52 protein-coding genes and 1 riboswitch (2 of these 53 cut by a window edge) are annotated in these 56,704 nt (G+C 64.8%); of the genes, 32 read left to right on the top strand and 20 right to left on the bottom strand.

All coding sequences use genetic code 11. The features are described 5' to 3' along the window. The 4 genes from AC56LN_RS14225 to AC56LN_RS14240 form a co-directional block, all read right to left on the bottom strand. Positions 1-334: the 5' end (the start) of a transglycosylase domain-containing protein gene (locus AC56LN_RS14225; RefSeq protein ID WP_499572633.1), read on the bottom strand. Its footprint begins 350 nt before the window's first position; the window shows 334 of its 684 coding nt (coding positions 1-334); it begins with the start codon at positions 332-334; its stop codon lies beyond the left edge, outside the window. Next, positions 334-1,479 carry an acyltransferase family protein gene (locus AC56LN_RS14230; protein WP_499572635.1) on the bottom strand — a complete coding sequence of 382 codons (1,146 nt, stop codon included), beginning with the start codon at positions 1,477-1,479 and terminating at the stop codon, positions 334-336. The genes AC56LN_RS14225 and AC56LN_RS14230 overlap by 1 nt, the downstream gene beginning before the upstream one ends. Positions 1,480-1,511: 32 nt before the next feature. After that, complete coding sequence (locus AC56LN_RS14235) at positions 1,512-1,703, bottom strand: hypothetical protein (RefSeq protein ID WP_499572636.1); 192 nt, start codon at positions 1,701-1,703, stop codon at positions 1,512-1,514. Between the two features lie 366 nt (positions 1,704-2,069). After that, positions 2,070-4,868 (bottom strand): valine--tRNA ligase, encoded by a 2,799-nt coding sequence (locus AC56LN_RS14240; RefSeq protein WP_499572638.1) that lies wholly within the window; start codon positions 4,866-4,868, stop codon positions 2,070-2,072. Positions 4,869-5,114: 246 nt separating this feature from the next. Here AC56LN_RS14240 and AC56LN_RS14245 point away from each other — a divergent pair, with 246 nt between their 5' ends. The 9 genes from AC56LN_RS14245 (at position 5,115) to AC56LN_RS14285 (ending at position 13,594) form a co-directional block, all read left to right on the top strand. Then, positions 5,115-7,229, top strand: coding sequence for a hypothetical protein (locus tag AC56LN_RS14245; protein WP_499572640.1), 2,115 nt, complete (start codon positions 5,115-5,117; stop codon positions 7,227-7,229). A 143-nt stretch (positions 7,230-7,372) separates the two neighbouring features. Further along, positions 7,373-7,666 carry a hypothetical protein gene (locus tag AC56LN_RS14250; protein WP_499572642.1) on the top strand — a complete coding sequence of 98 codons (294 nt, stop codon included), beginning with the start codon at positions 7,373-7,375 and terminating at the stop codon, positions 7,664-7,666. 57 nt (positions 7,667-7,723) lie between these two features. Beyond that, positions 7,724-7,835, top strand: a riboswitch (TPP riboswitch). A 77-nt stretch (positions 7,836-7,912) separates the two neighbouring features. Next, on the top strand, positions 7,913-9,838 hold the full coding sequence (gene thiC / locus AC56LN_RS14255; protein WP_499572644.1) for a phosphomethylpyrimidine synthase ThiC: 1,926 nt from the start codon (positions 7,913-7,915) through the stop codon (positions 9,836-9,838). Next, positions 9,839-10,042, top strand: a complete 204-nt coding sequence (thiS, locus tag AC56LN_RS14260; protein WP_499572646.1) for a sulfur carrier protein ThiS — start codon at positions 9,839-9,841, stop codon at positions 10,040-10,042. Positions 10,043-10,062: 20 nt separating this feature from the next. Further along, a complete protein-coding gene (locus AC56LN_RS14265) occupies positions 10,063-10,884 on the top strand; it encodes a thiazole synthase (RefSeq protein WP_499573292.1) in 822 nt (273 codons plus the stop codon). Then, entirely contained in the window at positions 10,881-11,633 is a 753-nt protein-coding gene (locus AC56LN_RS14270; RefSeq protein WP_499572648.1) for a bifunctional hydroxymethylpyrimidine kinase/phosphomethylpyrimidine kinase, read from the top strand. The genes AC56LN_RS14265 and AC56LN_RS14270 overlap by 4 nt, the downstream gene beginning before the upstream one ends. Before the next feature lie 10 nt (positions 11,634-11,643). Then, positions 11,644-12,258: a thiamine phosphate synthase gene (thiE, locus tag AC56LN_RS14275; RefSeq protein ID WP_499572650.1), complete on the top strand. Its 615-nt coding sequence runs from the start codon at positions 11,644-11,646 to the stop codon at positions 12,256-12,258. Positions 12,259-12,296: 38 nt separating this feature from the next. Further along, positions 12,297-13,010 carry an ion channel gene (locus tag AC56LN_RS14280; protein WP_499572652.1) on the top strand — a complete coding sequence of 238 codons (714 nt, stop codon included), beginning with the start codon at positions 12,297-12,299 and terminating at the stop codon, positions 13,008-13,010. A 59-nt stretch (positions 13,011-13,069) separates the two neighbouring features. Then, positions 13,070-13,594 (top strand): GNAT family N-acetyltransferase, encoded by a 525-nt coding sequence (locus AC56LN_RS14285; RefSeq protein ID WP_499572653.1) that lies wholly within the window; start codon positions 13,070-13,072, stop codon positions 13,592-13,594. Here the strand turns inward: AC56LN_RS14285 and AC56LN_RS14290 are convergent. The 4 genes from AC56LN_RS14290 to AC56LN_RS14305 form a co-directional block, all read right to left on the bottom strand. Further along, positions 13,589-14,716: a metallophosphoesterase gene (locus AC56LN_RS14290; protein ID WP_499572655.1), complete on the bottom strand. Its 1,128-nt coding sequence runs from the start codon at positions 14,714-14,716 to the stop codon at positions 13,589-13,591. The two genes, AC56LN_RS14285 and AC56LN_RS14290, sit on opposite strands and share 6 nt — an antisense overlap. A gap of 166 nt (positions 14,717-14,882) precedes the next feature. Then, positions 14,883-16,334 carry a TonB C-terminal domain-containing protein gene (locus AC56LN_RS14295; protein ID WP_499572657.1) on the bottom strand — a complete coding sequence of 484 codons (1,452 nt, stop codon included), beginning with the start codon at positions 16,332-16,334 and terminating at the stop codon, positions 14,883-14,885. Positions 16,335-16,510: 176 nt separating this feature from the next. Beyond that, positions 16,511-18,217: an Hsp70 family protein gene (locus AC56LN_RS14300; protein ID WP_499572659.1), complete on the bottom strand. Its 1,707-nt coding sequence runs from the start codon at positions 18,215-18,217 to the stop codon at positions 16,511-16,513. Positions 18,218-18,323: 106 nt separating this feature from the next. Beyond that, a complete protein-coding gene (locus tag AC56LN_RS14305; protein ID WP_499572661.1) occupies positions 18,324-18,926 on the bottom strand; it encodes a hypothetical protein in 603 nt (200 codons plus the stop codon). A 151-nt stretch (positions 18,927-19,077) separates the two neighbouring features. Between AC56LN_RS14305 and AC56LN_RS14310 the strand changes: the two genes are divergently transcribed. The 4 genes from AC56LN_RS14310 (at position 19,078) to hpaR (ending at position 22,412) form a co-directional block, all read left to right on the top strand. Next, on the top strand, positions 19,078-19,464 hold the full coding sequence (locus AC56LN_RS14310) for a hypothetical protein (protein WP_499572663.1): 387 nt from the start codon (positions 19,078-19,080) through the stop codon (positions 19,462-19,464). Between the two features lie 75 nt (positions 19,465-19,539). Next, on the top strand, positions 19,540-20,646 hold the full coding sequence (locus AC56LN_RS14315) for an S-(hydroxymethyl)glutathione dehydrogenase/class III alcohol dehydrogenase (RefSeq protein ID WP_499572665.1): 1,107 nt from the start codon (positions 19,540-19,542) through the stop codon (positions 20,644-20,646). 208 nt (positions 20,647-20,854) lie between these two features. After that, positions 20,855-21,700, top strand: a complete 846-nt coding sequence (locus AC56LN_RS14320; protein ID WP_499572666.1) for a hypothetical protein — start codon at positions 20,855-20,857, stop codon at positions 21,698-21,700. Between the two features lie 223 nt (positions 21,701-21,923). Next, positions 21,924-22,412: a homoprotocatechuate degradation operon regulator HpaR gene (gene hpaR, locus AC56LN_RS14325; protein ID WP_499572668.1), complete on the top strand. Its 489-nt coding sequence runs from the start codon at positions 21,924-21,926 to the stop codon at positions 22,410-22,412. Between the two features lie 36 nt (positions 22,413-22,448). Here hpaR and AC56LN_RS14330 read toward each other — a convergent pair whose 3' ends face one another. Next, complete coding sequence (locus AC56LN_RS14330) at positions 22,449-22,994, bottom strand: SRPBCC family protein (RefSeq protein WP_499572670.1); 546 nt, start codon at positions 22,992-22,994, stop codon at positions 22,449-22,451. Between the two features lie 249 nt (positions 22,995-23,243). Between AC56LN_RS14330 and AC56LN_RS14335 the strand changes: the two genes are divergently transcribed. Continuing rightward, complete coding sequence (locus tag AC56LN_RS14335; protein WP_499572672.1) at positions 23,244-23,672, top strand: hypothetical protein; 429 nt, start codon at positions 23,244-23,246, stop codon at positions 23,670-23,672. Positions 23,673-23,744: 72 nt separating this feature from the next. Next, a complete protein-coding gene (locus AC56LN_RS14340; RefSeq protein WP_499572674.1) occupies positions 23,745-26,057 on the top strand; it encodes a UvrD-helicase domain-containing protein in 2,313 nt (770 codons plus the stop codon). Positions 26,058-26,110: 53 nt separating this feature from the next. Here the strand turns inward: AC56LN_RS14340 and AC56LN_RS14345 are convergent, their stop codons facing one another. The 3 genes from AC56LN_RS14345 to AC56LN_RS14355 all read right to left on the bottom strand — a co-directional run bounded on the left by AC56LN_RS14345 (position 26,111) and on the right by AC56LN_RS14355 (position 28,495). Then, positions 26,111-26,896: a BPSS1780 family membrane protein gene (locus AC56LN_RS14345; RefSeq protein WP_499572676.1), complete on the bottom strand. Its 786-nt coding sequence runs from the start codon at positions 26,894-26,896 to the stop codon at positions 26,111-26,113. Further along, positions 26,893-27,888: a homoserine kinase gene (locus AC56LN_RS14350; RefSeq protein ID WP_499572678.1), complete on the bottom strand. Its 996-nt coding sequence runs from the start codon at positions 27,886-27,888 to the stop codon at positions 26,893-26,895. The genes AC56LN_RS14345 and AC56LN_RS14350 overlap by 4 nt, the downstream gene beginning before the upstream one ends. A 64-nt stretch (positions 27,889-27,952) precedes the next feature. Then, complete coding sequence (locus tag AC56LN_RS14355) at positions 27,953-28,495, bottom strand: hypothetical protein (RefSeq protein WP_482897376.1); 543 nt, start codon at positions 28,493-28,495, stop codon at positions 27,953-27,955. A 194-nt stretch (positions 28,496-28,689) separates the two neighbouring features. Between AC56LN_RS14355 and polA the strand changes: the two genes are divergently transcribed. Both polA and AC56LN_RS14365 read left to right on the top strand, forming a co-directional pair. Further along, entirely contained in the window at positions 28,690-31,464 is a 2,775-nt protein-coding gene (polA, locus tag AC56LN_RS14360) for a DNA polymerase I (RefSeq protein ID WP_499572680.1), read from the top strand. Positions 31,465-31,559: 95 nt separating this feature from the next. Next, positions 31,560-34,553: a hybrid sensor histidine kinase/response regulator gene (locus AC56LN_RS14365; RefSeq protein WP_499572682.1), complete on the top strand. Its 2,994-nt coding sequence runs from the start codon at positions 31,560-31,562 to the stop codon at positions 34,551-34,553. Here the strand turns inward: AC56LN_RS14365 and AC56LN_RS14370 are convergent. Continuing rightward, a complete protein-coding gene (locus AC56LN_RS14370; RefSeq protein WP_499572684.1) occupies positions 34,505-36,748 on the bottom strand; it encodes a TonB-dependent siderophore receptor in 2,244 nt (747 codons plus the stop codon). The two genes, AC56LN_RS14365 and AC56LN_RS14370, sit on opposite strands and share 49 nt — an antisense overlap. 212 nt (positions 36,749-36,960) lie before the next feature. On the opposite strand from AC56LN_RS14370, the gene AC56LN_RS14375 reads away from it, so the two are divergent. Further along, positions 36,961-37,845: a dienelactone hydrolase family protein gene (locus tag AC56LN_RS14375; RefSeq protein WP_499572685.1), complete on the top strand. Its 885-nt coding sequence runs from the start codon at positions 36,961-36,963 to the stop codon at positions 37,843-37,845. 352 nt (positions 37,846-38,197) lie between these two features. After that, positions 38,198-38,896: a ZIP family metal transporter gene (locus tag AC56LN_RS14380; protein ID WP_482900172.1), complete on the top strand. Its 699-nt coding sequence runs from the start codon at positions 38,198-38,200 to the stop codon at positions 38,894-38,896. A 142-nt stretch (positions 38,897-39,038) separates the two neighbouring features. Here AC56LN_RS14380 and AC56LN_RS14385 read toward each other — a convergent pair whose 3' ends face one another. The 3 genes from AC56LN_RS14385 to AC56LN_RS14395 form a co-directional block, all read right to left on the bottom strand. Further along, positions 39,039-39,893, bottom strand: a complete 855-nt coding sequence (locus tag AC56LN_RS14385; protein WP_499572687.1) for a sulfurtransferase — start codon at positions 39,891-39,893, stop codon at positions 39,039-39,041. Positions 39,894-39,903: 10 nt separating this feature from the next. Next, positions 39,904-40,824: a DMT family transporter gene (locus tag AC56LN_RS14390; protein WP_499572688.1), complete on the bottom strand. Its 921-nt coding sequence runs from the start codon at positions 40,822-40,824 to the stop codon at positions 39,904-39,906. 72 nt (positions 40,825-40,896) lie between these two features. Continuing rightward, positions 40,897-41,997: an aromatic ring-hydroxylating oxygenase subunit alpha gene (locus AC56LN_RS14395; RefSeq protein ID WP_499572689.1), complete on the bottom strand. Its 1,101-nt coding sequence runs from the start codon at positions 41,995-41,997 to the stop codon at positions 40,897-40,899. Between the two features lie 331 nt (positions 41,998-42,328). Here AC56LN_RS14395 and AC56LN_RS14400 point away from each other — a divergent pair, with 331 nt between their 5' ends. Genes AC56LN_RS14400 through dxs form a run of 3 tightly spaced genes read left to right on the top strand, consistent with a single transcriptional unit; the run spans position 42,329 to position 45,360 of the window. Further along, positions 42,329-42,595 (top strand): exodeoxyribonuclease VII small subunit, encoded by a 267-nt coding sequence (locus AC56LN_RS14400; protein WP_482897384.1) that lies wholly within the window; start codon positions 42,329-42,331, stop codon positions 42,593-42,595. Then, positions 42,592-43,485 carry a polyprenyl synthetase family protein gene (locus AC56LN_RS14405; RefSeq protein WP_499572690.1) on the top strand — a complete coding sequence of 298 codons (894 nt, stop codon included), beginning with the start codon at positions 42,592-42,594 and terminating at the stop codon, positions 43,483-43,485. Before AC56LN_RS14400 ends, AC56LN_RS14405 begins: the two co-directional genes overlap by 4 nt. Next, positions 43,486-45,360, top strand: coding sequence for a 1-deoxy-D-xylulose-5-phosphate synthase (gene dxs, locus AC56LN_RS14410; protein WP_499453291.1), 1,875 nt, complete (start codon positions 43,486-43,488; stop codon positions 45,358-45,360). A gap of 149 nt (positions 45,361-45,509) precedes the next feature. Here the strand turns inward: dxs and AC56LN_RS14415 are convergent, their stop codons facing one another. The 3 genes from AC56LN_RS14415 to AC56LN_RS14425 are packed head-to-tail and all read right to left on the bottom strand — an operon-like array spanning position 45,510 to position 47,534. Continuing rightward, positions 45,510-46,256, bottom strand: coding sequence for an SDR family oxidoreductase (locus AC56LN_RS14415; protein WP_499572691.1), 747 nt, complete (start codon positions 46,254-46,256; stop codon positions 45,510-45,512). 27 nt (positions 46,257-46,283) lie between these two features. Continuing rightward, positions 46,284-46,976, bottom strand: coding sequence for a 2OG-Fe(II) oxygenase (locus AC56LN_RS14420; RefSeq protein WP_499572692.1), 693 nt, complete (start codon positions 46,974-46,976; stop codon positions 46,284-46,286). A gap of 3 nt (positions 46,977-46,979) precedes the next feature. Beyond that, a complete protein-coding gene (locus tag AC56LN_RS14425) occupies positions 46,980-47,534 on the bottom strand; it encodes a cob(I)yrinic acid a,c-diamide adenosyltransferase (RefSeq protein ID WP_499572694.1) in 555 nt (184 codons plus the stop codon). An 80-nt stretch (positions 47,535-47,614) separates the two neighbouring features. Here AC56LN_RS14425 and AC56LN_RS14430 point away from each other — a divergent pair, with 80 nt between their 5' ends. From AC56LN_RS14430 to AC56LN_RS14470, 9 genes are all read left to right on the top strand, one after another. Continuing rightward, positions 47,615-49,096, top strand: coding sequence for an FAD-linked oxidase C-terminal domain-containing protein (locus AC56LN_RS14430; RefSeq protein ID WP_499572696.1), 1,482 nt, complete (start codon positions 47,615-47,617; stop codon positions 49,094-49,096). Further along, positions 49,096-50,169, top strand: a complete 1,074-nt coding sequence (gene glcE / locus AC56LN_RS14435) for a glycolate oxidase subunit GlcE (RefSeq protein ID WP_499572697.1) — start codon at positions 49,096-49,098, stop codon at positions 50,167-50,169. The genes AC56LN_RS14430 and glcE overlap by 1 nt, the downstream gene beginning before the upstream one ends. Before the next feature lie 3 nt (positions 50,170-50,172). Continuing rightward, entirely contained in the window at positions 50,173-51,399 is a 1,227-nt protein-coding gene (gene glcF, locus AC56LN_RS14440) for a glycolate oxidase subunit GlcF (protein WP_499572699.1), read from the top strand. Between the two features lie 123 nt (positions 51,400-51,522). Further along, positions 51,523-51,822, top strand: a complete 300-nt coding sequence (locus tag AC56LN_RS14445) for a type II toxin-antitoxin system Phd/YefM family antitoxin (RefSeq protein WP_482897400.1) — start codon at positions 51,523-51,525, stop codon at positions 51,820-51,822. After that, positions 51,797-52,054, top strand: a complete 258-nt coding sequence (locus AC56LN_RS14450) for a Txe/YoeB family addiction module toxin (RefSeq protein ID WP_499572702.1) — start codon at positions 51,797-51,799, stop codon at positions 52,052-52,054. Before AC56LN_RS14445 ends, AC56LN_RS14450 begins: the two co-directional genes overlap by 26 nt. 170 nt (positions 52,055-52,224) lie before the next feature. After that, the gene (locus tag AC56LN_RS14455; protein WP_499572704.1) at positions 52,225-52,866 is read left to right on the top strand and encodes a hypothetical protein; all 642 of its coding nucleotides are present in this window, start codon (positions 52,225-52,227) and stop codon (positions 52,864-52,866) included. 96 nt (positions 52,867-52,962) lie between these two features. Then, positions 52,963-53,277, top strand: a complete 315-nt coding sequence (locus AC56LN_RS14460) for a hypothetical protein (protein ID WP_482897401.1) — start codon at positions 52,963-52,965, stop codon at positions 53,275-53,277. Between the two features lie 72 nt (positions 53,278-53,349). After that, a complete protein-coding gene (locus tag AC56LN_RS14465) occupies positions 53,350-53,814 on the top strand; it encodes a hypothetical protein (RefSeq protein WP_183556956.1) in 465 nt (154 codons plus the stop codon). Further along, positions 53,814-54,713, top strand: coding sequence for a DUF2145 domain-containing protein (locus tag AC56LN_RS14470; RefSeq protein ID WP_499572706.1), 900 nt, complete (start codon positions 53,814-53,816; stop codon positions 54,711-54,713). Before AC56LN_RS14465 ends, AC56LN_RS14470 begins: the two co-directional genes overlap by 1 nt. 12 nt (positions 54,714-54,725) lie before the next feature. On the opposite strand, the gene AC56LN_RS14475 is transcribed toward AC56LN_RS14470, so the two are convergent. After that, a complete protein-coding gene (locus tag AC56LN_RS14475; protein ID WP_482897404.1) occupies positions 54,726-55,214 on the bottom strand; it encodes a glutathione peroxidase in 489 nt (162 codons plus the stop codon). 192 nt (positions 55,215-55,406) lie between these two features. Between AC56LN_RS14475 and AC56LN_RS14480 the strand changes: the two genes are divergently transcribed. Next, positions 55,407-56,704 carry the 5' portion of a TonB-dependent receptor domain-containing protein gene (locus AC56LN_RS14480; protein ID WP_499572708.1) on the top strand. The gene runs 976 nt beyond the window's last position, so the window shows 1,298 of its 2,274 coding nt (coding positions 1-1,298); the start codon lies at positions 55,407-55,409; its stop codon lies beyond the right edge, outside the window.

Here is a 56,704-nt window from a genome sequence, read left to right on the forward strand (position 1 = left end):
TGCAGCATGCAAAGACGCTGCGGTACAGCGCCTGCAACGCGCCGCCAGCCCCGCCCAGATCCGCCCCTTCCAGGTAGACGTCGCGCGCGACCGCGCCCGAGATCGTCGCAAAGCCCTGGCCGCTGGTCAGGCTCACGCCGTGGTGTACGAAGAAGGCAGGATCTTCGACGCGCAGCAGGATCTGCGTCTGCCGCGCGGACAGGGGCGCGTCAGCGATTGCAGGCATGTGGGCAGTGACAGTGTCAAAGGTGGCCCAGGCCCAGATGACGACAAGGAGCAGATAGCCCGCCACCATCGCGGGCAGGATCGACAGCCAACGGGTTCGTCGTCGCATCACACGCTTTTGACGGGCACCTGGCCCACGGATGGTCTGCGCTGCAAACCCAGATGCACGGTGCCGTGTTCGAGCAGGCGCGCCAGCGCGTAACAGCACAGCAGCACCGGCAAATAGACGACAAAGGTCCAGGTTTGCACATCGCCCAGAAGTGACCTGTACAGCCACTGCGCGGAAAGCACGATGAACATGTGGAACAGGTACAGCTCATAACTGAGGCTTCCCATGCGCGCCAGCCATCCGAGACCATGGCGCGGCGCAGGTGGCTGCGCGTGAAAGGCCAGCAGCAGCAGGCAGGCGCCGACGCAAATCACATACAGGTTCGACTTGAACAGATGTCGGTAGACCACGTCCGACCAGCCCAATACCAGCACAAGGCACAACGCACCAGCCAGACCCATGATGCGGGCCCCTCGTTTGCCTGGCTGCCACCGGCGCGCCAGCAGTGCAGCGAGCACGCCCCAGGCCAGCGCCGCCATTCCGGGCAGGTATGCCTTTTCCCACCAGACCTCGTCGCTCATCGGCACCAGCGCGCGCAACGGTTGCAGTCCCAGCGCCAGCATGACCAACATGCCGATCAGGACACGGCGCGGCAGCCACAGGCACAGCAGCGGAAAGCCCACGTAGAACACTTCTTCGATCGACAGTGACCACAGCACATCCCAGCCCGGCGGCGCCCAGCCAGTGCGGCCCTCGTACCAGTTGAACGTGAACGTCAGTGCCGAACCGAGCAAGCCGGCCAGCGACTGGCGGTCGGTCTCTGGTGCGAATCCCGGTACCTGGCACACGGCCAGCAGCGAGAGCAGCGTCAGGGCCAGGCCGAGCAGGGGCAGGATGCGCCGTGCGCGGGCGCGGTAGAAACGGCGCAGGTCGACCTGTCCAACGTCGCCATCGCGTTCGATGATACGCAGCGTGATCAGGAAGCCCGACAACGTGAAGAAGATGAAGACTGCTTCGTAGCCGTTGAAGCTGATGGCGTCGATCAGTCGCTTGGGCAGCCACTGGCCAAGCAGGCTTGGGCCCAGCGGCAGGCGAAACGGCAAGGCCAGATGGTGCACGATCACGAGCAGGATCGCCAGGCCACGCAGGCAATCGATGCCGACGTTACGCCGCGCGGCTTGTCGATGCAGGAGGGAAGTCGTCATGCGGTGCTTTCCAGGGTGATTGCTGCCATCGTCTACAGGGTGCGTTCCCATACCAGGCGCCAGATTGCGCGTACCCGATACGTCGTTGCGCGAATCAGCGGCGCGTTGCCTTCGAACGTGCGCCGTTCGCGAACGTCTTGCTGCAGCACATCCGAGACCGACAGTCGCAGGCGCGATCTTGCATCACGCTTCCACAGTGTGTAAAGGTCAAGCTGGCGTTTCATGCTGTCTGCATCGACGATCCATGCGCTGCTGCGGCTGACAACGCCGCTGGTGTGGGTATAGCTGCCGCCGACGTCGATGCGCCGGTTCGTGCCGCCAGCCGGTCGATCGTGGCCTTGCCTTCTGATTCGACCTTAAAAGCCAGGGTCAGGTCTGACATTCGGACACGAACTCGACAATTGGGTAGTCGGAACCAGCTTATACCGGGCCATGCCAATGCCGGGCAACAAGCCACTGCAAGTAGTTAGGGCTGAGGTCGTGTCCGAATGTCAGACCTGACCCCGGCTGTGCTGATGGCATGGATTGAAGTGAGCGGGACAGAAACAAAAAACGCGGCCGAGGCCGCGTTTTCTTTGGGCGCTGGCTAGTTATGCCGCTGCCAGTTTCTCCAGCTGCTCCTGCATCTTGCTGAGCGTGGCCGAGAAGTTTGCCACGCGTTCCTGCTCCTGTGCCACGACGGCGGCCGGGGCGCGGGCCACGAAGCTCTCGTTCGACAGCTTGCCGTTGGCCCTGGCGATTTCGCCGGCCACGCGCGCGATCTCTTTCGACAGGCGCTCGCGTTCGGCGGCGACGTCGATCTCGACCTTGAGCATCAGCTTGGTGGTGCCGACGATCGACACGGCTGCTGGCGATTCCGGCAGCGCATCGACGATCTGCACTTCGGCCAGTTTGCCCAGCAGCTGGATGTACGGTGCGAACACCGCCATGTCAGCGCGCCCGGCGTCGCTCGATGGTTCGACGATCAGCGGCACGCGCAGCGACGGCGCCAGCGACATTTCGCCGCGCAGGTTGCGGGTGGCGTCCACCAGCGCCTTGAGTTGCTCCATCCAGGCTTCGGCGCCTTCGTCGATCTGCGTCGCATCGGCTTGCGGATACGGTTGCAGCATGATCGTCGGCCCGGTCTTGCCGGCCAGCGGGGCGATGCTTTGCCACAGCGCTTCGGTCACGAACGGGATGATCGGATGCGCCAGGCGCAGGATCACTTCCAGCACGCGCAGCAGCGTGTGGCGCGTCGCGCGTTGCTGCGCTTCGGTGCCTTGCTGGACCTGGACTTTCGACACTTCAAGGTACCAGTCGCAGTACTCGTCCCAGACGAACTTGTAGATGCTGTTCGCGATATTGTCGAAGCGGTAGTCGGCAAAGCCCTTGGCGACATCCTGTTCGACGCGGTTCATCAGCGAGATGATCCAGCGATCGGCCTGGGATAAATCTTCCGGTGCTGGCGCGCCGCAATCCTTGCCTTCCGTGTTCATCATCACGAAGCGGGTCGCGTTCCACAGCTTGTTGCAGAAGTTGCGGTAGCCTTCGGCACGGCCCAGGTCGAAGTTGATGTTGCGGCCCAGCGACGCGTAGCTTGCCATCGTGAAGCGCACGGCGTCGGTGCCGAATGCCGGGATGCCATCCGGGAATTCGCGGCGCGTGGCCTTGCCGATTTTCTCGGCGGCGCGCGGGTCCATCAGGCCCGTGGTGCGCTTGGCCACCAGCGTCTCGACGTCGATGCCGTCGATCAGGTCGATCGGGTCGAGCGTGTTGCCCTTCGACTTCGACATCTTCTGGCCCTGCGAATCGCGCACCAGGCCGTGCACGTAGACGGTCTCGAACGGCACCTTGCCGGTGAAGTGCGCGGTCATCATGACCATGCGCGCCACCCAGAAGAAGATGATGTCGAAGCCCGTGACCAGCACCGACGACGGCAGGAACATCTTCATGTCCGGCGTTTCTTCGGGCCAGCCCATGGTCGAGAAGGGCACCAGCGCCGACGAGAACCACGTGTCGAGCACGTCGTCGTCGCGGCGCAGGGCGCCGGTGATGCCGGCAGCTGCCGCCTTGGCCTGCGCTTCGGCTTCATCGCGCGCGACGACGATCTGGCCGTCTTCGGCGAACCAGGCAGGGATGCGGTGGCCCCACCACAGCTGGCGCGAGATGCACCAGTCCTGGATGTTGCCCAGCCACTGGTTGTAGGTCGTGCTCCAGTTTTCCGGCACAAACTTGATCTCGCCGCTGGCGACTTTTTCGAGTGCCACGTCGGTGATCGACTTGCCCGGATTGAACGTGCCTTCCGGGGCCGGCTTGGTCATTGCGACGAACCACTGGTCGGTGAGCATCGGCTCGATCACGACGTTGGTGCGGTCGCCGCGCGGGACCATCAGCTTGTGCGGCTTGATCTGCTCCATCAGGCCCAGCGCTTCGAGGTCGGCCACGATCTGCTTGCGCGCGGCGAAGCGGTCCAGCCCCTGGTACTGGGCCGGGCCGTTTTCGTTGATCTTGGCGTCGAGCGTGAAGATGCTGATCGGCGCGAGGCCGGCGCGCTGGCCGACCGCGTAATCGTTGAAGTCGTGGGCCGGCGTGATCTTCACGCAGCCGGTGCCGAACTCTTTATCGACGTAGCTGTCGGCGATGATCGGAATCTCACGGCCGGTCAATGGCAGTGTGAGTGTCTTGCCGTGCAAATGCAGGTAGCGTTCATCGGTCGGGTCGACCGCGACGGCGACGTCGCCCAGCATCGTTTCAGGGCGCGTGGTGGCGACCGTCAGGTGGCCGCTGCCGTCGGTCAGCGGGTACTGGATGTACCACATGAAGCCGTCTTCTTCCTGCGAGTCGACTTCGAGGTCGGACACGGCCGTGCCCAGCACCGGGTCCCAGTTCACCAGGCGCTTGCCGCGGTAGATCAGGCCCTGCTCGTACAGGCGCACGAAGACTTCGACGACCGATTTCGAGCGCGGTTCGTCCATCGTGAAGTATTCGCGCTGCCAGTCGGGCGACGTGCCCAGGCGGCGCATCTGGCCGGTGATGGTGCTGCCCGATTTTTCTTTCCACTCCCAGACTTTTTCGAGGAATGCGTCGCGGCCCAGGTCATGGCGCGAGATCTTTTGCGCGTCCAGCTGGCGCTCGACGACGATCTGCGTGGCGATGCCGGCGTGGTCGGTGCCCGGGACCCATGCGGTGTTGTAGCCGCGCATGCGGTAGTAGCGCGTCAGGCCATCCATGATCGTCTGGTTGAACGCGTGGCCCATGTGCAGGGTACCGGTGACGTTCGGCGGCGGCAGCTGGGTGCTGAAGGAGGGCTTGCCCTCGTCCATGGTCGCAGCAAAGTAGCCGCGCTGTTCCCACTCGGCGCGCCAGAACTGTTCAATATCGGCTGGCTCGAAAGACTTGGCTAATTCCATGATGTGGTCGTGTGTGAATTTTGCGAAAGAAACCATTATAGGTCACCTTCCAGCGCCAGCCTATCCTGGCAGCGTCGCTGAATTGCCATGTGTTGCCCAGCTCGTTTGAATCCTTCTTTGTTTGCCACAGCTCCTTGATATACCTCCAAATGTGCCAGTGATTCCTCTGAATATCTGCAGCCTCGACGAACCATCACCCCCATCCCGCTGGTCGAACGAGGGCACATCCAACATGAGGAGAACACCATGTCACAACTCGACCCAACCGGGATCGACAATGCAAACGAGGACGCCATCGGCGATACCGGCGTGATGACGTATGAAGAAGTCTCCGGGCTGTCCAATGGCGACCTGGGGATTCCCGAGCCATACGACGCCGGGCCCACCGGCGCCGCGCCCGGGATCGCTGCACCGCCGGCCATCCAGCCGGCCCAGCAAACGCCCTTGCCGATCCCCTCCCTTCCCATCCCGTCCATCCCGGCCATCAAGAAGGCGGTCAGCGGTTGCTACGCCAGTTCACTGGGCAGCTTCCAGCTCGACCTGCGGGTCGACGTCGACCGCAACCGGCCGATGCGCCGGGTCAGCGGCGACTTTTACCAGACCAGCGGCAAGACCAAGTCGTACTTCGGCTCGTTCGTGGTCGACAGCCCCACCGTGACGGTGTCGACCACCCGCATCGTCGTCAAGGGCATGGGCCGCTTCACGTTCGCGGCCGGGGCGCCGGTGATCCAGGTGACGATCCCGCGCGTGAACATCTTCCAGCCGCAGGCCGCTGCCACGCTGCAGTTCTTCACGGTCAACAATACGCCCGGGGCGTCCTATCATTGTCCCTTCTCGTCGCTGCATTTCCGCACGGTGCGCATTGAAACCGACAGCGTGTCCGACGTGGCAACCACGCCGTTTACAAGCTACAACACGGGCGCGCTGCCTTCGGGCGGCAGCGCCCGCACGGTCAACGTGGTCAGTGCCTTTGGCGAAGCGGGGATCGGTATGGTGCCCACCGCCGGCAACAATGTCATCGATGTCAGCGGCGCCGGGGGCAACGCCACCTGGAGCAATGCCGAGCTGCACGCGTCGATGCAGCAGCACTTTTCGCTGTGGGGCGACCTGCAGCAGTGGTGCGTCTGGCAGCTGGTGGCGCAGCAGCATGACCTTGGCACGGGCCTGTACGGCATCATGTTCGACCAGCAGGGCAAGCAGCGCCAGGGCTGCGCCGTGTTTCACGCCGGGATCGGCGGCACCACGGCCGAGCAACTGCGGCTGCAGCTCTACACCTACGTGCATGAACTGGGCCACTGCTTCAACCTGATGCACTCGTGGCAAAAGTCGTACGCCAATCCTCCCAAACCGAACCGCCCCGAAGCGTTGTCGTGGATGAACTACCCGTGGTACTACCCGAATGGCAACGCGCCCGGCTTCTGGAGCAGCTTCGACTTCCGCTTCGACGACGAAGAGCTGATCCACCTGCGCCACGGTTTCCGCAACGACGTCGTCATGGGCGGCAACAGTTTCACCAGCGGTGCCTCGCTTGGCCGTGACGTGATGGCCGATCCGATCTCGGACGAATCCGGCCTGGTGCTCGAGATATCGACCCACCAGCGCAGCTTCGCGCTGGGCGAGCCGGTGGTGCTCGGACTCAAGCTGCGTGCCACCGACACGCGCGGGCGCCGCGCCCATACCTGGCTGCATCCGAACTACGGCCTGGTCAAGATCGTCATCGAACAACCGGGCGGCCGGGTCTGCGCCTACGAGCCGATGATCGACCACCTGGTGGGCGAACGCCAGACGATGCTCGGGGTGGACAACCCGGCCCAGGACAGCGCGTATATTGGTTACGGCAGGGATGGCTTCTATTTCGGCCAGCCCGGCCAGTACCGGGTACGGGCCGCGTATGCGGCGCTCGACGGTTCGCAAGTGCTGTCCGATATCCTGACGGTGCGCGTGCGCTATCCGGTCAGTACCGACGACAATGTGCTGGCCGACCTGTTCATGGGCGACGACCAGGGCGCGCTGTTGTACCTGCAAGGATCGGACAACGTAACGCTGCGCTCGGGCAATGCCGCCTTCGACGAGGTGCTCGATCGTTTCGACACGCATCCGATGGCGGCCTATGTGCGCATGGTCAAGGGCGTCAATGCGGCACGCGCGTTCAAGACGGTGAACGCGGGCGAGGGCAAGCCACTGTTCGTGCGCGCAGCCCGTCTTGACGAGAGCGTCGCCTTGCTCTCGAGCGCCGCCGGGGCCAGGGTACTCGATCCGGTGTCCCAGGGTGAGTTGCTGACCTGCCTGGCCACTGTCCAGGGCGGCTCTGCAGCGGCCGGCGCGAGCGGGCCGGGCACGCGGCCGCACCGGAAGACATGACCACTGCGGGATGGCCGGGAGTGCACCAGGCATGCGCGCTGGTCGTGGTGGCCCTGCTGGCGTTACCCTGTTCCGGACAAGCCTGCTCTTCGGGCGGCTTGTCCGGCAAACCTGTCGCAGTCAATGGAAAGGCGAGGCAAGCGATGACGTTACGCGTGAGGTTGGGCGAAGGCTTTCAAGACAATACGGTCAGCGTGCGGGTCGACGGCAAGCAGGTCTATGACCGGCCGAACGTGAGTACCGACCTGACGATTTCGCGTGCGGATTCGTTCGATGTGGCGGTCGATGGGGCCAGCGTCCAGCTCGAGGTGGCGGTGCAGGGCGGGCCGACGGTGCGCCGTGCCGTCGAGCCGGCGCAGACGCCGTTCGTCGAAGTGCGCTTCATCGACGGCGCGCTGCATTTGCTGCCGTTGCCGGCCGAGCCGCCGATGTTGTAACCATGATGGCCCATCCAATATCGGTTCGGCTATAATCCACCCGCTGCCATCACTGGCAGCAAACGCTAGGGGTCCTGCGCGCCGTTGTTTTACAGCGATGCGTGGGTGAGAAATACCCTCCGAACCTGATCTGGATAATGCCAGCGAAGGGAAGCAGCCGATTCGTGCGGCCGTGCGCAGTCTTGCGCCCGACCTCGCCGCACCCGGTAACTCCTTTGCTGGCTCTCATGCACGCAAGGGAGCCACATGAACGCACCTCCGAAGTCTTCGCAACTGTTCGATGCCGCCACCGCCACGGTGGACCAGGCAGCCATCGCATCGCTACCAAACTCCTGCAAGGTCTATATCGAAGGCAGCCGCCCCGATATCCGCGTGCCGATGCGCGCGATCAGCCAGTCGGCCACCTCCGACAGCTTTGGCGGCGAACCCAATCCGCCGCTGTTCGTCTACGACACGTCCGGACCGTACACGGAACCCGCGACCGCGATCGATATCCGCAGCGGCCTGGCGCCAATGCGTCAACCATGGATCGACGAACGCGGCGACACCGAGCAACTGACCGGGCCATCGTCGCAATACGGCCAGCAGCGGCTGAACGATCCGGCCTTGACCGCGCTGCGCTTCGACCTGCAGCGCGCGCCGCGCCGCGCCAGGAGCGGCGCGAACGTCACGCAGATGCATTACGCGCGCCAGGGCATCATCACGCCCGAGATGGAATTCATCGCGCTGCGTGAAAACATGCAGCGCAAGGAATACATCGCGTCGCTGCATGCATCCGGTCCGATGGGCAAGCGGGTTGCCGACCTGATGGGGCGCCAGCATCCGGGCCAGTCGTTCGGCGCCAGCATCCCGGCCGAGATCACGCCTGAATTCGTGCGCTCGGAAGTCGCGCGCGGGCGCGCCGTCATCCCGCTCAACATCAACCACCCCGAAATCGAGCCGATGATCATCGGCCGCAATTTCCTGGTCAAGGTCAATGCCAATATCGGCAATTCGGCCGTGACCTCGTCGATTGGCGAAGAAGTGGAAAAGATGACCTGGGCGATCCGCTGGGGCGCCGACACGGTGATGGATCTGTCGACCGGCAAGCACATTCACGAAACGCGCGAATGGATCCTGCGTAACAGCCCGGTCCCGATCGGCACGGTGCCGATCTACCAGGCGCTGGAAAAGGTCAATGGCAAGGCCGAAGACCTGACCTGGGAAATCTTCCGCGACACGCTGATCGAACAGGCTGAGCAGGGCGTCGACTACTTCACGATCCACGCCGGCGTGCTGCTGCGCTACGTGCCGATGACGGCGAACCGCCTGACGGGCATCGTCTCGCGCGGCGGCTCGATCATGGCCAAGTGGTGCCTGGCGCACCACCGCGAATCGTTCCTGTATACCCACTTCGAAGACATCTGCGCCATCATGAAGGCGTACGACGTGACGTTCAGCCTGGGCGACGGCCTGCGCCCAGGCTCGATCTACGACGCCAACGACGAAGCGCAGCTGGCCGAACTGAAAACGCTGGGCGAACTCACGCAGATCGCGTGGAAGCACGACGTGCAGACGATCATCGAAGGCCCCGGCCACGTGCCGCTGCACCTGATCAAGGAGAACATGGACCTGCAGCTCGAGCAGTGCCATGAAGCGCCGTTCTACACGCTCGGGCCGCTCACAACCGATATCGCGCCCGGCTACGATCACATCACGTCGGGCATCGGCGCGGCCACCATTGGCTGGTACGGCACGGCGATGCTGTGCTACGTGACGCCCAAGGAGCATCTGGGCCTGCCCGACAAGCAGGACGTCAAGGACGGCATCATCACGTACAAGATCGCGGCCCACGCGGCCGACCTGGCCAAGGGCCATCCGGGCGCGCAGCTGCGCGACAACGCGCTGTCGAAAGCGCGCTTCGAATTCCGCTGGGACGACCAGTTCAACCTGGGCCTGGATCCCGACAAGGCGCGCGAATTCCACGACGAGACGCTGCCCAAGGATTCGGCCAAGGTGGCCCATTTCTGTTCGATGTGCGGCCCGCATTTCTGCTCGATGAAGATCACGCAGGAAGTGCGCGCCTACGCTGCCGCCAATGGCATGCAGGGCGAAAAGGCCCTGCAGCAGGGGATGCAGGAAAAGGCGATCGAGTTCGTGCGCGACGGCGCCCGGCTGTACCGGGAGGTCTGAATGACACCCATCGAAGTCAATGGCGCGCCGTGCGGCGTGCCACCGGGCCAGACACTGGCCGGCCTGCTCGCGCAGCTGGACCTGAACGGGCAGGGGATGGCGCTGGCCGTCAACCGCGAGGTGGTGCCGCGCCAGCAGTGGCCCACGCGCCGCCTGCAGGCGCAGGACCGGGTCGATATCGTGCGCGCCATCGGTGGCGGCTAAAGGAGAACAGGATGAATGTCATGAACGAAAACATGAAACCAGACGGGCAACCGGATGTACTCACCATCGCCGGGCGCGCCTACCACTCGCGCCTGCTGGTGGGCAGCGGCAAATACCGCGACCTGGCGCAAACGCGCGAGGCCACGCTGGCGGCCGGCGCCGAGATCATCACGGTGGCGATCCGCCGCGTGAACATCGGCCAGGACCCGAACGCGCCCAGCCTGCTCGATGTGCTGCCGCCGTCCGAGTTCACCATCCTGCCCAACACGGCCGGCTGCTTCAATGCGAAGGATGCGGTCTACACGCTGCAGATGGCGCGCGAGCTGCTGGGCGGGCGCAATCTCGTCAAGCTCGAGGTGCTGGGCGACGCCACCACATTGTTCCCGCACATGCCCGAAACCCTCAAGGCCGCCGAAACGCTGGTGCGCGACGGGTTCGACGTGATGGTCTACTGCAGCGACGATCCGATCCAGGCCCGCATCCTGCAGGAGATCGGCTGCGTGGCCGTGATGCCGCTGGCGTCGCTGATCGGCTCGGGGATGGGGATTCTCAACCCGTGGAACCTGTCGCTGATCATCGAGCAGGCCACGGTGCCGGTGCTGGTGGATGCCGGCGTTGGCACGGCGTCGGATGCGGCGATCGCGATGGAACTCGGCTGCGACGGCGTGCTGATGAACACCGCCATTGCTGGCGCGCGCGACCCGGTGCGCATGGCGCGCGCGATGAAGCATGCGGTGCTGGCCGGGCGCGATGCCTACCTGGCAGGGCGCATGCCGAAGCGTTTCGCGGCCTCGCCGTCGTCGCCGGTCGACGGCAAGATCACGGGTAACGTCGCCGCATGACACCGTGCGTGCTGGTCTTCGCCGGGCTCGATCCCGGCGGGGGCGCCGGCCTGGCGGCCGACATCCTGGCCATTGCAGCGCAGGGTGCGCACGCGCTGCCGGTGGCCACGGCGCTGACCTGCCAGGACAACAACCGGGTGTTCGAGGCGTACCCGGTCGACGCCGGCCTGGTTGCGCGCCAGGCCGCGCCGCTGGTCGCCGCCTTCGACATCCGCGCCGTCAAGCTGGGCATCCCCGGCAACGCGGCCAATGCGGCGGCCATCGCGGCCATCATCCGTGACCTGCGTGCACGGCAACCCGATCTGCCGGTGGTGCTCGATCCGGTGCTGGCCAGCGGCCATGGCGACGCGCTGGGCCAGGGCAGCGCCAGCGCAGCCCTGGCCGGCCTGATCGGGCTGGCCACGATCGTGCTGCCCAACCTGCCCGAACGCGCGGCGCTGGACACGCTGGACACGCCCGGCACCGTGCAGATGCTCGTCACGGGCGGCCACGCGCCGGGCAACACGGTCATCAACCGCTGGCTGCTGGATGGCCGAGACGTGCGCGAGTGGCACTGGCCGCGCCTGCCGGACACCTATCACGGCAGCGGCTGCACGCTGGCCGCGGCGCTGGCGGGCCGCCTGGCGCTGGGTGAGACGATGGCCGTCGCCCTCGGGCACGCCCAGGCCTACACACACGCCACACTGGCGCAATCGTTCACGATTGCGCCGGGCCAGCGCATCCCGCGCCGCCTGTGCCAACCACATTGAAGGAACCACCATGCAAGGTCTGTATCTCGTCACACCGAACTGGAACGACACCGAGCGGCTGCTGGCCGCCACTGACGCCGCGCTGAGCGCTGGCGCTGCACTGGTGCAATACCGGCACAAGGAGGCCGACGCGCGCCTGCGCCTCGAGCAGGCCACGGCGCTGCTGGCGTTATGCCGCCGCCACGGCTGCCCGTTCGTCATCAATGATCATCTCGACCTGTGCCAGGCGATCGGCGCCGATGGCGTGCACCTGGGCCATACGGATGCGGCGATCGCTGCTGCCCGCGCGCTGCTGGGCCCTGACAAGATCGTCGGCGCCTCGTGCTACGGCGACCTGGCGCTGGCACGCGCCGCGCGCAGCGCCGGCGCGAGCTACCTTGCCTTCGGCGGCTTCTATCCGTCCCCGGTCAAACAGTACACGTTCGTGACGCCGCCGGCACTGCTCGACCAGGCGCGTGCCGAGTTCACGCTGCCCCTCGTCGTCATCGGCGGCATGACGCCGGCCAATGCCGCGCCGCTGGTCGCGCGGGGGGCCGACCTGGTCGCGGCGATCACGAGTGTGTATGGCGCGGCCGATCCACGCGCGGCCGCGCACGCATTCGGGACCCTGTTTTCGGCCGGCTGAACCTACAATGGCAGTACTTACGACTTTGTCCTGCCGCCATGATCGCTCCGCGCCTGTTCATCCATACCCGCCGCCACCCGTCCGCCATCCTGCTGCTGGTGCAGCTGCTGGGCATGCTTTCCTACCCGTTCATCGAAGGCACGCGGGCCGGCCAGGTGGCCTTCAACTGTTTCGGCATCGTGGTGCTGGCCTTTGCCATCCGCATGGTGCGGCGCACGCCCGGCGAAGTGCGCGTGAGCTGGGCGCTGGCCGTGCCGATCATCGCGCTGCTGCTGGCGCAGATCCTCCTTGGCTATAACCATCTGCTGGCCTGGTCGTCGGGCCTGGAGGCGCTGTTCTACTTCTACGCGGCAGGCAGCCTGATTGCCTACATGATGGAAGACGAACGGGCCACGACCGACGAGCTGTTCGCGGCCGGCGCGACGTTCACGCTGCTGGCCTGGGCCTTCACCCACATGTACATCCTGCTGCAGGAAATCCAGCCCGGCACCTTTGCCGCCGCCGTCAATGCCAGCGCGCCGCGTACCTGGACCGAACTCAATTACCTGAGCTTCGCACTGCTTTCCAGCACCGGCATTGGCGACGTGATTCCGCTGACCGCACCGGCGCGGGCACTGGCCAGCGTCGAGATGCTCATCGGCCTGATGTACCTGGCGGTGGTCGTGGCGCGCCTGATCGCCTTCACGACACGCAACCGGATCGCGGTCGGCCGCGCACGCAAGCGCAAGCTGGAAGAGTGGGAACAGGATTGAGCCACAGGGCAGAGATTGCTTGCTAGAATCGTCCTCCGATCACCAACAGGAGCACGTGCATGGCGTACCAACCGGCTGCTTTCACGATCCGCACTTTCACGCACGATGCATGGCCAGCCTACCGCGCGCTTCGCCTGCGCGCGCTGGAAGACGCGCCCGACGCCTTCGGCAGCACGCTGGCCGCCGAGTCCGTGCGCCCGCCGGAAGAATGGGCGGCGCGCCTGGCCCGCGCGGCCACGTCCGGCATCGACCATGCTCTGACAGCAGAGATCGCAGGCGAGCCCGTCGGGCTGGCCTGGGCGAAGGTGGACGCGGACGACCCGGCCCTCGTGAACCTGTTCCAGATGTGGGTGGCGCCCGAGGCGCGCGGGCAGGGTGTGGCCGCCGGCTTGCTGGCCGAGGCAGTGCGCTGGGCCCGGGCACGCGGCGCCACTGCCATGCAGCTTGGTGTCAATTGCGCCAATGAAGAAGCACTGCGTTTGTACGCACGCGCCGGCTTCGTCGCCACGGGGCTGCGCGAACCGATGCGCCCGGGTTCGGATCAGGTCGAGGAGCGCATGCGGCTGGTCATTGCAGGATCATGAACTTGCCGTCTGGCGCCGCAGCGTGATCCGGGTCAGTTCGGACGGTACGCCCAGGCGCAGCGCGAAGCCCGGCCACAATGCCGTGCCATTGTTCAGGTACAGCGTCATCCCGTCGACATCGTAGCGGCCCGACACGAAGCCGTTATTGGCGCGTGCCACCACCCGATCAAGCCCGACGATCATGCCGCCATGCGTGTGGCCGGACAGTTGCAGCGCCACGCCGCGGCTGGCGGCATGGCGGGCATTGCGTGGCTGATGGTCGAGCAGGATCACCGGTGCGCCGGCCGGCGCGCCGCGCAAGGCGGCGTCGACGTCGGGCGGCGCGGCGCCCGCCTGCGGGGCAGTCACGTCGTTGACACCGGCCAGCACCAGCTGCCCGGCGCCGCGTTTCAGGACGGTATGGCTGTTGTCCAGCGGCGTCATGTTCAGGCTTGCGAAATACGCCATCCATGCCTTGTGGCCGAAGAAGTACTCGTGGTTGCCGGGAATGACCCAGACGCCATCGGGCGCGCGCAGGTCGCGCAGCGGCGCCACGTCGCGTTCGCGGTGCGCGATATTGCCGTCGATCAGGTCGCCGGTAATGACGATCAGGTCGGCGTCCAGCGCATTGGCGTCGGCGACGACCTTGCGTGTCCAGGGTGCGTCGAACAGGCGGCTGATGTGCAGGTCGGTCAGGTGCACGACCTGGTAGCCGTCGAATTCGTGCGGCAGGTTCTTCACCTCGATCAGCACATCCTCGAGCGATGGCGACTTGATCGCCTGATTCACGCCCAGGGCCGCCAGCAGCGCGGCGGCGATGGCAATCCCGTAGCGCAGGCGCGGCGCAATCGCCACGCGCCGGCGCCGGATCGCCATCGCGATCAGCGTGCCCGCATCGACCAGCAACTGGAACACGGCCAGCAGCAGGATCGCGCCGAAGCCCCAGTTGAACAGGATCACCAGCCCTTTCGGGAATTCGGGCGAGAACACGCTGCCCGACGACAGGCGCGACCACAGGTGGTATTGCGAGACCAGCACCAGCACGACGGCGCTGGCCACTTTGGACTTCGTGGACAACGGCAGCGGCCAGAGCCAGCGCACCAGGACCAGCAGGCAGGGAAGGCTGAACATCAGATGAAACATCAGGTGCGCTCCGTTCGTGCCGGGAAGCGGCCTGCAAGTGTTGGGGTGGTGCGTGAGAGCGTCATGACGCCCACGGAATGGGGAGAGTAAATATGCATCGTGCGGTCTGCCTGAACAATCGAACCGGCAAGCATAGCCTAGATTGGCTGCCGGCACAGGCAGCCGCTTACGTTTCGGCTGGCGGCTGCGGCACGGTATTGGCGTCGGTGCGCCGCGTTTGCGTGATCGTGGTGGACCATTCCACGTCAAAACTGCGCGCCGTGCTGGCCGGGAACGGCCTGGCTGCGCGCAGGGCATTTTCGAACGCGTGGTCCAGCCGCGGCTCGCCCGATCCCTTGATCTGCCTGAACCGCACGATCATGCCGTCAGCGTTGAGATAGACGCGATAGTGCAGCGCCAGTTTGCCAGGTTGTGCGAAGCGGGTCGGCTGGTAGTCGACGGGGGGAATGTGCTGGCCCAGCAGTTCGGCATCCGGTGTGGTGCCGTTGGTGGCTTGCTGCGATGCCGGCGCATTCGCGCTCGCCGCCTGCTGCGCCGTGATGGTGGCCGTGTAGCTGACCTCGAACTCGGCCGGTGTTTTTGGCGGGAACGGCGTGGCGTTGCGCAGCGCCTCGGCAACCGCTTCGTCGAAGGCCGGTTCGCCCGAGGTCGAGACATTGCGTGTCTGGATGACCCGCCGGTCCGCATCCAGGAAGACCCGCACCCGCGTATCGAGCATGCCGGGCTTCGTGCCGGGCGACGGCTGGTAGCGCAGTGGCGGGACGTGCGCGTCCAGTACCTGCTGGCTGACCGCCGGCGTCGCCGGTGCGGGGTCGGTCGCCTTGAACACTGCATACAACAGCAGCGCCGTCACGATGACCAGTGCCACATTGCGCGCGATGACCCACAGCCGGGCAGCCAGCGACCGGCGTTGCTCCGGCACGGCAATATTGTCGTCGATGTCGGATGCGGCCCCTGCTTGCGCGCCGAAGCGCGCCTGGTACGCAGCGCGCCACTGCTCGACGTTCTTGAGGCTGACGATGACGTCCATCAGCCAGGGGAACCGCGCCATCATCGTTTCGATGATGCGCATATGGCTGCGCAGTTGCGGCTCGGTGGGGGCCCCGGCGTCGCGCAGCGCGTGTGCGGCGCGGCGCATGGCGGCCTGCCGGGCCGGTGGCTGCGTGGCGAACAGGCGGCGTTCGGCCAGCGCCCGGTCGAGCACCATGCCGGCATGGCCGAACGCCAGCAGTCGCTGCGGGTCCGCGTCCCAGCCGAAGACCGCCAGCGCCGCCTCGAACAGGTTTTCGTGGCCGGGCCGCCAGCCATGCGCCAGCACGGTGGCGATGATCGCTTCGAACACGATCCGTGCGTCGATGTTGATCAGGTCATCGTCGTCCAGCCTGCGTCGCAGCAGCGCCTCGTAGGGGTCGGGGTTGTTCTGCGCCGGCTGCGCAAGCAAGCCTGCCATCTCCGTCGACAGCCGTCCGAAGGCGGCTTCGCCCATCGCACGTGGATCGTCCGCATCGACCGGCTCGGGCGCGGCAGGCGTCTCTGGCGCAGTGTCGGCGGCCGGTGCGGGCGCGGGCGCCATGGCCGTGGCTGACTCGGGCGGGGCCTCGGCTTCGCGTTTTTCCACGCGGCCCAGGCCAGTGCTTCTTCGTACACCGCGCGCAGGTCCTGGAAGCCTTGTGCGTCGTGTTCCTGGTCGATGGCCTTCAGGCGCCGGGCGTAGGCGCTGCGGATGTCGCGCTCGCGCGCATCCTGATCCAGCCCGAGCGCGTCGAGAAATGCAAACGTGGCGGCCATCGGCGGCTATGCCTCGGGCAGCAGGAAACTCTGGTGGTCGAAATAATCGAGCACCTGGCGAAACACATCGACGGCCGGCACGATCATGCGCCGTTCCTGGGTGCCCAGCGCCTGCTCAAAGCGCGCGATTTCACGGCCCAGACGTTCGCGCTCATCGCCCCGCAGTTGCTGGTACAGGCGTTCGCCACGCGCAAGCAGCGTGCGGTTTTCCATGTGATCGCGCGGATGGATCTTGAGTTCGGACAGCGCCTGGAAGCGTTGTGCGATTTCCTGCGCACTGAGCATGCCCGGATTGCCTTCGATGACGAGGGTATGCACGTCGCGCGTGCGCACCAGCGTCGCTTCGACCTGCAGCAGGCCGTTCACGTCGTAGGTAAAGCGCACGTCGACACCCTCGTCGTTGCCGGCAGCGAGCGGGATGGTCAGCGCGCCGAGCTTGATATTCTCGCTGGCCATGCGCGCTTCGCCCTGGTAGACCAGCAGCTCGATGACGCGCTGCGTGTCCTGCAGCGGGAAGTAGCGCTTGACGCGGCTGGCCGGGATGACCGTGTTGCGTTCGATGATCGGATCGAAATGGCCGTGCGAGAAATGGTCGGCGTCGATGTGCATCGTGGTTGCCACGCCGAGCGAATACGGCGCGACGTCGGTCATCACCACTTCGTCCAGCGCCGCATCCTTCATCTTCAGCCCTGCCTGTACGGCGGCGCCCAGAGCCACTACCTGGTCGGGATCGATGTCGCAGGCCGGGAAGCGGCCGAACATGCGCGCCGCCATCTTGCGCACCAGCGGCATGCGGGTGGCACCGCCGGCCAGCACGATATTGTCCAGCTCGGCGATGGGCAGGCGCGCGTCGCGCAGCGCCCGTTCGACCGGCGCGCGCAGGCGTGCCAGCAGCAGCGCGCACAGCTTTTCAAAGCCCGCCTCGTCCAGCTCCAGCGCGTACTGGGCGTCGCCATTGGCCACGCGAATGGTGGCGCGTGGCGCGTCGCTCAGCGCGCGCTTGGCCAGTTCGGCCTGCGCCGCCAGGCGCTGCATGAAATGCGCGTCCGTGCGCAGCGTGGCCGGTACGCCCGCCGCGACGAAGAAATGCTCCACCAGCGCGGTGACGACATCCTCGCCGCCCAGGTAGTTGTCGCCGGCCGACGCACGCACTTCCATGACGCTGTCGAACAGGTCGAGCACCGACACGTCGAAGGTGCCCCCACCCAGGTCGAACACGAGGAATTTCGATTCGCCGTCGCGCAGGTGGATTCCGTAGGCGAGAGCCGCGGCGGTCGGTTCATTGAGCAGGCGCTCGACCTTCAGGCCGGCCAGTTCGCCGGCGGTGCGGGTGGCCTTGCGCTGCGCGTCCGAAAAATAGGCAGGCACCGTGATCACCGCCTCGGTCACCGGATGGCCGAGGGCAGCTTCGGCGTCTTCCTTCAGCGAGCGCAACACCAGTGCGGACAGTTCTTCGGGACGAAAGGCGCGCTTGCCCAGATGGAGCGTCTTGTCGCTGCCCATCAGGCGCTTGAAATTGGCAGCGCTTGCCTGCGGGTGAGTTTGCAGACGTTCGCGCGCGGCCTGGCCAACCAGGATCGCATCGTCGTCATCGACGCTCACGCAGGACGGTGTCAGCATCTGCCCGAGACTGTTCGGGATCAGGCGCGCGGCGCCGTTGTCCCAGACTGCGACCAGACTGTTGGTGGTGCCAAGATCGATGCCGACAATCATTCCGTTCTGCTTTCCAAAGAAACCATTCTGAGAGGCAAATCATAGCGTAGCGCCATGGTCTTGGGATTAAGCACGTAGTATTTATCCGTACAGCATGATGCAGGTCTCACGCCGTATCGCGTTCCGCGAGCACCAGCTGACGCAGCTGCATTACGGCGCGCGCACCGGGATGATCGTGCAGGCGACCAGACCGTTTGTCGCAGCCGGCGGGACGGTAGCTGATCGTGCGCTGTTCAATGGTATCGATGTAGCGCGGATTGTCCCTGGCAAAGCGTGCAAAGGCCGTCTGCATGGGCGGATCGAGCGTGGTCAGTGCTGCATCGATCAGCGCGATGATCTCGTGAACATACTCGCCGATCAACTGCACGACGAATGGCACCATCCAGTCCTGCAGGTTGGCCAGCAGGTGGCGCAGAGATTGTTCACGGACGTGGCCGTTGTGGTGACGCGTGCCCAGGCACCACAGCATGGCGCGCTGGCGGACATCGAGTTCGCCATGCGCTTCCAGCAGGGACGGGTCAAAATACAGGCGCGTCGGGATGGCCAGGTTCTCATCGGCCAATGCAACGACGAAATGCAGGTGGGCAGGATGCGGCTGCCAGACGTGGGTGGCGCAAAGCGCCTGGGCGTCGACGCGCAAGGCGCGTGGAAAGGCATCGGGAAGGTCAGGCGGGCGTGGTGCAGCGTGCACCGGCAAAGGATCGGACATGGTGTTCTCCAGGTGACCCTGCGGATGGCGCAGGGAACGATGGTAGCGCATCCTGTGCATGAACACCAGCCACCGGGCACGGGCCCGCATCTGGTACTGTGGCCGGCAAGAACAATGTGGGAAGGCGGCGCTTCGCCGGGATTGGATTGACATGCAGTACATCGATTTCACGACACTGACGCAGCTCGCGCTGGCGTCGTCACGGGTGATGGCCCCATGCAGCTGCATGGCCGTCCCGTTGCAAGCCTGGACCGCGCTGCCGCTGACGCTGGAACGTGACGGCTTCGAAGACATCGGCGCCCTGTTCGAAGACCCCTACGACGAGCCGACCTTCGCCGAATATCATCCCGCAGGCACCCGCTACGACAGCGCGGATGCGCCGATCGCCCCGCGCTTCTATCCGGCCAACCGCTGTACCGTGGCGCGCTGCACCGGGTGCGGCCGCCATTACCTGCGCTACAACGAAGCTGGCGGTTACTTTACCGAGTTGCGTATCCGCGCATTGCAGCCCGCGTTGCTGGTGGACGCGCGTCCTTGATGCCCCAAGCTTGTTATCATGGCGCTTTGCAACGCGCCTGCGCGCGTGGGTCCATTCAAGCAACGGGGAAACGACATGAAAACCAAGGCAGCAATCGCGTGGAAAGCGGGTCAGCCGCTGACGATCGAAGAAGTGGAACTGGAAGGCCCGAAGGCCGGTGAAGTGCTGGTCGAGATCAAGGCCACCGGCATTTGCCACACCGACTACTACACGCTGTCGGGCGCTGATCCGGAAGGCATTTTCCCGTCGATCCTGGGCCATGAAGGCGCCGGCGTGGTGGTCGATGTCGGCCCGGGCGTGACCAGCCTGCGCAAAGACGATCACGTGATTCCGCTGTACACGCCGGAATGCCGCCAGTGCAAATTCTGCCTGTCGCAAAAGACCAATCTGTGCCAGGCGATCCGCTCGACGCAGGGCCGCGGCCTGATGCCGGATGCGACGTCGCGCTTTTCGATCGACGGCCAGCCGATCTATCACTACATGGGCACGTCGACCTTCTCGAACTACATCGTGGTACCCGAGATCGCGCTGGCGAAGGTGCGCAACGATGCGCCGTTCGACAAGATCTGCTATATCGGTTGCGGCGTAACCACCGGCATTGGCGCCGTGATCTTCACCGCCAAGGTCGAGGCGGGCGCGAATGTGGTGGTGTTCGGCCTGGGCGGCATTGGCCTGAACGTGATCCAGGCGGCCCGGATGGTGGGCGCCGACAAGATCATTGGTGTCGACCTGAACCCGGAACGCGAATCGATGGCGCGCAAGTTCGGCATGACCCATTTCATCAATCCGACCCAGGTCGAGAACGTGGTCGACGCCATCGTTCAGCTGACCGATGGCGGCGCCGACTACAGCTTCGAGTGCATCGGCAACGTGAACACGATGCGCCAGGCACTCGAGTGCTGCCACAAGGGCTGGGGCAAGTCGATCATCATCGGCGTGGCCGCTGCGGGTCAGGAAATTTCCACCCGTCCGTTCCAGCTGGTGACTGGCCGCGAATGGAAGGGCTCGGCCTTCGGCGGTGCACGCGGTCGTACCGACGTGCCGAAGATCGTCGACTGGTACATGGAAAACAAGATCAATATCGATGACCTGATCACCCATCACCTGCCGCTCGACCGTATCAACGAGGGCTTCGACCTGATGAAATCGGGCGAATCGATCCGCTCGGTGGTCGTGTATTGATCACCGCAGGCCGCACAGCCTGCACCATCTGCATGTGATGCACGCGGCCTTCGGGCCGCGTTGTCGTTACGGGCCCCGATTGACGGTCTGCACCGCGATTTCGACGGCCTGTCGCAGCGTGCTGGCTCGTGCCGGGGGCGGCGGCTAGAGTGTTCTCATCGCCGGCGCGTCCGGTCCGTGTCATCGTTCCTGGCCCAGGGAGAACCTCATGCCGCATTCCACATCGCTCACGCGCCAGCTGGCGCTTTCTTTCATCGGCCTGGCGCTGTGCGCCGCGTCGCTGGCATTGACCGTGCCCATCCAGGCTGGCGCGCAGGAGGCCATGCGCGCGGTGCGCGTGACGCAGGGCGAGCCATACGCGCTGGTGCGCGGCAAGGAAGGCAGCTTCAATATCAGCGGCAGCAGCGACGACTGGCCGGCCGTGAAGGCGGCCCAGCGCGCGATCCCCGGCGAATTCATCTGGTTCCGGGAGGACGGGCGCGATTACGTGATCCAGGATGCGGCTGTCATGGCCAAAGTGCGTACCGCCTGGGCGCCGCTGGATCGGCTGAGCGCGCGCATGGACGTACACAGCAAGGAAATGGATGTCCACAGCAAGAAAATGGATGCGCTGGGGCGCCAGATGGACCGCGTTGCCGTCAGCAAGGACAATCTGCCCAGCGAGCGCGACATGCGCGAGATCGATGGCGGCATGCAGGCGCTGGGCCAGCATATGGAGCGCCTGAGCAGCCAGATGGAAACGGCGCGCGACCAGGCCGAGCGCGAGCGCCTGAGCCGCGAGATGGCCGCAACCGGTGCACGCATGAACGCTGCTGGCCGGCAGATCGGCCAGGTGTACGACTCGCCGCAGATCCGCAAGTCGCATGCATCGATGCAAGCGATCGGCCGCCAGATGGAAGAGGCCGGCAAACCGATGCATGTGCTGGGCGAGCAGATGGGCATGCTGGGCAAGGAGATGGAGCGCGAGAGCAAGGTTGCCGACAAGACGGTGCGTGCGTTGATCCGCGATGCGCGCGCCAAGGGGCTGGCACGGCCGGCCCCGGCTGCGGGCTGATGCGCTCCCGATGAAGCACAGAGGGCGGCCACCGGGCCGCCCTTTTTGTCCTTCGTGATGGCTGCGGTAATATCTGTTCACAAAAAATTCGCATGGAATCGGCTGCGTGAAGCGAAATCCATCGGGCTGGCAAGTATATTAGTCAGCCAGGCACGATTGCCGCGCTGTTTGCGCAGGGGTCGATGCAGAACCAGAGACAGAATTACCTATTACGGAGCATTCCTTGGCCCGCCGGATTACCCACCGCAATCTTCCCCAGCTTTTTCTGAAGGCACGCGAATCGTTGTTGCTGCACTTCCGCCCCATCCTCAACCATTTTGGCGTGACCGAGCAGCAATGGCGCATCCTGCGCGTGCTGGACGAGCATGAGCAACTGGAACCGCGCGAGATGTGCGAACTGTGCCAGATCCTGAGCCCCAGCATGACGGGCGTGCTGTCGCGGATGGAGGAGCTGGGCCTGATCGAGCGCCAGCGTGTGGCGGCCGACCAGCGCCGCATCTGGGTGCGCCTCGCCCCCAAGGGCGACCGCCTGATCGACGATATCGCGCCGCTCATCGAGCGTCAGTACAAACTGATCGAAGCAGCCTACGGCACGCAGGTCGTTGCCGATCTGTCGCTGGCGCTGGAAGGCTTCATTGCCGCGCAGACGACGCCGGTCGAGCGGGTGGCGCTGCCGGCGTCGATCAAGCCGGTGAACAGCCGCCGGCCATGACCGGCGTGCCGGCGCCGGCGGCTGTGAAGGGGGGGGTCAGTGCTGTTCGACCTTGCCGCGCCACGCACCGGTCTCGCCGCCACGCTGCTCGAGCAGCTCCTTGAAGTTGGCCAGGTTGGCGCGCGCTTCCATGCGCACGGCGCCCAGGGCGTCGCCCAGGGTTTCCAGTGTGCCTTCCGGCTCGTAATCCATCTGCAGCGCAATGCGCGTGACGGTGTCCGAGATCTTGTGGAAGGTCACGACACCGCCGTTTTTTACGCCGGTGACGCTGCGCCACGCGATGCGGTTGTCCGGGATCTGCTCGGTGATTTCGGCATCCCATTCTTTTTCTTCACCGGCGACATTGGCGCGCCAGTGCAGGTGCTTGTCGTCGAGCTGGCGGATTTCCTTCACGCTCTTCATGAACTGCGGGAAATCTTCGAACTGCGTGAACTGGTTATAGGCAGTGCTCACGGGCACATTGATCTCGATGGTCTCGACGATCGCCGAGCTGGCACCGAAACCATTGTTTCCTTTGAACTTTTTCGACAGCATCACGCCGCCAACGGCCAGCGCGGCCATGGTTACTACGCGTCCTAGCATCATCATTCTCCTTATTAAGATTTTCACGAGATTGTCGCAACGCTGCCTTCAACATAAGCGAAAACGATGAACGCGGGGCGCGCGTTTGGCATGGATTTTGGGAGAAATTGCGCGAAGTTAATGAGATTTTCCCAGTGAAATTGGTGTTGATGAGGTTCATGCGTTCCACATTGAAATACTTGCAAGAAAGTGGGACGATGAATCCATCCCGGCATTGCAGCGGGCTGCCCGCCCCATAAGGAATCCACCATGCCGATGTCATCTGCCATCAAACAGCGCCGCCTCTGCCTGGCGCTGCCAGTCGTCCTTCTCGCCGGCGCAAGCAGCACGGCAGCCCAGGCCCAATCGCTGCTGGGCATCACGCCCGCCCGCATGCTGGGTGTCGGTGGCTATGATGTGGCGCTGAGCGTGGACCTGTTCGGCGAGTCAAGCAAGCACGTGGTTCGTGCCTGGAACACGGAACGCGTCACGGTCACCGGCAACCACCGCGACACGCCATGGCACCTTGAATTCATCATCACGCGCTTCAAAGATGGCGAGAAACTGCTCGTGAGCACCAAGCTGATGAGCGGCGCCGATGTGCTGGCGGCGCCGGTGCGCACCAGCGACTTCGGTCAGCGGGTGGTCGTACGGGCCGACGATGCGATGAATGTGGCGCTGGTAATCAAAAACGTTTGACGCAGCCGGTGGTGACGCGTACGCCACGAAACTGGATGGGCATACAGTATATCGCGGCGGTATAATGGCCGGATGCTGAAACTCGACACCCTGAATCCTGAACAATTTGCCGCCGTCACCTTGCCGGCGCAAAGCGCCCTGATCCTGGCCGGCGCCGGCTCGGGCAAGACGCGCGTCCTCACCACGCGCATTGCCTGGCTGATCCAGACCAATCAGGTCTCGCCCGCTGGCATCATGGCGGTGACGTTCACGAACAAGGCCGCGAAAGAAATGCTCACGCGCCTGTCGTCGATGCTGCCGATTAACACGCGCGGCATGTGGATCGGCACCTTCCACGGCCTGTGCAACCGGCTGCTGCGCACGCACTACCGCGACGCCGCGCTGCCGCAGACGTTCCAGATTCTCGATTCGCAAGACCAGCTCTCGCTGATCAAGCGCATGCTCAAGGCGCACAACGTCGACGATGAAAAGTACCCGGCCAAGGCGCTGATGTACTTCATCAACAACGCCAAAGACCAGGGTTTGCGCGCGTCGCAGGTCGAGGCCTACGATCCGATCGAACGCCGCATGGTCGAGCTGTATGAACTGTACGACCAGCAATGTCAGCGCGAAGGCGTCGTCGATTTCGCCGAACTGCTGCTGCGCTCGTACGAGCTGCTGTCGCGCAATACGCCGCTGCGCCACCACTACCAGATGCGCTTCCGTCACATCCTGGTCGACGAGTTCCAGGATACCAACGACCTGCAATACAACCTGCTCAAGCTGCTGGCGGGGCAGGGCGAATCCGGCGGCGGCGCCATCTTTGCCGTCGGTGACGATGACCAGAGCATCTACGCCTTCCGCGGTGCCAACGTCGGCAATATGTCGGCGTTCGAACGCGACTACCAGGTCAAGAACCTGATCAAGCTCGAGCAGAACTACCGCTCGCACGGCCACATCCTCGACAGCGCCAACTTCCTGATCGCCAACAACGCCAAGCGCCTGGGCAAGAACCTGCGCACGGATGCCGGTCAGGGCGAACAGGTGCGCGTGTATGAGGCCTCGTCGGATCTCGAAGAAGCGCAGTGGATCATCGAAGAATCCAAGAGCCTGATGAACGAGGGCATGGGCCGCAACGAAATCGCGATCCTGTACCGCAGCAATGCACAGAGCCGCGTGATCGAGCATGCGCTGTTCGCTGCCGGCATTCCGTACACCGTGTACGGCGGCCTGCGCTACTTCCAGCGCGCCGAGGTCAAGCACGCGATCGCCTACCTGCAGCTGATGGACAATCCGCACAACGATTCGGCCTTCATGCGCGTGGTGAACTTCCCCACGCGCGGCATCGGCGCGCGCTCGATCGAGCAGTTGCAGATGGCGGCCGACAGCTATGGCATTTCGCTGTACGCGGCGGTGCCATACATGACGGGCAAGGCCGGCACCGTGCTGGGCAACTTCGTCAAGCTGATCGAAGGCGCGCGCTTCGAGACCCAGCAATTGCCGCTGCCCGAGCTGGTGCGCGTGGTACTCGAGCGCAGTACGCTGCTGGCGCACTACGGCAACGAAAAAGAAGGCGCCGACCGCATCGAGAACCTGGAGCAGATGGTCAGCGCCGCGACGCAGTTCGTGCAGGAAGAAGGGTTCGGCACCCAGGCGCCGGCCCACCTTGGCCCGCCGGCACAGGCGCAGGCCGGCGAATCGGTCGTGTTCCAGGATGGCATCGAGATCCTCGATGGCGGCGCGCCGCTGCCCACCGTAATGTCGCCGCTGTCGGCCTTCCTGTCGCACGCATCGCTCGAAGCGGGTGACGCCCAGGCGCAGGCCGGGCAAGAGGCGCTGCAGCTGATGACGGTGCACTCGGCCAAGGGCCTCGAATTCGACGCCGTGTTCATCACGGGCCTCGAAGAAGGCCTGTTCCCGCACGAGAGCAGTGCACGCGAGGCCGATGGTGTCGACGAAGAACGGCGCCTGATGTACGTGGCGATCACGCGCGCGCGCCGTCGTCTGTACATGAGCTTTACTCAGCAGCGCATGCTGCACGGCCAGACGCGCTTCAACATGAAATCGCGCTTCTTCGACGAACTGCCTGAAGAATCGATCAAATGGCTGTCGCCACGCGTGCAAGGCAACTGGTTTGGCGGGCGCAAGTCCACCACGGCCTGGGACGACGCCAAGTTCCGCGAAGGCGGCAGCGACAACAAGATCGCTCAGCAGATCACGCAAAAGGCGGGCAATGGCACCGGCTGGCGTGTGGGCGAGAGCGTGGTCCACGCCAAGTTCGGCGAAGGCGTGATCGTCAATATCGAGGGCGGCGCCGGCGCGGCGCGGGCCCAGATCAACTTTGGTTCGGCGGGGGTGAAGGTGCTGGATCTGTCGATCGCGAAGCTGGAGCGGGTGGGCCGCTAAGGTGGGCGGTCACGCTGGCGGCCATGCCGCCAGCGTTGGCTGATTGTTGCCGATTACCGCTGCTTGTCGAGGCTGACCTTGCTGCCTGGCTCTGCTGGCGGTGCACCGAAGATCTCGCGGTAGCCCACATACAGCGCACACTGCAGCAGCAGGATGAACAAGAAGATCACCCACATGATCACGACGCGCGCGATGCTGCTGCCGCCCAGGATCACGGCGATCACCATGCACACGGTAAAGAAGATACCGAACCACGCCAGCAGCATCACGATGAAAATGCCGGCGCTGCGCTTGACGGCAAAGAAGCTATAGAACACGGCCTTGAGCGGCGGCATTTTTTGCCAGTACGTCAGCGGCGCGGCAAAGCACAGCGAGATCAGCGCCACCACATCGAGCGCGAAAATCAAGAACATCGCCAGCACGTCCTGGCCTGCCAGCACGGCCGGGGTGCCATCGGCGCTCTGGGCCCGCACCTGCTCCCAGAAGTCCGGCTGCACGGCAAAGCGCGTGATCAGTGCCAGGATCAGCGACACGCCCAGATAGACGATGCCCACCTTGCACAGCTCGCGCAGCACCGGCTTGCGAAAGCCCGTCAACGCCACGGCCGGCGTGACGCGCTGACCGTTCTCGATCATCGAGCACGCCATCATGAACGCCATCGAGAACGACGGAATCAGCACCACTGCCACCATCGCGCCCAGCAGCGGCACGGCGCTGATCAGGATACTGACCAGGATATTGGCGAACAGCAGCGTGGTCAGCGCTGCCGGTTGTTGACGAAACAGCAGGGCGCCGTTCTTGAGCCAGGTCCAGCCGGTAGATGCAGGTAGTTTGTTCATGTAATGACAGTGGTGGGCAAGCCCGGTGCGGGGTGCGCAATGCGCTCGCGCAGAATACGTTCGAAATGGGTAGGGTCGTGCGGCGTCAACAGCTCGGCCGCGCGTGGAAGGTGCAGATCATACAGGCGCGACAGCCAGAAGCGTAGCGCGCCCGCGCGCAGCAGTGGTTGCCAGGCGTCGCGCTCGTCCGCGGTGAACGGGCGCACCGCGTGGTAGGCATCGAGCAGGGCGCGCACGCGCGCTTCGTCGAGCTTGCCGGTGGCCAGGTCGATGCACCAGTCGTTGACGGTAACGGCCACGTCGTACAGCCAGGTGTCGATACCGGCAAAGTAGAAGTCGAAGCAGCCGCTCAGGCGCTCGCCCTCGAACATCACGTTATTGCGAAACAGGTCGGCGTGCACGGGGCCGCGCGTCAGGTTGGCATAGGTCGCGCTTGCGGCGAATGCAGCCTGGTACGCGACCTCGTCCTGCAGCAGCGTGGCTTCGGCCTCGCTCAGCAAGGGGGCGACCTCGGGCGCAGTTGCCGTCCACCAGTCGATGCCGCGCAGGTTCGGCTGCTGCAGCGAAAAGTCCTGCGCCGCCAGGTGCATCCGCGCCAGCATGCGGCCCACTTCGGCGCAATGGACCGGCTGGGGATCGAGTTGCGAGCTGCCATTCAGGCGGCTGACGATGATCGCCGGCTTGCCATGCAGGCTCACGACCAGTTCGCCGTCATTGTTCGGCACCGGCGCCGGCACGGGAATGCCGCGCCCGGCCAGGTGGCGCATCAGGTTGACATAGAAGGGGAGCTGGTCGAATCGCAGGTTCTCGAAGATCGTCAGCACGTAATGACCGGACTGCGGACCGGACTGCGGACCGTGCTCGGTATTCAGGAAGAAATTGCTGTTGTCGATGCCGGAGGAAATGCCTTCGAGCCCGACGGCCTGGCCGAGGGGAAACTGCTTGATCCACTGGTGAAGGTCATCCAGTGAGACCGCGGTAAAAACTGCCATGAGCTAGCAAGAAAGAGAAGTGGACGATGGCCGCGACACTGCCGCGCGAACGCGGCAGGCGGGATCATTGTTTGGTGGTCGGCTCGAGCGCGGGCGGCGGCGGCACATCGGCGCGGGCCGGGATCGTCCCGGCTGCACCGGCGCGGGCTGGCGCCGCAGCGGCTGGCTGCTCGTCGGTGTTCTGTTTCTTGGGATTGCCAAAATCAAATTCCATCACTTGCCATTGTGGGGCGCGGATGCTGCTGCCCGAGATATCGCCTGGTTGGGCGTTTCCTGGTGCAACGTTGGGCTTCATGGTGTAGCGGCTTGGGCCAGCTTGCACTTCGACTTCGGTGACCTTGCCGTCATTGCCGCGTTTCTCGGTAATGACCGTGCCTTTGCGCGGCGGGATCGTCGTGGCCGGCACATCGCTGCCCGGCTCGATGCGCTCGAGCTGCGGCGGCGCGTCGCTTGGGCGCTGTTGCTGCGCTGGCTGCGCTGGCGTCGTGGCGCGTGGCGCCGGCTGGGTCTGTGTTTGCGGTGGTGTGGCCGGCTGCGCCGAGGCCAGGCCCGCGTGAGCGAACAGGCACAGCGTCAGGAGGGCAAAGCGGGGTGTCGAGCGCAGCATGATGGTCACCTAATGTCGTTTAGTCCATTGTAGCAAACAGTACCGCCTCCCTGTGAAACGTGTGCCATATCCTGTGATTGCCGCCAGGAACTGGGACACTGGTACGGGCGCTGCTCATCATGCGGATTCTGCGATAATGGTGACGACCCTGGCGCCACCCTTGACGCCGCATGCTTACCTGATTTTCGCCCCCTATGGACAATACCCTTCTGCTCGTCGACGGTTCCAGCTATCTCTACCGTGCCTTCCACGCATTGCCCGACTTGAGGAGCCCGGACGGCTTCCCGACCGGCGCCATGCACGGCATGGTCAATATGCTGCGCCGCCTGCGCGCCGACTTCCCGGCCGCCTACATCGCCTGCGTGTTCGATGCGAAGGGCAAGACCTTCCGCGACGACCTGTATCCCGAGTACAAGGCCACGCGCGCGTCGATGCCGGAAGACCTGGGCAAGCAGATCGAGCCGATCCACGAAGTGGTGCGCCTCATGGGCTGGCCGATCCTGATGGTCGATGGCGTCGAGGCCGACGACGTGATCGGCACGCTGGCCGTGCAGGCCACCGCGCGCGGCATGAAGACGGTCGTCTCCACCGGCGACAAGGACCTGGCCCAGCTCGTCAACGACAAGGTCATGCTGATCAACACGATGAGCAATGAGCGCCTGGACGACGCCGGCGTGCTGGCCAAGTTCGGCGTGCCACCGAACCGCATCATCGATTACCTGACGCTCGTCGGCGACACCGTCGACAACGTGCCGGGCGTGGCCAAGTGCGGGCCGAAGACGGCTGTCAAATGGCTCACGCTGCACGGCTCGCTCGATGGCGTGATGGAAAACGCCGGCAGTATCGGTGGCGCCGTGGGCGAGAACCTGCGCGCGGCGCTCGACTGGCTGCCGAAAGGCCGCGAACTCATCACCGTGAAAACCGACTGCGACCTGGTCAAGCACGTGGTGTCGTTCGAAGAAACGCTTGTCGGCCGCCCGGAAGACGCCGACAAGCTGCGCGAATTCTTCAGCCGCTACGGCTTCAAGACGATGCTGCGCGACCTGGGCGGCGCGAAACCCGGCGACGGCAGCGTGCGCCCGGCAGCCGGCAGCGCGCCGGGCGGCAGTCCGCTCAATTCGCCGGAAGGCGCGCAGGCCACGCTCGATGGCATGCCGGTCATCAAGGGCGAGTACGAGACAGTTCTCACCGACGCGCAGCTGGATGCCTGGCTGGCGCTGATCGACGCGGCCGCCTTGACGTCGGTCGATACCGAAACCACGTCGCTCGATCCGATGACGGCGCAGATGGTCGGCATTTCGCTGTCGGTCGAACCGGGCAAGGGCGCCTACATCCCGCTGGCGCACCGCTACGCCGGCGCACCTGACCAGCTCGAGCGCGACCACGTGCTGGAAAAGATGCGCCCATGGCTGGAAAATCCGGCCAAGCCGAAGCTCGGCCAGAACCTCAAGTACGATATGCACATCTTCGCCAACCATGGCGTGACCCTGAAGGGCATCGTGCACGACACGCTGCTGCAGTCGTACGTGTTCGAATCGCACAAGCCGCACGACATGGACACGATGGCCATGCGCCACCTGGGCTACACGACGATTCCGTTCGTCGACGTGTGCGGCAAGGGCGTCAACCAGATCTGCTTCGACCAGGTCGAACTGGGCCGCGCCACCGAGTACGCGGCCGAGGATTCCGACATCACGCTGCGCCTGCACGGGTCGATGCTGCCGCATGTCGAAGCCGACAAGGGGCTCACGTACATCTACCGCGACATCGAGATGCCGACGATGGAAGTGCTGCACAAGATCGAGCGCAACGGCGTGCTGATCGACAGCGACCTGCTGGGCGTGCAATCGAACGAGCTGGGCAAGCGCATGCTCGAACTCGAGCAGCAGGCCTACGAGCTGGCCGGCGGCCCGTTCAACCTGGGTTCGCCGAAACAGATCGGCGAAATCTTCTTCGTCAAACTCGGCCTGCCGGTGATCAAGAAGACCGCCACGGGCGCCGCGTCGACCGACGAGGAAGTGCTGCAGAAGCTGGCCGAAGATTATCCGCTGCCGAAGATCCTGCTCGAGCACCGCGGCATGTCCAAGCTCAAGTCGACCTATACCGACAAGCTGCCGAAGATGGTCAACGCGAGCACGGGGCGCGTGCACACCAATTACTCGCAGGCGGTGGCGATCACGGGCCGACTGTCGTCCAATGAGCCGAACCTGCAGAACATCCCGGTGCGCAACGCCGAAGGGCGCCGCATCCGCGAAGCCTTCATCGCGCCGCCGGGCAGCGTGATCGTCTCGGCCGACTATTCGCAGATCGAGCTGCGCATCATGGCGCATATCTCGGGCGACGCCGCGATGCTCAAGGCCTTTGCCGATGGCGAAGACATCCACCGCGCGACGGCTGCCGAAATCTTCGGCATCCCGCCCGCCGACGTGCAGAGCGAACAGCGCCGCTACGCCAAGGTCATCAACTTTGGCCTGATCTACGGCATGAGCGCCTTCGGTCTCGCGGCCAACCTGAACATCGAACGGGGTGCGGCGGCCAATTATATTGAACGCTATTTCGCGCGTTTCTCGGGCGTGAAACAGTACATGGACGAAACGCGCCTGCAGGCCAAGGCGCGCGGTTACGTTGAAACAGTGTTCGGCCGCCGCCTGTGGCTGCCCGAGATCAATTCGCCGAACGGCCCGCGCCGCGCCGGCGCCGAACGGGCCGCGATCAATGCGCCGATGCAGGGCACGGCGGCCGACCTGATCAAGCTGGCGATGATCGCCGTGCAGAGCTGGCTTGAAACTGAACAGCTGGCCACGCGCATGATCATGCAAGTGCACGATGAACTGGTGCTCGAAGTGCCGCAGGCCGAACTGGAGCTGGTACGCGTGAAGCTGCCGGAACTGATGGCCGGCGTGGCAACGCTGAAGGTGCCGCTGGTGGCCGAAACGGGCGTCGGCGAAAACTGGGAAAAGGCGCACTAAACCGTGGCGTGGACGGCGACGCCGTCCACGCGTTGACCCACAAAACTCGTTACATAAAGCGTATTTTTCTCGCACTTTATATGTGAGAATAAGTGATGTTTACGCAACCTGACTACGCGGCGTTGTTCGCGGCCTCGCCGTATCCTTATCTGCTCATCAACCGGGATTTCACCATCATCGGTGCCAATCCCGCCTATCTGCAGGCGACCGGGCGTACAGCGCAGCAGATCGTGGGCAAGCATATCTTCGACGCGTTTCCGGCCGATCCCAACGACCCCGCATCGACCAACGTCGATGAGGTACGCAGATCGATTGAACAAGCATTTGCGACGAAGCAGCCGCACACCAGCGCGCTGCTGCGCTATGCGGTGCCGCGCGAGACGCCCGGTGGCCACGTGTTCGGCGAGCGTTGCTGGAGCGCGATCCATACGCCGGTGTTCGATGCTGCCGGCGAGGTCGCCTTCGTCGCGCAAAACGCCATCGATGTCACGGATCTGTACCGCTTCGATGCGGCCAGCGGCGCCTACCATCTCCGGCAGGGCGCACATGCGGTGCCCGACATGCCCCAGATGAACCGGCCGCAGATGCACGAGGCGATGACGCGCATCCTGAGTCTTGAGCGCAGCCAGTTGCAGACGATGTTCAACCAGGCGCCCAGCTTCATCGCAGTGCTCACCGGCCCCGACCATGTCTTCGAGATGGCCAACGAAGCGTATTACCAGCTGGTCGGGCGCCGGGAGCTGATCGGCAAACCCTTGCTTGACGCGCTACCCGAGCTGGTGGCGCAGGGCGTGCGCCGCGTATTCGATGACGTCTTCACCAATGGCAAGCCGGTCGTGCTGCGCGATTCGTTGATCGCGCTGCAGCGCCGGCCGGATGGCGCGCTGGAACAACGCTACGTCGATCTGCTGTGCCAGCCGATCTTTGGCCACGACGGACAGGTGACGGGCATCTTTGCCCAGGGCAGCGATGTCACCGAGGCCTATCATGCGGCGCAGGCGCTGTTCGAAAAAGTCCAGCAGCTCGAAGCGGTCCGCGAAAACCAGACCTTCCAGCTCGCACTGGCCGACCGCATCCGCCAGCTCGCCGATCCCGACGACGTCACCGAGGCAGCCTGCGAGCTGCTGGGCCGCGCCCTGCAGGCGTCGCGCGTGCTGTATGCGCAGATCGACGACGCCGCCGGCACCGTTGCGATCGTGCGCGACTGGACCGCCCAGGGCGTAGCGAGCCTGGCCGGCAGGGTCATGGTCATGGACGATTTTGGCCCGCCGATGATCGCCGCGCTGCGCGCCGGCCAGACTGTCGTCAACCACGATGTCGCGCAGGACAGCCGCACCGCGGGCAATACCGGCATCTACGCGGCGATCGGTGTCGGCGCCGATCTGCTGGTCCCGTACATCAAGGCCGGCAAGATGAAGGTCGTGCTGACGGTGCAGAATGCCGCGCCGCGCAAGTGGCGCGAGGCCGAGATACGGATGGCGCAGGATACTGCCGAGCGCACCTGGTCGGCGGTCGAAGCGGCCCGCGCGCACAATGCGCTGCGGCGTGAACGCGACCAGAGCCAGAGCATCTTCGACAGCATGGGCGAGGGCTTCGCGGTGCTCGACAAGAACTGGAATATCCTGCGCATGAACGCCGAAGGCCTGCGCCTGACCCAGCGCCGCGCCGAAGACGTCATCGGCCACAGCCATTGGGATGTCTGGCCCGAATTGCGTAACACCTCGATCGACACCGTGTTCCGGCGCGTGATGGCCACCGGCACCGCCGGGATTGTCGAGCTGGCCCAGCGCATGCCGGATGGACGCCAGGCATGGATCGAAACCCGCACCCATCGCTCGCCCGATGGCGGCATCGCGTTCTTCTTCCGCGATGTCACCGAGCGCCGCGAAGCGCAAGAAAAGCTGACCGTCGCCGACCGCCGCAAGGACGAATTCCTGGCGATGCTGGCGCACGAGCTGCGCAATCCGCTCGCGCCGATCGGCGCGGCCGCCGACCTGCTGCAACGGGCGCGGCTCGATGAGGCGCAGGTGCGCAAGACCAGCCAGGTCATCGGGCGCCAGGTGCGCCACATGACCAGCCTGGTCGACGACCTGCTGGACGTCTCGCGCGTCACGCGCGGGCTGGTGGCGCTCCATACCGAGCGCCTCGATCTTCGCCACATCGTGAATGACGCAGTCGAGCAGGTCACGCCACTGATCCACGCCCGGCGCCATCATCTGGCGCTGACACTGCCGCCGCAAGCGCCGCTGGTCGAGGGCGACCACAAGCGCCTGGTGCAGGTGCTGGCCAACCTGCTCAGCAATGCGGCGAAGTACACGCCCGAAGGTGGCCACATCAGATTGAGCACCGAAGTGCGCGCCACGCACGTGCTGTTGCACGTGGCGGACGATGGCATCGGTATGGCGCCCGAACTGGTCGCGCGCGCGTTCGAGCTGTTTTCACAGGCCGAGCGTTCGTCCGACCGGTCGATGGGTGGGTTGGGCCTGGGCCTGGCGCTGGTGAAAAGCCTGGTCGGCCTGCATCACGGCAGCGTCACCTGCGACAGCGCGGGGCAGGGCAAGGGCAGTACCTTCACGGTGTGCCTGCCGCGCCTGGACAGCGAGGCGCCGGTCGCCGGGGCCCCGGCTGCCGGCACCACGAGCGCACCGGCGCCGTCCGACCACCTTCGCATCATGGTGGTGGACGACAATATGGACGCGGCGACGATGCTCGCACTGCTGCTCGAATCGAACGGCCACGAGGTGCACGTCGAACATGCCGCGCTGCCGGCGCTGGCCGCGTCCGAGCATGCGGCGTCACATGTCTACCTGCTCGATATCGGCCTGCCCGACATCGACGGCATCGAGCTGGCAAAACGCCTGCGGGCCCGGCCCAATGCGCAGCATGCGGTGCTGGTCGCGATCACCGGCTACGGCCAGGAGCAGGATCGCGCGCGTACCGCGGCCGCCGGCTTCAACCACCACCTGGTCAAGCCGGTCGACATGCAGAAGCTGTATGCGATCCTCGACGAAGTCAGCCCGGCCCGCGTCTGCGACGGCGCTCAGAACGTCGCGCGCAGCGTGGCCGATGCCGTGCGCGGCTCGGCGTAGTGCAGGCCGTTATAGAACCCGACACGGTTGTAGTAGATCTTGTTGAAGACGTTATTCAGATTGACGCTGGCCGTCAGGTTCTTGTTGATCCGGTAGCTGGCCATGATATTGGCCAGCCACACCGACCCTTGTCCGATGCGCGACAGGCTCGTGACCGGCGCCCCGCTGGCGTTGTAGCTGCCGGTCGGCTTCTGCGCGGTATTCCACAGATTGCTTTGCCAGTTCACACCGCCGCCGAGTGCATACTGGCCGTCGGCGCCGAAGCGGTAGCTGGAAAACACCCGCAGCAGGTTGCGTGGAATGACCGTATTGATGGCCACGCCCTGCGCATTGCGCGAGCGCGTATGGCTGTAGCCAGCTGACAGATTCCATTGCTTCACGATCTGGCCGGATGCTTCGACCTCGACGCCATCGATCACATTGCCCTTGCCGGTGGAGCGGTATGCCTGCACCGCACCCGGCAGTGAATTGGGCGGCACGCTGTCGTCGATTTCGGCGACGTTGTCCTTCTTGCTGCGGAAGATCGCCGCGGAGAAGTTCATGCGCCGGTCGAACAGTTCAGCCTTCACCCCCGCTTCGATATTGTTGCCCTCGACCGGATCGAGGAATGCATTGTTCACATCGCGATAATTCTGTGGCTGGAAGATGCTTGTGTAGGCAGTGTAGGCAGTCCATTGCTGGTTCAGGTCGAACAGCAGGCCGACATACGGCGTGACGATATCGTCGTTGGTAAAGCCGGTGGTGGTCGTGACGGGTCCGGCGGGGCTGAAGTTGCGGGTATTGGTCGCATACTTGCCATGTCGCACGCCGACAACGGCCTTGAGCGCATCGGACAGATTCAGGCGCGTGGCCAGGAAAGCCGCCTTCTGGTCAACCTGGCCGATGCTGGTCGGGACAGCGCCGACCGTGGTCGGAAATTCAGGCACGTCGCCGCTCCAGGTGCGCCAGTCGGGGATCGCGCTGTAGCCCGCCGGGACCGCGCCGAGCGTGATGCGCGGCGAGACCGTTTCGCGCTCGGCCTTTCCCCAGCCGAAGACCAGATCGTGCTGGCGGCCGAACAGATTGAATTTGCCGTCGATATTCCATTCGAGGACGTCCATCGTTTCATCGGCCGGGAAGCGACCGTAGGCCACCGTGATGCCGCTGCCGTCGGGCCGCGGGTAGCCGCCATAGCCGAAGTACAGGCTGCCATCCTGTTCGCGATCGGCCGTGGTCCATCCGGCGCGCAGGCGCCAGTTGCGGTTGAAGCGGTGTTCGAGCGTGGCGAAGGTTTTTTCTTCCAGCAGATTCCACGAAGCCCACGGCGTGGACAGGTTCAGATCATGCGGCATGTTGGCCAGCGAGCCGTCCGCGTTCCAGTACGGGACCGTACCCCAGGTCGAACCGCGCGGATCGGACTTCTGACGCTCGTGGCCGATTGCCAGTACCGTGGCAGGCCCAAGGTCGGCCTCCAGGATGCCGTACACGGCGCCCAGGTCCTGTTCATACAGCGGGCGGAACGACTTGGCCTCCTGCCTGGCCACGACGAAGCGTCCGCGCAGCTTGCCCTCGAAGGCGAGCGGGCCACTCACATCGAGCTCGGCGCGGCGCAGGTCGTGCGTGCCGATGCGCAGCGCGGCATTGGCCTGGAAGGTCCTGGTCGGGCGCTTGCGCACCTGGTTGATCGTGGCCGACGGATCGCCCGCGCCGGTGGTCAGGCCAGTGGCGCCCCGCACCACCTCGATGCGGTCGTAGACCACGTTGTCGCCATTGGCCTTGAGCGAGCTGCCGAACAGGTTCAGCATGCCATCGACCTGGAAGTTGTTCACTGCGTAGCCCCGCGCGTTGTAGGTCACGCGTTCGGTGTCGTTGTAGTTGACGTAGATGCCGGTGACCTGCTGCATGGTGTCGGCCAGCGTCTGCAGGCCTTGCTCTTCCATGCGTTCGCGCGTGACGATCGAGAGCGACTGCGGCGTCTCGCGCGGCGTCAGGTTCAGGCGCGCGCCGGTGGTCAATGGGCCGGTCGTCGTGTACGAGCCGCTCCCTTCGGTCGTTGCGTCGCGCGCGCCCGTGATGGTGACTGCCTGCAGCGTGGTCGGGATGGTGGTTGGTGCATCTTCGGCCTGGGCATGCCAGGACGGCAGGATGCCGAGTACGGCGGCGGTGCAGGCGCGAAGGACAAGGCAGCGGGGCAGCAAGGGGCGTGGCGGGAGCATGAGCAGGTCTTCTCGGTATGGGGGAATGGACGGTGACCGGACACGCCCGTCAGCATTGCTGAGGGCGTGGTCCAGTGGTGGTGTGGTAAATTATAATGAGAATCATTCTCATTTGTAAAGTGTTATCACGGCATCATCTGGGTGGATGCGCGTGCCGGGCTGCACCGATGCTAAACTCGCAAGCCTGTCCACCACTGATCGAAGGGATGACCATGAAAGATCTCGTCAACGACGCCGGCAGCCTGCTCGGCGCGAGCGCATACAACGATGGCGTCGGCCGCCGTGACTTCATCCGGGCCGCCATCGGCACCGGTTTTGCCGCCAGCGCGCTGCCGGTCATGGCGCAGACCCAGATCCAGACCGATACCGACGGTCTCGATGCCGGCGACACCATCCTGGTCATCGACGGTCAGGACGTGCCCGTGTATCGCGCCCAGCCCAAGGGCAAGACGGGCGTGCCCGTGATCCTGGTGATTTCCGAGATCTTCGGTGTGCACGAATACATCAAGGACGTGGTGCGCCGCTTTGCCAAGCAGGGTTACATGGCGATCGCGCCCGATCTGTTCGTGCGCCAGGGCGATGCGACCAAGGCCCCGAGCACGGCCGAGCTGATGAAGAACATCGTGGCGAAGACGCCCGATGCGCAAGTGATGTCGGACCTCGACCGCGTGGTCACGTGGGCCCAGCAGCGCGGCGGCAACATCGAGAAACTGGGCATCACCGGTTTTTGCTGGGGTGGCCGCATCACGTGGCTGTACGCGGCGCACAACCTCAAGGTCAAGGCGGGCGTGGCCTGGTACGGCCGCCTGGTGGGCGAAGCAACCGCCACGTCGCCGAAGCACCCGATCGATTTCGCGCAGAACCTGAAGGTGCCGGTACTGGGCCTGTACGGCGCGAAGGACACCGGCATTCCGGTCGAATCGGTCCAACGCATGCAGGCCGCGCTCGACAAGGGCAACAGCCGCTCGACGATCCACGTGTACCCGGAATCCGGCCACGCCTTCCACGCCGACTACCGCCCGATGTACAACGCGGCAGACGCGCAGGATGGCTGGAACCGCGCGCTGGCGTGGTTCGCCAAATACGGCGTCGCCTGATCTAGGGAAGCACTGATTAATTCATGGCGGCGGACTTGGCGTTGAAAAGAGCCATCCTGCGGCGTTGCAAATTCTCGCAATAGCTCGCTATTGCTTCGATTTTGCGCCTTGCAGGCTGACTTTTTCAACTGCCAATTCCATCCCCCAGAATAAATCAGTGCTTCCCTGGCAGGCTTTGCCTTGGACGAGGGCAGGCCGGGAGCGGTACAATGCCCGGTTTGCGGCTCGTCGCACGCACCGAACAAGAGGCCTTCAAATCGACCCGTTTTCAGCCCCATTCATTGACCCGACCCTGCGCTCGATCCTGCTGGCGACGGTCGTCGCCGGCGTCGTCAGCATCTCCGGGGCTGCCATTTTCTCGTTTGCCCTGCTGTCGAAAGTGGTGGAAAAGATGGTCAGCCTGTCGGTCGGCATCATGCTGGCCACGTCGCTGCTGCACGCGCTGCCCGAAGCATTCGATTCGGGCGCCAATACGAGGAGCCTGTTCGCCACGCTGCTGGCCGGATTGCTGGCGTTCTTCCTGCTGGAGAAGGTCGCCCTGTTGCGCCACTCGCACCACCACGAAGGCGACGGCCACCATCACGCCCACGGGCACGACGCGCGCGAAGCGGGCAAGGCCGGCTGGATGATCCTGCTCGGCGACGGGATGCACAACTTCACGGACGGCATCCTGATCGCCGCGGCCTTCCTGGCCAATCCGGAGCTGGGCATCGTTACCGCGCTGGCGATCGTCGCGCATGAAATCCCGCAGGAAATCGGCGACTTCATCGTGCTGCTCAATGCCGGCTTCTCGCGCCTGCGCGCCTATGTGTTCAACCTGCTGTGCAGCCTGATGGCGGTGGCGGGGGGCTTGCTGGGGTATTACACGCTGGACCGGGCCAGCGGCCTGATCCCGTACGTGCTGGTGTTTGCATCGTCAGGGTTCATCTATATCGCGGTGAGCGACCTGATGCCGCAGATGCAAAGGCGCTCGACGTTGCGCGAGTCGATTCCGCAGGTGGTGCTGATCGGGCTGGGCGTGGCGATTGTCTTCGCGTTGCACGCGTTTTGATGTTGCGTTAATGGTGGCGCTGCGGACTTGGGTTCCAGCCTCCGCTGGAACGACGTGTTTGTGTCGCGTGCCGTAATCACCGCTTTTAGCTGCTTGCCTTGACACCGTCGTTCCAGCGAAGGCTGGAACCCAGGTTGGTTGACTAAGCCGCGCCTTTGGCGACCGGCCGCGCAGGATCGCCGACCCACTCGCTCCACGACCCCGGATACAGCGCGGCGCCCGGCAAACCGGCCACTTCCAGTGCCAGCAGATTGTGGCAGGCAGTCACGCCCGAGCCGCACTGCATGATGGCTGCGGCAGGATCATCGATCAGGGCGCCAAATTCTTCCCGCAGCTGCGCGGCATCCTTGAAGCGCCCGTCAGGCCCCAGATTGTCCTTGAAGAAGCGGTTCTTCGCGCCGGGAATATGCCCGCCCACCGGATCGATGGTTTCATTCTCGCCACGATACCGGTCGGCCGCGCGCGCATCGATCACGATCCGTTTGCCGCTTTCCAGATTGTCCAGCACTTCGCGCACCGTCACGGTCGGCACGAACGGCGCCTGGACGCTCAGGGCGCCGCGCGGCCTGGTGCGCACCTCGGTCGTCAACGGCTGCCCGGCAGCCTCCCACGCGGCCATCCCGCCATCGAGCACCGCCACTGCTTCGTGCCCCAGCCAGCGCAGCAGCCACCACAGGCGCGCCGCGAACATGCCGCCGTGCGCGTCATACGCTACCACCTGCGTGGTGTCGCCGATGCCGAAGTCGCGCAGGGCTTCGGCCAGTGCTTCTTTGTCGGGCAGCGGATGCCGGCCCAGGAACACGCCATCGGCGCCGTTCCTGGCGCCCGACAGCACCGTCTCGATATCGGCAAACACCGCACCCGGCAGGTGGCCGCTCGCGTAAGCGCCACGGCCGGCGGCCAGGTTCATCAGGTCGTGGCGGCAGTCGACGACAACCCAGACCGGGTCGTCGATGTGCGCAGCCAGGTCGGCGGCAGAAATCAGGGTCTGGTGCATGACGGTTCCTTTACGTTTCGCTGGCGATCGGATCGGTGTCCTTGACGACGGCGCCGCGCGCCGTCTTGCGGGTATTGTAGAACGTCGCGGCCACGCCCGACACCAGGATCACGGCCACGCCCAGCCAGACGTGCCAGTCGAACGTGTCGCCCCACAGCAGCAGGCCCCACAGGCACGAGAACACGATGCCGGTGTACTGCAGGTTGGCCACCACCAGCACCTTGCCGACGCGGTAGGCGCGGGTCATGGCCATCTGCGCCATCAGCGCCGCGCCGCCGATCCCGGCCAGCAGCAGCAGGCTGTATGGCGTGTGGGCGTGGAACACGGCGCCCTTCGGCCCGTCGCCGGCCAGCGTGGCGAGCAGGCCCACCACCGCGGTGGTGAGCGAAAAGAAGAACACGACGCGGTATTCGGGCTCGCCCAGCAGGCCCAGTTTGCGCACCTGCATATACGCCGCCGCCGACACCACCGACGAGCACACGCCGGCCAGCGCGCCGAGCCATTGCCGGCTTTCGATCGCCGGCTGCAGCACCATCGTGACGCCAAAGAAGCTCATGCCGATGGCGACGACCAGCGGCCACTCTGCGTGCTTGGTGCGGGTCCACCAGCCCAGCGCGAACATCCAGGCCGCGATCCAGATCGGAGCCATGTAGTTCAGCGTCATGGCGGTGGCCAGCGGCAGGCGGCCGATGGCGAAGAACCACATCCAGAGGGCGGTCACGCCGACGAAGCTGCGGATCAGGTGCGATTTCGCGAACGGCGTCCTGAACGTGCCGCCACGGTGGCGCACCATGGCCAGCAGGATGACGGTGCCGATCAGGCCCCGGTACATCAGCAGTTCGGACGTGGAGTAGAACGCGGAGGCGAGCTTGACGCCCGCGCCCATCGCGGCGAACGCGAAGCTGGCGAACAGCATCCAGAGTGAAGCCATGGTATTCCCAATAAAAAAAGGAGGGGCAGCCGGTTGGCCACACCCTCCGCAGCGCTGCGTGTCACGACACGGCTAGAGCGCCATCTTGCTGCGATACCACTCATGGAAATGCTGCATGCCGTCTTCCATGGGTGACTGGTACGGACCGACTTCATTGACGCCGCGCGCCACAAGGATCTTGCGGCCGGCATCCATGCGCAGGCCGATTTCATCGTCCTCGACCGCCGTTTCCATGTACGCGGCGCGTTCTGCCTCGACGAATTCGCGCTCGAACAGCACGATCTCTTCGGGGTAGTAGAACTCGACCACGTTGCGCGTCTTGTCCGGACCATCGGGCCACAGCGTCGACACCACCAGCACGTGCGGATACCACTCGACCATGATGTTCGGGTAGAGCGTAAGCCAGATCGCGCCGTACTTCGGCGGCGTGCCGTTGTTGAACTTGAGGATCTGCTCCTGCCAGCGTTTGTAGGCAGGCGAGCCGGCCTTTTGCAGCGCGCGGTTCACGCCCACGGTCTGCACGCTGTAGTCGGCGCCGAATTCCCATTTCAGGTCGTCGCACGAGACGAAGTTGCCCAGGCCCGGGTGGAACGGCTCGACGTGGTAATCCTCGAGGTAGACCTCGATGAAAGTCTTCCAGTTGTAGTCGCACTGGTGCACTTCGACGTGGTCGAGCATGTAGCCCGAAAAATCCAGGTCTTTCGTCACCGACAACTGGCCCAGCTTGTCCATCACGTTGTAGCCGTTCTGCTCGAACAGCAGGCCGTTCCAGTTCTGGAGCGGCGTCTTGGACAGGTTCAGGCAGGGGGTATCGGCAAAATGCGGTGCGCCGATCAGTTCACCCTTCAGGTCATAGGTCCAGCGGTGCAGCGGGCAGACGATGTTCGTCGCATTGCCGCGCCCATTGAGCATGAGCGCCTGGCGATGACGGCAGACGTTGGACAGCACCTCGATGCCGTTGGCATTGCGCACCAGCATGCGGCCTTCGTGTTCGGCAGCGAGCGTGGCGAAGTCGCCCGTTTCGGGCACCATCAATTCATGGCCGACGTAGCGCGGGCCATTCACGAACAGCTGCTGCATCTCTTGCTTGAGCAGCGCCTCGTCAAAATACACAGTTACCGGAAGCTGCGCGTTGGATCGCGCCAGCTTGGCGTGGGTAGCCAGATCGGACATCCCAACCCCCCTTAAATAAGCATCCAAAGAAGAGAAAGAATCCAAAGACCAGTATTTAAGTAAAGGAATACGGTATTTCGGACAGAACCGGCGATTATACTTCGGAACGAGCTCTACCGTCTTGGTCCGGCGCGCGGCTGTTGTGTGCGCTGGCGGGGAAATTGCCTTCGTGGCATGATTTTCATGATGAGGGAGGGCGTAGCCCAATCGATGGACGGGGCTGCATGTTGCGAATGGTGCAATGTGCGCCCCCCGTGGTGTTGGATTGATCTAAAATACGCGATTGGATTGACCCACGGCGCACAACTGGACGCCCTTACGATACCGACCTATGGCAAAGAATATGACAGCGGGCAGCGCAGCAGCAGTGGCGGCGCCACCCGAATCCTTCGAGGGGGCGATGGCCGAACTGGCCCAGCTCGTGACACAGATGGAGTCCGGCGCCTTGCCGCTGGACGCCTCGGTCGCGGCGTATGCGCGCGGCTCCGAACTCGTCAAGTACTGCGCAGGGCAGCTCGAGAAAGTCGAGTCGCAGGTCAAGGTACTTGAAGGCGACATGCTCAAACCGTTCTCGGGCGACGACGAGGGCGTGCAATGAGCGCGCCGGCGTTCGCCGACTGGACCCGCCAGGTCCAGCACGACGTCGAGGGCGCGCTCGACGCGTTCCTGCCAGCGGCCACCCAGGTGCCGCACAAGCTGCACGAAGCGATGCGCTACACGACGCTGGGCGGCGGCAAGCGTGTGCGCCCGCTGCTGGCGTACGCCGCCGGTGCGCTGTTCGACGCCGACCCGGCCGCGCTCGCGCGGGTTGCCAGCGCCGTCGAAATGATCCACGTGTATTCGCTCGTGCACGACGACATGCCGTGCATGGACGACGACGCGCTGCGCCGCGGCAAGCCGACGGTGCACGTGGCGTATGACGAAGCGACCGCGCTGCTGGTGGGCGACACGCTGCAGGCGCAGGCCTTTACGGTACTGTCCGAGTGTGCCACCGTGCCACCGGCGCGCCTGTTGACGATGGTGCGCCTGCTGGCACAGGCGGCCGGCTCGAACGGCATGTGCGGCGGCCAGGCGATCGATCTCGACAGCGTGGGCCTGGCCCTGACGCGCGACGAACTCGAACGCATGCACCAGCTGAAAACAGGCGCCATGCTGCGCGTGTCGGTGCTGCTTGGCGCGCTCGCGGGGCGCGACCTGACGCCACTCGAAGTCGAGGCCCTGAACGCTTATTCGGCCGCGATTGGCCTGGCGTTCCAGGTAGTCGACGATGTACTTGATGCGACCGCCGACTCGGCCACGCTGGGCAAGACCGCCGGCAAGGATGCGGCCGACAACAAGCCGACCTATGTGTCGATCCTCGGCCTGGCGCCTTCGCGCGACCTGGCCGAGCAATTGCGGCGTGACGCGCATGACGCGCTGGCGCCATTCGGAGAACAAGCACAGCGGCTGCGTGAACTGGCAGACCTGATCGTGCAGCGGAAGGCCTAAATGAACCTGCTAGACAATATCAACGACCCGTCCGACCTGCGCAAGCTGCCGCGCACCCAGCTCACGCCACTGGCCAAGGAGCTGCGCCAGTTCCTGCTCGAGTCGGTCTCGAAAACAGGCGGCCACCTGTCGTCCAACCTGGGCACGGTCGAACTGACCATCGCGCTGCATTATGTGTACGACACGCCGCGCGACCGCATCGTCTGGGACGTCGGCCACCAGACCTACTCGCACAAGATCCTCACGGGCCGCCGCGGCCGCATGCCGTCGCTGCGCCAGTTGAATGGCCTGTCGGGCTTCCCGAAGCGCGACGAAAGCGAGTACGACACGTTCGGCACCGCCCACTCGTCGACCTCGATCTCGGCCGCGCTCGGCATGGCCGCCGCCGCCAAGATCAAGGGTGAAGACCGCCACGCCATCGCCGTCATCGGCGACGGCTCCATGACCGCCGGCATGGCGTTCGAGGCGCTGAACAACGCGGGCGTCGAAGACGACGTGAATCTCCTGGTCATACTGAACGACAACGACATGTCGATCTCGCCGCCGGTCGGCGCGCTCAATCGCTACCTGGCGCGTCTGCTGTCGGGCCAGTTCTACGCCGCCGCCAAGAACGTGGGCAAGAGCGTACTGCCGGCGCCCGTGCTCGACCTGGCCCGCAAGCTCGAAGAACATGCGAAGGGCATGGTGGTCCCGGCCACGATGTTCGAGGAATTCGGCTTCAACTACATCGGCCCGATCGACGGCCATGACCTCGAATCCCTGATCCCGACGCTGGAAAACATCAAGAAGCTCAAGGGCCCGCAGTTCCTGCACGTGGTGACCAAGAAGGGCCAGGGCTACAAGCTGGCCGAGGCCGAGCCGATCCTGTACCACGGCACCGGCAAGTTCAATCACCTCGAAGGCATCAAGCCGGCCACCGCGCCGGGCAAGATCACCTACACCGAAGTCTTCGGCAACTGGCTGTGCGACATGGCAGCGGCCGATCAGCGCCTGGTCGGCATCACGCCGGCGATGCGCGAAGGCTCGGGCATGGTCCGCTTCCACCAGGAATACCCGCAGCGCTACTTCGACGTCGGCATCGCCGAGCAGCATTCGGTGACGTTCGCCGCCGGCATGGCGACCGAGGGCGTCAAGCCCGTGCTGGCGATCTACTCGACGTTCCTGCAGCGCGGCTACGACCAGCTGATCCACGACGTGGCGCTGCAGAACCTCGACGTGACGTTCGCGCTGGACCGCGCAGGCCTGGTCGGCGCCGATGGCGCGACCCACGCCGGCAACTACGATCTGGCCTACCTGCGCTGCATCCCGAACATGGTCGTCATGGCGGCGTCGGACGAAAACGAATGCCGCCAGATGCTCACGACGGCTTACCACTATCCGGGCCCGGCTGCCGTGCGCTATCCGCGCGGCGCCGGTGTCGGCACGCCGATTGTCGAGGCCTTGAACTCGATCGAGATCGGCAAGGGCGAAGTGCGCCGCAGCGGCAAGAACATCGCCATCCTGGCGTTCGGCTCGATGGTCTCGCACAGCATCCTGGCCGGCGACGAACTCGATGCGACGGTCGCGAACATGCGCTTCGTGAAGCCGCTGGACGTCGACCTGGTCAAGCGTCTGGCGCAGGAGCACGACCTGATCGTGACGGTGGAAGAGGGCTGCATCATGGGCGGCGCGGGCGCTGCCGTGATGGAAGCGCTGGCCGCCGCCGGCATCGCCAAGCCGGTGCTCAATCTGGGCTTGCCGGATACCTTCATCGACCAGGGCGATCCGGTGGCGCTGCTGTCGTCGGTGGGCCTGGATGCCAAGGGCATCGCGGCATCGATCCGCGCGCGCCTGTCGGCGTCCGGTGAACCGCGCCTGGTGGTGAACAACGGCTGACGCGGTCGTGGTGCACGGCAACACGCCGTGTGCATCATGCCGTAGCGTGGACGGGTTTCCCGTCCACGCGTTCAACAAGCTTTCGCATACCACGGCGCAAGGTTCGCGCGGACGCGTGGACGGCATAGCCGTCCACCCTACAGGCAGGGTCAGACGATCCCGCCATTGACCCGCAACGTCTGGCCATTGACCCAGGCGCCCTGCGGACTGACCAGAAACGCCACCGTGTCCGCGATATCGTCCGGCGTGCCAAGCCGTTCGAGTGGCGCCATCTTGCCCAGGCGCTCGACCAGCTCGGGCGTCTTGCCTTCCATGAAAAGATCGGTCGCCGTCGGGCCCGGGGCCACGGCCGTCACCGAGATCCCCTTGCCGCGCAATTCCTTGGCAAAGATATTGGTAAACGTTTCAACCGCTGCTTTCGAGCCGGCGTAGATGGCGTAGCCGGGCAGCGCCAGGCCGATCACGCTGCTGGAAAAATTGACGATGCGGCCGTTGGTCCGCATGCGTGTGGCGGCCAGGCGCAGCATGTTGAACGTGCCGCGCGTGTTGATGGCGAAGATGCGCTCGTACAGCGCGTCGTCGGTGTCGGCCAGCATGGTCGTGCCGGGCTGGATGACGCCGGCGTTGTTGACGACGATGTCGACGCCGCCATACTCCGCCTCGGTCGCGTCGAACAAGCGCACGCAATCGCTTGCGTTGGCCACATCGCCCTGCAGCGCGATGGCCCTGCCGCCGGCGGCCTCGATGGCCTGCACGACGTCGTCGGCATCGCTGGCGCGATGGGCGTAGTTGACGACAACGGCGCTCTTGTCTTGCGCCAGGCGCAGGGCGATGGCCCGGCCGATGCCGCGCGAGGCGCCCGTGACGATGGCGACTTTACTTGTAGTGGCGTCCATGCTTGCCTTCCAGGTGATCAAGGTGATTTATGCGAACAGCGTTTCGGCGCGCTGGTACAGGATCCAGGATGTGGCGATGTATTTGTCGCCACTGACCGCCACATTGCCCCGGTGCGTGTGCGTGAAGCCCGCCGGTGCGATGACCATGCGGCCTTTTTTTGGGGCGATCTTTCGGCCCTGGTACAGGAACTCGGTCTCGCCGCCCTCGGCCACATCGTTCAGGTAGACCATCCACAGCAACACCCGATGGAGCGACTCGCCACTGGCATTCTGCGGATAGATCTCTGAATGCCAGTGGTGATAGCCGCCGCTCCCGCGCAGGTACTTTTGCAGGTTGATCGTGCCGGGCCGGTACAGCACGCGCAGCAGCTCATCGATGTTGGGTCGTCCCAGTTCATCGAAGTTGGCCATCGACAGAACGGTCGGCACACCGGTCACGGGATGCTCGAGCGTGGGCGAGAGTGACCCCATCAGCAGCATCCGGTAGCGTTCGGCGTAGGCGGCCAGGTGGCGCGCCATCGTGTCCACCAGGAGGCCCGTCACGTCGGCCCACTCCGGATGCTGGTTGATCGTGATGTCGTAGCTGTCCTTCTTGACGACATCGACGCCGTTGCCTGTCTGCCCGCGCACCACCTTGTCGCTGGCGTCGAAGCGCTGGATGAGCGCATCGCACTGCTGCGCGGTGAGCGCGTCGTCGTAGACGCCGATGAAGTCGTCCATGACTTATCTGGCCTTGCGCCCGTGATTCCACAGCACGTCACTGCCACCCGCAAAGCGGTTCAGCACGCGCGCCAGCACGAACATCAGGTCGGACAGGCGGTTGACGTACTGGCGCGGGTGCGCGTGGATCTCTTCAGCCTTCGACAGCGCGACGATCGCGCGTTCGGCGCGCCGGCACACCGTGCGGCACAGGTGCGCCGTGGACGCTGCGCGCGAACCGGCCGGCAGGATGAATTCCTTCAGCACCGGCAGGTCGGCGTTGTATTTCTCGAGCATGGTATCCAGGCGCAGCACGTGTTCTTCCTTGATCATCTGGTAGCCGGGAATGCATAACTCGCCGCCCAGGTCGAACAGGTCATGCTGGATGCCCACGAGTTCGTCGCGCAGATCCGCCGGCATGTCTTCGCACAGCAGCAGGCCGACAAAGGAATTGAGTTCGTCGACTTCGCCCAGCGCGTGGATGCGCGCGCTGTCCTTGCCCGTGCGGCTGCCGTCGCCGAGGCCCGTGCTGCCATCGTCGCCGGTGCGGGTTGCTATTTTTGAGAGGCGGTTGCCCATGATGTTCTCTTATGCAGTAGGGTGAAAATACGATGGCACGAGGATACGACAAAACCTGCCGATTTGCTTACAATCGACCCATGTCTTCGTCCAATCCAGCCTTGCCTGACCGACGTGCGCAGGTCGTCGCCGCGCTCCTGGCGCGCGTGCCCGCGGCATGCGTCCTGTTTGCACCCGAAGACACGCGGCCCTACGAATGCGATGGCCTGGCCGCCTACCGCCAGTTGCCCATGGTCGTGACGCTGCCGACCGACGAAGCGCAGGTGCTGGCCATCCTGGCGGTGTGCCGCGCACTGAACGTGCCGGTGGTCCCGCGCGGCGCCGGCACGGGTCTGTCGGGCGGCGCGCTGCCGATCCACGATGGTGTCGTGCTCTCGACTGCGCGCATGAACGCGATCAAGCGGGTCGATCCCCTGGCGCGCACCGCCGTCGTGCAGCCGGGCGTGCGCAACCTGGCCATTTCCGAAGCGGCCGCCAGCCACGGCCTGTATTACGCGCCCGACCCATCGTCGCAGATCGCCTGCACCATTGGCGGCAACGTGGCCGAAAACGCGGGCGGCGTGCATTGCCTCAAATACGGCCTGACGATCCACAACGTGCTGCGCGTGCGCGTGGCCACGATCGAAGGCGACATCGTCGAACTGGGCGGGGGCGCGCTCGATGCGCCGGGCCTGGATCTGCTGGCCGTGTTCATCGGCTCGGAAGGCATGCTGGGCATCGTCGTCGAGGTGACGGTGAAACTGGTGCCCAAACCGGCGCTGGCGCAGGTCATCATGGCCTCGTTTGCCGACGTGGTCACGGCCGGCAATGCGGTGGCCGACGTCATCGCGGCCGGCATCATCCCGGCCGGCCTCGAGATGATGGACCGCACCTCGGTGCGCATGGTCGAACCGTTCGTGAAGGCTGGCTACGACCTGGACGCCGCCGCCATCCTGCTGTGTGAAGCCGATGGCACCGCGCTCGAAGTGGCCGAAGAAATCAGCCGCATGAGCGCGGTGCTGGCGCGCGCCGGCGCCACCGCGATTACCGTCTCGCAGAGCGAAGCGGAGCGCGGGCGCTTCTGGTCGGGCCGCAAGAATGCGTTTCCGGCGGCGGGGCGCATCTCGCCCGATTACTACTGCATGGACGGCACCATCCCGCGCAAGCAGCTGGCGCGCGTGCTGGCCGGCATCGCCGAGATGGAAGTCACGTACGGCCTGCGCTGCTCGAACGTGTTCCATGCGGGTGACGGCAATATGCATCCGCTGATCCTGTTCGACGCCAGCGTGCCGGGCGAATTCGATCGCGCCGAGGCGTTTGGCGCGGCCATCCTGGCACTGTGCGTCGAGGTGGGGGGCACTATCACGGGCGAGCATGGCGTGGGCATGGAAAAGATCGGGTCGATGTGCGTGCAGTTCGGCCGCAAGGAACTCGACGCCTTCTTCGCCGTCAAGCACGCGTTTGATCCGTGCGCGCTGCTCAATCCCGACAAGGCCATCCCCACGCCGCACCGCTGCGCCGAATTCGGCAAGCTGCACGTGCACCACGGGCAGGTGCCGTTTCCCGAATTGCCGCGCTTCTGATGAACACCGTCGAACAACTCCAGCAGCAGGTCAGGGCAGCCGCCGCCAGCGGGCAGGCGCTGTGCATCCGTGGCGGCGGCACCAAACACTGGTACGGCGGCGCGCCAGCTGGCGCCATTCTCGACACGCGCGCCCATGCGGGCATCGTCGACTACGAGCCGACCGAACTCGTGATCACGGCGCGCTGCGGCACGCCGCTGGCCGAGATCGAAGCCGCGCTGGCCGAACGCAACCAGATGCTGGCGTTCGAGCCGCCGCATTTCGGTCCGCACGCCACGCTGGGCGGCGCGATTGCCAGCGGCTTGTGCGGCCCGCGCCGCGCGACGAGCGGCGCCGCGCGCGACTTCGTGCTGGGCGCGACCCTGCTCGATGGCCGCGGCGACGTGCTGGCCTTCGGCGGGCGCGTCATGAAAAACGTGGCCGGCTACGATGTCTCGCGCATGCTGGCCGGCTCGCTGGGCACGCTGGGCGTGCTGCTGGAGGTGTCGGTCAAGGTGCTGCCACGGCCGTTTGCCGAAACGACGCTGCGGTTTGCACTGGACGAGATCGACGCGCTCCGATCCCTGAATACGTGGGGTGGCCAGCCCTTGCCCATCTCGGCCAGCGCCTGGGTCGATGGCGAGCTGGCGCTGCGCCTGTCCGGCGCCGAAGCGGCGGTCGATGCCGCCGTGCGGGATCTTGGCGGCGAGGTGATGCCAGCTGCCGATGCGTTCTGGCGCGCCGTGCGCGAGCAACGCACGGCGTTCTTTGACGGTGACGGTGACGGTGCGCTGTGGCGCCTGTCGGTGCCATCCACCACGGGCGCGCTGGTGCTGGGCGGCGCGCAGATGATCGAATGGGGCGGTGCCCAGCGCTGGTTGTGCGCCGATGGCGACGCGGGTACCGCGCAGGCGATCCGGCGCACCGCGCAGGCCTGCGGGGGCCATGCGACGCTGTTCCGGGGCGGCGACAAGTCGGCCGGCGTGTTCCAGCCGCTCGCGCCGGCGCTGGCGCGTATCCATGCGCGCATGAAAGACGCGTTCGACCCGGCGCATATCTTCAACCCCGGCCGCATGTACCACGAAAGCACATAAGGCATGCAAACGACTCTGGCCGATTTCATCAAGGGCACGCGCGAGGGCACCGAGGCCGAAGCGATCCTGCGATCCTGCGTGCACTGCGGCTTCTGCACCGCCACCTGCCCGACGTACCAGTTGCTGGGCGACGAACTCGATGGCCCGCGCGGGCGCATCTACCTGATCAAGAACGTGCTCGAAGGCGCCGAGCCAACGCGCAAGACCCAGCTGCACCTGGACCGCTGCCTGACGTGCCTGAACTGCGAAACCACGTGCCCGTCGGGCGTGAAGTACGGGCGCCTGCTCGACATCGGCCGCAAGCTGGTCGACGAGCGCGTGGCGCGGCCCCTGGGCGAGCGGCTCACGCGCACGACGCTCAAGGCCTGCCTGCCGCATGCGGGCCTGGCCACGCCCGCGTTCAGGGCGGGGCGCCTGCTGCGGCCCCTGTTGCCGGAGACGCTGCAAGCCAAATTGCCGCCCGTGCCCGCTGCCGGCCGCTGGCCGACGCGCATCCATCCGCGCAAGATGCTGGTGCTTGATGGCTGCGTACAGCCCGGGATGGCGCCGAACATCAATGCTGCCACGGCGCGCGTTCTCGATGCACTGGGCGTGCAACTGACCGTGGCGCCCAAGGCCGGCTGCTGCGGCGCGCTGCGCTATCACATAAACGACCAGGACGGCGGGCTGGATGACATGCGCCGCAATATCGACGCGTGGTGGCCTAGCGTTGACAAGGGCGCGGTCGAGGCGATCGTCATGACCGCGTCGGGCTGCGGCGTCACCGTCAAGGAATACGGCCACCTGCTGGCGCATGATCCCGCGTATGCCGCCAAGGCTGAACAAATCAGCGCGATCACGCGTGACTTGTCCGAAATCCTGACGCCATTCCAGGACCGCATCGCCGCGCTGGCAAAAGGGAAGGGCGGCCCGCCCGTGGCGTACCACCCGCCGTGCACGCTGCAGCATGGCCAGCAAATCCGGGGCAAGGTCGAAGGCGTGCTGCAGGCGGCCGGCATTGACGTTGTGCTGTGCGCCGACAATCACCTGTGCTGCGGCTCGGCCGGCACCTATTCGGTGCTGCAGCCGGCCATCTCGCTCGCGCTCCGTGAGCGCAAGCTGGCCAGCCTGGCCGCGACCGGGGCAGAGCAGATCGTGTCGGCCAATATCGGGTGCATCTCGCATTTGCAGGCAGGGACCGGGACGCCTGTGACGCACTGGGTCGAGCTGCTGGAGCAGAAATTGACCTGATCGACTGCCATTTCTCATTGCAAAAGCACTTGCTAACATTCATTCCTGCACTATACTTGTACGACATATAGGACAAGTTCGGGCAATATCGTCGGTCCTTTAAGAACAGCACAGGAGGTGCACATGAGAATCATCAATTTTTCTGAGGCCCGCAACAGCCTCAGGAATGTCATCGACCAGGTCGTCGATGATGCTGACGTGACAGTTATCTCCAGGCGCGATGCACCCGACGCTGTCGTCATGTCCTTCGAGTATTACAGCAGCCTGATGGAGACGGTTCATTTGCTCAGCTCACCGGCAAATGCAGCGCATTTGGCCAAGTCGATTGCTCAAGCGCGTGCAGGTGAAGCAAAGCAGCGGGAGTTGTTAGCGCCATCCAGCGCCGAGGAATCGAAAAATGCGCATACTGAAGTTCACGGATGAGGGCTGGGACAGTTACGTATATTGGCAAACGCAAGACAGAAAGACGCTCAAACGCATCAACGATCTTGTGAAGGATGTGCAACGAGATCCATTTGCTGGCATTGGGAAACCAGAGCCCTTGAAGCATGGCTTGAGCGGATGCTGGTCGCGCCGCATCGATGAATCCAATCGATTTGTCTACATGGTGAATGACGCGGAATTGATCGTCATCTCTTGTCGTTACCACTACTGATGGTTTCGGCGTTGCAAGCCGGGATGGGCGATGGCCACGACCTACCGGTTGTCATGATCTTCGCAGTCGGGTTTGAGAAGGCGTTTCGGCATTGAGATGGTGAGAATCCGCGCTTATTCTCGTACCGCTATTTGCTAATCTGGCACGTTGCTGACTAACCAATCCTGCACATGTCCTCACCGATTCCGACCCTTGCCCTGTCGTGCACGTTCCTGTTTTTATCTGCCACCGCAGCAGCCACACCCTCCGCAAATGCAACGAGCACATCATGCAGCCATGATCGCAGCCGCCTGCTCGCCCTGGATGAAGCAAAGTTCGACCAGGACATGCGTGGTGGCTGGCGCCCGCTTGGCGATACGCCGGGCTGCGAACTTGTGGCGGCCGATTTGCTGCGTGACTATCGCCAGGCCCACGGCAACAAATCCGGCATGCTGTACTGGCACGAAGGGCAGATGCGCGCCATCGCCGGCCAATCTGCACCTGCAGCAGCATTGATGGAACATTCGCGCGTGCCGGTGGAGGATGATCCTTCGGGATGGAATTTCTATGTAGACGCATCGATCGCCTTCCTGCGCAAGGACAGGACCGCCCTGAACGATGCACACCGGAAGCTGGCCGCCGTACCGCCGATGACCGGCGAGGATGCGCCGGCCCTGGTGGATGGCTTCATCGAATTGCCCACGGCTGACGGCACGACACTCAAAATGCGCTGGCCCATGAATATCGATGTAATCGAAGGCCTGCAGCGCTGTTTTGACAAACCGTACAAGATCGCCTACGCCACCGAATGTCGGCAGGGTACGGCAAACTGATTCGGGAGCGTCCGCGGGACATCGGGCCACTGCAGCAACGCGGTGAGCGTGGTAGCATCGCCCCGACCCCAGCAACGAACACCAGCAGGAACGATCTTGAGCTTTACCTTTCAACTCGTGCGCGAGGATGAAGACAGTCCGCGCGCCACCGTCTTCGAAGACAGCAGTACCCCGGGCCTCGTGCCGGTATGGGAAGCGGCCGGCGTCTACGACGCGCTCTACAACAGCGATGGCCAACTGGCGCGCGACGTGTCGCGTCGGTTGGCGTATGGCGTCGACCGGCTGAACGATGACCCGGGGCTTGCCAACCTGCTGCCGCCCGGCCTGTCGATGGATGTGGCGATCCGCTTCCTGGACAACGTCACCCGCGCCTGCATCACCCACGGCGCAGCCCGTATTCAGACGCGATAAAATTGCCCTATGGTCATTCGGCGCAAGGGCTTGTACCATAGGAGCGTTCTGCTCGCCAAATGAAAGAGTGCCATGACCTTGCCTATCCTCTCCCGCACGCTGTGCCTGACCCTGTTCGCTGCGGCCTGCAATGCGCCCGCGCAGGCTGACAGCTTCGCGTCGTCCGCGTCCAGCGCCGGCTCGGCGTCGTCCGCCAGCATTTCCGATTCGGTCAGCGGTTCCAGCAACAGCTCGAGCGACAATGACAAGGTCGCCGCCGGCCAGTACCGCGTGATCAATATCGCGCACGCTCCGAACAAGCCCGACACCACCCGCCTGACGCTGCGCGCAACCGCTGCCGGCCAGGCCCGTTCGTTCGAGCTCGATGTGCCCAACCGCGCCCTTGCGACGCGCACCGTGATCGCGGGCGACGTGGTCCAGGTCAATGAGCGCGCCTACGGCTACGAATTCGCCTACGCCGACACCCAGCGGCCATTCTTCCTGGCGCTGCAGGACGAGTGGTATCGCGAGCTGGGCTCGCGCAAAGTCACGATCTGATGCTGGTGCGCCAGGCTGCGCTGGCGCTGCTGTTGTGTGCGAGCGGCAGTGCCCTGGCCGGCTTTCCCACCTTCTGCGACCGCTCGCGCGACCTCAACGCGACCGAACAGGACCGCGTGCTGCGCTTTGCCGGCGTCGTCAAGCAGGAGCTGGCGCGCTCGAACGGCAAGGTGGCCCTGATCGCGCGCGCCGGCACGGACCTGAGCCGCTTCAATCTGGTGTATTCACACGCCGGCGTCGCACTGCGCGATACGCCGGACAGCCCGTGGGCCGTGCGCCAGCTGTATTACGAATGCGACGAGGCGCGCCCGTACATCTTTGACCAGGGCATTGCCGGCTTCGCGCTCGGCGCCGACGCACCGGGCAAGGGCCATATCGCCTTGTTGTTCCTGCCGCCTGACGACAGCGCGTCGCTCGAACGCGCGGCCCGCGACAAGGCGCTGGCGCTGGCGCTGCTGGCCGGTCAATACAGTGCGAACGCCTATGCTTATGGCACCAAATACCAGAACTGCAACCAGTGGGTGGCCGAGCTGATGGCCAGCGCGTGGGGTGGCGCGACAGGGGAGGGCAACGCGCGGAAAGAAGCGCAGGCCTGGCTGCGCGCCAACGATTACGTCCCCGGTCCGGTCAAGGTGCCATCGCATTTCACGATGTTCGCCGGGCAGTTCGTGCCGCTCGTGCACGTGGACGACCACCCGGTGGAGGACCTGCACGCGCTGTCGCTGCAAGTCAGTGTGCCGGCCTCGATCGAGGCGTTCGTGCAGCGCCGCGCACCCGAGACACAGCGCGTGGAAATCTGCCATGACGAACGCCGGATTGTCGTGCGGCGCGGCTGGCAACCGCTGGGCGCAAGCTGCGAGCCGGGACCCGGCGATGAAGTGATCGCCATTGCGCCGTGAGCGCCGGCGCAGTCAGGCCCCGGTTGCCAGCACCTTCTCGATATCCCCGCCCAGGTCTTCCGGCTTGGTGGTCGGCGCATAGCGCGTGACGACCGCGCCTTCGCGATTGACGAGGAATTTGGTGAAGTTCCACTTGACCGCCTCGGTGCCCAGCACGCCGGGCGCCTCGCCTTTCAGAAAGCGAAACAGCGGATGCGCGTCGTCGCCGTTGACGTCGACCTTGGCGAACATCGGGAACGTGACGCCATAGTTCTTTTCGCAGAAGGCGCCGATCGCTGCTTCGTCGCCCGGCTCCTGGTGGCCAAACTGGTTGCACGGGAAGCCCAGCACCACGAGGCCCTGGTCCGCATAGCGGCGCTGCAGCGCTTCAAGCCCTTGGTATTGCGGCGTGAAGCCGCAGGCGCTGGCCGTATTGACGATCAGGAGCGCCTTGCCGCGGTAGCGCTGCAGGTCGACCGGCTGGCCGTCGAGGGCAGTGGCGTTGAAATCGTAGGCATTCATTGACGTCTCCTTGTTGTGAACAATGCAGTTTACGCTACTGCAGGGGGGCGCACGGCAGAGCGCTGGCCCCGGCGTCATCGGTTGGCCGATCAATGCCGTGACATTTCGTCCGCCTTAGCATTTCTTAACAAATTTCGGGCGCCACGCATGCGACAATCACGCTCGTCCCAACGTCCAGTCACCCAGGTATTCATGTCACGTCACCGTTCTTCCACCCTGTTGTTCGCGCTGCTCGCGCCTATTTGCGCATTTGCCCAGGAAACCGCCGTCCGGCCGGCGGAACCTGTCACTGGCGCCGTGACGCCGACCGCCCCGGCGCTGCAGGCGGCCGACGTCCCCGTCGCCTCCACCGTCGCCGTGACGGCCGCGCGTTCGTCCAACCGGATCGACCGCCAGGCGTATGACGTCAAGAGTGACGCCGCGTCGACCAACGACACGGTGGCCGACACGCTTAACAAGGTGCCGTCGGTGGCGGTGGACGCGGACGGCAACGTGACGCTGCGCGGGCGCAGCAATGTGCAGATCCTCGTCGATGGCAAGCCGTCGGCGATGATGCAGGGCGAGAACCGCGCTGCAGCGCTGGGCGCGATTCCGGCGGCCGATCTGGATTCGGTGGAAGTGATCAACAACCCGGGCGCGCAGTTCGGCAACGAAGGCGGGGGCGGCCCGATCATCAACTTGGTGATGCGGCGCGAGCGCACGCCGGGCGGCTTTGGCGCCGTCAATGCGAACGTCGGACCGGAAGGGCGCGCCAATGCGTCGAGCTTCGGTAGCTACACGACCGGGCGCATGAGCGTACAGGGCGGCGTGTACGTCCGGCGCGACACGCGTGGCTCCGATGGCGAAACAAACCGCGACCGGATCGATCCGCTCTCCGGCGCCGTGGCCAGCAGCACGCAGCGCTCGACCAGCGAGACCGACACCGAGGCCGTGGGCATGAACAGCTCGCTGACCTACAATCTGGGCGACAAGGACGTGTTTTCGGCCAAGGCCAGCTTCTCGGCCAACGGCAGCGATGGGCAGTCGCAGGAACGCTATCGCGGCCTGAACGCCGACGGCAGCATCGACGGCGACTACCTGCGTTCGAGCGTGCGTGACAACGACAACCGCAGCTACAGCCTCAGTGGCGGCCTGGATCACAAGGGCGCGCGGCCCGGCGAAATCTTCAAGGTCGACCTGCGCCTGTCGGGCAACAAGGGCGAGGCCGACACGCGCTTTGCCAGCGATTACACGGTGCGTCCCGCCAATTCAACCGCGCCGCGCACGCACCAGAACAACCTGACCGAGACGCGCGTGATCGACTTCACGGGCGACTATGAACTGCCGGGCGAGAAGGGCGTGTTCAAGGCGGGCTACAAGGTCGCGCAGAACAGCAATGTGTTCGACACGCGCTTTTTCAATGTCGATGAGGCGACACTGGCCGAAAGTCTCAGCAGCCAGCGCACCAACCGCTTCGAGCTCGATGAAACGACCGTCGCCTTGTATGGTAC

This window comes from Telluria sp. ZT3P26, from assembly GCF_059686035.1.

What these genes read in the sequence shown, in the direction of transcription:
- AC56LN_RS14245 (WP_499572640.1), top strand. Translation starts at nt 5,115, where the DNA reads ATGTCACAACTCGACCCAACCGGGATCGACAATGCAAACGAGGACGCC.
- AC56LN_RS14280 (WP_499572652.1), top strand. Translation starts at nt 12,297, where the DNA reads ATGATCGCTCCGCGCCTGTTCATCCATACCCGCCGCCACCCGTCCGCC.
- AC56LN_RS14270 (WP_499572648.1), top strand. Translation starts at nt 10,881, where the DNA reads ATGACACCGTGCGTGCTGGTCTTCGCCGGGCTCGATCCCGGCGGGGGC.
- AC56LN_RS14370 (WP_499572684.1), bottom strand. Translation starts at nt 36,748, where the DNA reads ATGCTCCCGCCACGCCCCTTGCTGCCCCGCTGCCTTGTCCTTCGCGCC.
- AC56LN_RS14300 (WP_499572659.1), bottom strand. Translation starts at nt 18,217, where the DNA reads ATGATTGTCGGCATCGATCTTGGCACCACCAACAGTCTGGTCGCAGTC.
- glcF (WP_499572699.1), top strand. Translation starts at nt 50,173, where the DNA reads ATGCAAACGACTCTGGCCGATTTCATCAAGGGCACGCGCGAGGGCACC.
- AC56LN_RS14425 (WP_499572694.1), bottom strand. Translation starts at nt 47,534, where the DNA reads ATGGGCAACCGCCTCTCAAAAATAGCAACCCGCACCGGCGACGATGGC.
- AC56LN_RS14465 (WP_183556956.1), top strand. Translation starts at nt 53,350, where the DNA reads ATGACCTTGCCTATCCTCTCCCGCACGCTGTGCCTGACCCTGTTCGCT.
- AC56LN_RS14290 (WP_499572655.1), bottom strand. Translation starts at nt 14,716, where the DNA reads ATGTTTCATCTGATGTTCAGCCTTCCCTGCCTGCTGGTCCTGGTGCGC.
- thiE (WP_499572650.1), top strand. Translation starts at nt 11,644, where the DNA reads ATGCAAGGTCTGTATCTCGTCACACCGAACTGGAACGACACCGAGCGG.
- AC56LN_RS14335 (WP_499572672.1), top strand. Translation starts at nt 23,244, where the DNA reads ATGCCGATGTCATCTGCCATCAAACAGCGCCGCCTCTGCCTGGCGCTG.
- AC56LN_RS14330 (WP_499572670.1), bottom strand. Translation starts at nt 22,994, where the DNA reads ATGCTAGGACGCGTAGTAACCATGGCCGCGCTGGCCGTTGGCGGCGTG.
- AC56LN_RS14340 (WP_499572674.1), top strand. Translation starts at nt 23,745, where the DNA reads ATGCTGAAACTCGACACCCTGAATCCTGAACAATTTGCCGCCGTCACC.
- AC56LN_RS14235 (WP_499572636.1), bottom strand. Translation starts at nt 1,703, where the DNA reads ATGAAACGCCAGCTTGACCTTTACACACTGTGGAAGCGTGATGCAAGA.
- AC56LN_RS14415 (WP_499572691.1), bottom strand. Translation starts at nt 46,256, where the DNA reads ATGGACGCCACTACAAGTAAAGTCGCCATCGTCACGGGCGCCTCGCGC.
- AC56LN_RS14475 (WP_482897404.1), bottom strand. Translation starts at nt 55,214, where the DNA reads ATGAATGCCTACGATTTCAACGCCACTGCCCTCGACGGCCAGCCGGTC.
- AC56LN_RS14450 (WP_499572702.1), top strand. Translation starts at nt 51,797, where the DNA reads ATGCGCATACTGAAGTTCACGGATGAGGGCTGGGACAGTTACGTATAT.
- AC56LN_RS14240 (WP_499572638.1), bottom strand. Translation starts at nt 4,868, where the DNA reads ATGGAATTAGCCAAGTCTTTCGAGCCAGCCGATATTGAACAGTTCTGG.
- AC56LN_RS14315 (WP_499572665.1), top strand. Translation starts at nt 19,540, where the DNA reads ATGAAAACCAAGGCAGCAATCGCGTGGAAAGCGGGTCAGCCGCTGACG.
- AC56LN_RS14305 (WP_499572661.1), bottom strand. Translation starts at nt 18,926, where the DNA reads ATGTCCGATCCTTTGCCGGTGCACGCTGCACCACGCCCGCCTGACCTT.
- AC56LN_RS14470 (WP_499572706.1), top strand. Translation starts at nt 53,814, where the DNA reads ATGCTGGTGCGCCAGGCTGCGCTGGCGCTGCTGTTGTGTGCGAGCGGC.
- thiC (WP_499572644.1), top strand. Translation starts at nt 7,913, where the DNA reads ATGAACGCACCTCCGAAGTCTTCGCAACTGTTCGATGCCGCCACCGCC.
- AC56LN_RS14395 (WP_499572689.1), bottom strand. Translation starts at nt 41,997, where the DNA reads ATGTCCGATCTGGCTACCCACGCCAAGCTGGCGCGATCCAACGCGCAG.
- AC56LN_RS14355 (WP_482897376.1), bottom strand. Translation starts at nt 28,495, where the DNA reads ATGCTGCGCTCGACACCCCGCTTTGCCCTCCTGACGCTGTGCCTGTTC.
- AC56LN_RS14265 (WP_499573292.1), top strand. Translation starts at nt 10,063, where the DNA reads ATGAACGAAAACATGAAACCAGACGGGCAACCGGATGTACTCACCATC.
- AC56LN_RS14310 (WP_499572663.1), top strand. Translation starts at nt 19,078, where the DNA reads ATGCAGTACATCGATTTCACGACACTGACGCAGCTCGCGCTGGCGTCG.
- AC56LN_RS14455 (WP_499572704.1), top strand. Translation starts at nt 52,225, where the DNA reads ATGTCCTCACCGATTCCGACCCTTGCCCTGTCGTGCACGTTCCTGTTT.
- thiS (WP_499572646.1), top strand. Translation starts at nt 9,839, where the DNA reads ATGACACCCATCGAAGTCAATGGCGCGCCGTGCGGCGTGCCACCGGGC.
- AC56LN_RS14405 (WP_499572690.1), top strand. Translation starts at nt 42,592, where the DNA reads ATGAGCGCGCCGGCGTTCGCCGACTGGACCCGCCAGGTCCAGCACGAC.
- AC56LN_RS14320 (WP_499572666.1), top strand. Translation starts at nt 20,855, where the DNA reads ATGCCGCATTCCACATCGCTCACGCGCCAGCTGGCGCTTTCTTTCATC.
- dxs (WP_499453291.1), top strand. Translation starts at nt 43,486, where the DNA reads ATGAACCTGCTAGACAATATCAACGACCCGTCCGACCTGCGCAAGCTG.
- AC56LN_RS14345 (WP_499572676.1), bottom strand. Translation starts at nt 26,896, where the DNA reads ATGAACAAACTACCTGCATCTACCGGCTGGACCTGGCTCAAGAACGGC.
- glcE (WP_499572697.1), top strand. Translation starts at nt 49,096, where the DNA reads ATGAACACCGTCGAACAACTCCAGCAGCAGGTCAGGGCAGCCGCCGCC.
- polA (WP_499572680.1), top strand. Translation starts at nt 28,690, where the DNA reads ATGGACAATACCCTTCTGCTCGTCGACGGTTCCAGCTATCTCTACCGT.
- AC56LN_RS14230 (WP_499572635.1), bottom strand. Translation starts at nt 1,479, where the DNA reads ATGACGACTTCCCTCCTGCATCGACAAGCCGCGCGGCGTAACGTCGGC.
- AC56LN_RS14445 (WP_482897400.1), top strand. Translation starts at nt 51,523, where the DNA reads ATGAGAATCATCAATTTTTCTGAGGCCCGCAACAGCCTCAGGAATGTC.
- AC56LN_RS14365 (WP_499572682.1), top strand. Translation starts at nt 31,560, where the DNA reads ATGTTTACGCAACCTGACTACGCGGCGTTGTTCGCGGCCTCGCCGTAT.
- AC56LN_RS14350 (WP_499572678.1), bottom strand. Translation starts at nt 27,888, where the DNA reads ATGGCAGTTTTTACCGCGGTCTCACTGGATGACCTTCACCAGTGGATC.
- AC56LN_RS14420 (WP_499572692.1), bottom strand. Translation starts at nt 46,976, where the DNA reads ATGGACGACTTCATCGGCGTCTACGACGACGCGCTCACCGCGCAGCAG.
- AC56LN_RS14285 (WP_499572653.1), top strand. Translation starts at nt 13,070, where the DNA reads ATGGCGTACCAACCGGCTGCTTTCACGATCCGCACTTTCACGCACGAT.
- AC56LN_RS14375 (WP_499572685.1), top strand. Translation starts at nt 36,961, where the DNA reads ATGAAAGATCTCGTCAACGACGCCGGCAGCCTGCTCGGCGCGAGCGCA.
- AC56LN_RS14250 (WP_499572642.1), top strand. Translation starts at nt 7,373, where the DNA reads ATGACGTTACGCGTGAGGTTGGGCGAAGGCTTTCAAGACAATACGGTC.
- AC56LN_RS14430 (WP_499572696.1), top strand. Translation starts at nt 47,615, where the DNA reads ATGTCTTCGTCCAATCCAGCCTTGCCTGACCGACGTGCGCAGGTCGTC.
- AC56LN_RS14400 (WP_482897384.1), top strand. Translation starts at nt 42,329, where the DNA reads ATGGCAAAGAATATGACAGCGGGCAGCGCAGCAGCAGTGGCGGCGCCA.
- AC56LN_RS14390 (WP_499572688.1), bottom strand. Translation starts at nt 40,824, where the DNA reads ATGGCTTCACTCTGGATGCTGTTCGCCAGCTTCGCGTTCGCCGCGATG.
- AC56LN_RS14385 (WP_499572687.1), bottom strand. Translation starts at nt 39,893, where the DNA reads ATGCACCAGACCCTGATTTCTGCCGCCGACCTGGCTGCGCACATCGAC.